Here is a 55,942-nt window from a genome sequence, read left to right on the forward strand (position 1 = left end):
GCCACACCGGCGCTGAATGCCGAATCGGTGGTCGACGGTCTGCTGGCCCTGATCCGCTCCGCCAGGCAGGACTTGCTGGTGGTTTCGCCCTATTTCGTGCCGGGGCAGGAGATCATGGATGCCTTTCGCACCGCACGCAGCAAAGGTGTCCGCATCCGGGTACTGACCAATTCGCTGGCCTCCAACGATGCGCCGCTGGCCCATGCCGGCTATGCGCGCCATCGCAAGGCCCTGCTGGAGATGGGCATCGAGCTCTACGAAATGCGCAGCGAAGCCGCCAATGTACGCTCGGCATTGCGCGCAGGCACCACGGGCTCCAGCGGGGGCAGCGCCGGGGCTTCGCGGGCCATGCTGCACACCAAGCTGCTGGTCATAGACGGGCGTCTGGTCGCCGTGGGCTCCATGAATCTGGACATGCGCTCACAGCTGCAAAATACCGAGATCGCCGTGCTGATCGCCAGCCGCCGATTCAGCCAGCTGGCCGGCGACAGCATCGACGAAAGCCTGCCCGAAAACAGCTGGCGCCTGGATCTGGACCCCAAGGGAAAGCTGGTCTGGCGTGCCCCCCAGGAAAGCGGGCTAGCGGACTCCTACTCGGAGCCCGATGCCAGCCTCGGACTGCGCCTCATGCTGCAGCTGCTCGGGCCTCTGGCTCCGGACAGTCTGCTGTAGACACGGACTGCGGCCAGGCCCATTCCTGCTGCAAATCGCGCAGCGGCAGCGCCTGCACCCAATCGCTGATGGCGCGTTGATCGGTCTGGGTGCGCACTTCCTGATAGGCCAGCTCGGCTTCGGGAAAGCGTCTGCGCATGAGATTGAGCCATTGCTTGAGGCGGCCCGCACGCTGGCGCGGCTCCAGATCCTCGCAGACCATATGCCAGAAACGCTGCACCTGTGGCACCAGCTCAAGCCAATCAATGCCCGCCGCCACCGTGCCACTGCCCTGCTCCACAGCGCGGCGCACCGCCAGTGCCAGACCGGGGTCGGCCACAATGCCGCGTCCCAGCATCAGGTCGTCGCAGCCCGAGACTTCGCGGCAGCGCAAGGCCTCCTCCACGGTCCAGATCTCGCCATTGGCCACCACATTCACGCCCACCGCCTCGCGGATGCGCGGAATTTCCTCCCAGTAGGCCGGGGGGCGATAGCCATCCAGCTTGGTGCGTGCATGGACGACTATTTCGCAGGCTCCGCCGCTTTCCATGGCCTGGGCGCACTCGGTCATCAGCGCCCGGTCGTTGAAACCCAGCCTCATCTTGGCCGATACCGGCAGCTGCGCCGGAACCGCCTTGCGCACGGCTTCGACCACGCGGGCAATCTGCATGGGGTCCTGCAGCAGCGATGCACCACCGCCATGGCGGTTGACGACCTTGGCCGGGCAGCCGAAATTCAGATCGATGCCCTCGGGCCCCAGACGTGCCAGATTGGCCGCGTTTTCGGCCATGCTGACGGGATCGGAACCCAGCAACTGCGCCCGCACCGGCACTCCGGCCAGCGTCCGGCTGCCGTTACGCAGCTCTGGCATGGTGCGCAGATAGACCTTGTCCGGCAGCAGCGAGCCGCTGATGCGAATGAACTCGGACACGCAGCGATCCGCGCCGCCCACCCGGGTCAGCACATCGCGCAGCACAAAATCCAGCAGCCCTTCCATGGGCGCGAGCAGCAGTCTCATTTCAGATTCAAATCAGATTGACCTACAGCGCTTATTCAGAAAACGCCAGCAGCTATTAATTCAGAAGCAATTGGCAAGCTTGGACAGTAATGACTGGCCGATCCACTGCGAATTGGCGCAGATTCACACCAGTGTCATCGTCAGCTCATGCAATAGCGCATCCGCACTTGTAATGCGCCAGACAGAACCAGCCATGATTTTGCAGAAAACCGCCAAGGCCCAGGAGGAACTTCAGCCCGGATCGCGCCAGCTGCCGCAGCGCGCGCGCTCCCTGCTGTTGCTGGCCGGCGGCAAGAGCATGGAAGAACTTGCCACCATGCTGGGCAGCGATCATGCCGCACTGGCCCAGCAATTGGTGGAGCAGGGATATCTTCAGCTGGTGGCTTCATCCAGCGCCCCCAGGGAGCGCGGCATGGCCCTCCACCCAGCGGCGGCTCTCGCCACCCTTGGCGCAAGCCCTGCCGCGCCGGCCCTGGCACCAGCCGAGCAAACCGCCAGCGCGTTGCCGGCCATCAATATGGCAGGCACGCGCATGTATTTATTCGATATGTGCGAGCGCCTGTTTGCCAACCGTCATGAGGCACTGGCCCAGACATTGCGCACCCAGCTGCGCGAAGCCAGAGACCTGAGCAGCCTGCGCAGTGCCGGCCTCAGCCTGCTGACAGCGGTAGAGGAATATGCCGGCGAAGAGCGCGCCCAGTCGCTGCGCGAAAGGCTGGCCGCCCTGCTGGCGCATGGCGAGTCCGCCGATCCGTCGAGCCAGGAACTGCAAGGCGCGATGGCCTAACTTTCTGGCGGCCGACGGACGACGCCCGCGGTCAAGCGGCAGCAGCCAGACGCCAGAGCGAGGTCACTTCGGCCGCGCGCGCAGTGTGCAAGGGGTCCTCACGGTCCTGCACCTTGCCATGATGCGGGCGAACGTCATCGCGGCCCAGTACCTTGAGGCCGGCCACTTCAATCCAGCCCAGCAACTCATCACGCGTACGCAACTTCAGATGCTCGGCCAGGTCCGATAGGATGAGCCAGCCTTCGCCACCCGGCAGCAGGTGTGCTGCCAGCCCTTGCAGAAAGCCGCGCAACATGCGGCTGTCTTCGTCATAAATGGCCTGATCGAGCACCGATGCTGCCTTGCCCGGCAGCCAGGGCGGGTTGCAGACAATCAGGCCTGCCTGTCCTTGCGCAAACAGATCGGCACGCTGCAGCTCCACCCGGGAAGCATGACCCAGACGCTGCAGATTCTCGGTGGCACAGGCCAGCGCACGCTCGCTGGTATCGGTGGCAACCACCGACTTCACGCCGCGCTTGAGCAGCAATGCCGAGAGCACGCCCGTACCGACACCGATATCCCAGGCCTGTTGCAGACCGGCAGCGGGAATGCTCGCACGCGCCACCAGATCGAGATACTCGCCGCGCACGGGCGAGAAAACACCGTAGTGCGCATGAATGCGGGCGCCATCCAGGGTGGGAATCTCCACCCCCTTCTTGCGCCATTCATGGGCGCCGACCACACCCAGCAGATCGCGCAGCGGCACCAGTACGGACTGCGCAGGTGCTTCGGCCGCAACGGCGCCCCAGGCCTCGGAGCAGGCCAGGCTCCAGTCCGGAGCCCGGCGCAAGGCGCAATGCCATTGCACATCCAGCTCGATCAGAATGCTGCCCAGCATGCGTGCGCGCTGGGCCTGGGACTGGCGGTACAGATGAAACGCGTGGGGAAAGCCTGCCGCAGCAGGGCCCTTTGCCGGGCTCTTGCGGCGCGACTTCTTGTCCAGCCGACGGCCCAGTGCCAGCAACAGCTGGCGCGCATTCTGAAAATCACCGCGCCACAGCAGCGACGCACCTTCGCTGATATGGCGAAACGCCGTATCAGCGGGCATGGTGTCATCGGCAACTTCGATGCGGCGGGGCTTGGGCAGGCTGCTTTCGCTGCGCCACAAGGCCGTATGGGCCTGGACTTGCTCCTGCCATTGCAGCAGGTCGAAAGCAGATGCGGGAGCGCAGACTGAGGCCGCGAGCTTGCTATTGGGAGACGTCACGGCCTGTCTTTCAGTGAGGGTTGAACGCTGTGATCAGCCGTTCAGAGGGCGCTTGACGCGCACTTCTTCAATCTTGATGCTGCCAATCACAGCCGTCTTGGCCGTGGACATTTCACGCTTGAAACCTGCCATTTCATGGAAACGCAGGGCACGCTCGTTGCGCAGCGGAATCCAGGCTGTCACATTGGTGCAGCCTTCTTCCAGCAGACCATCTCGGGCGGCATCCCACAGGGCAACGCCAACACCTTGATTCCAGTGCGAAGGGGCTGCATAGATAGCCCAGATCTCGCCGGTGGTCTGGCGGGACTTTTCATCACGGGAGCGGTCAAAGCCGACAAAGCCAACGATCTTGTCGCCGTCAATGGCGACCTGGACCTGTGGCTCACAGTATTCAATAGCTTCGCGCCAGTAAGCCTGGCGCTTTTCAACCGAGGACATGGCCTTCAGTTGATCATCGGGAACCAGACCTCGATAAGCCTCCAGTGCGGAAGCAGTATGGATCTGGGCAATCGCTTTTGCATCGCGAAGAGTAGCGGGACGGACCTGGATACTAGACATGGAAAAACCGGGGCGGAAACATGTAAGAATAGAAGGGCGTAATTGTCTACAGATTCAGAGTTTTGGCACGCGGTGCAGTGGTTAGCCATTTGCTCAACTGCGGCTGTTCGCTATTTCTTGCTATGGCGCAATCTATGTGCTATGCGCTCCACTAAGCAGAGCAGCAAGCCCGCAACCATCAATGGTTTGCGTCACATTTGATGACAATATGGCAAGCGCTCACCACAGCATGCAAGCGCTCAGTCCCTGAATCGCAGTCAAGGAAATTCAGAGCCAGCGCCGCATGAATTCCATCACCCGGTCGAATTTCTCCCCGAATGGCGGGTACAGCAGGGACGTCGCCGCCCAGCGTGACTGCACGAAAACTGCCTTCTGGTGCACAAAGCGCAAAAAGCCCTGCTCTGCGTGATAGGCACCCCAGCCGCTGTCGCCGACACCGCCGAAGGGCAGGTTCTCATGCGCCACATGCAGCAAGGTGTCGTTCACACAGACGCCTCCGCTGACGGTGCGCGTCAGCACCGCATCGCGCTCGGCCTCGCCATTGCCGAACCAGTACAGCGCCAGCGGGCGCGGGCTGGCGTTGATGGCATTGATCACGTCCTCGATATGCTCGTACGAGATCACGGGCAGGATGGGGCCGAAGATTTCCTCCTGCATCAGCTGCATCTCGCCCGTGGCGCCAAACACCAGCGCCGGAGCGAACTGGCGCTCCACCGCCTCGCCCCAGGCCGTGGTGTCGCCATCGACCGCGGGGGCTGCGGCCTCATGCATCCAGTGCACCTGCGCTCCCAGGCTTTGCGCCTGACGCAGCATCTGCTTGAGCCGGGCCAGATGGCGCTTGCTGATGATGGCCGTGTAGTCCGGGTTGCCCGAGATGCGCGGGTACAGCCGCTGCACCGCCGCCTGGTAGGCCTCGGCAAACTCCTGCTCCTTGCCGCGCGGCAGCAACACATAGTCGGGAGCGATGCAGGTCTGCCCGGCATTGACCAGCTTGCCGTAGGCCACCTTGAGCGCAGCGGCCTGCATATCGCAGTCCTGCGCAATGATGCAGGGAGACTTGCCCCCGAGCTCCAGCGTGGTGGGCGTCAGGTGCACGGCCGCTGCCTGCGCCACACGCCGCCCCACGGCCGTGGAGCCGGTGAACAGCAGATGGTCAAACTGCAGGCCCGAGAACTGCGTGGCCACGGCCACATCACCCTCGATCACGCAGAACTCTTCGGGTGCGAAGAACTGGGCGACCAGCTCGGACATTTTGGCCGAGGTATGCGGTGTCAGCTCGCTGGGCTTGAGCATCACGCGATTGCCCGCCGCCAGCGCCGTGATGGCCGGCGCCAGCGATAGCTGCAGCGGATAGTTCCAGGGCGAAATGATGCCCACCACGCCCAGAGGCTGGCGCTCCACCCAGGCCTTGCCGGGCTGCAGCATCAGCGGCGTGCGCACGCGCTGGCGCTTGCTCCATCTGGGCAGGTGCTTGAGCGTGTGCCTGAGCATATTGCGCACCAGCATCAGATCCAGCATCTCGGTCCAGCGCTCGGAGCGCACGCCAAAGTCCTGCTCCACCGCCGCGCACAAGGCAGGACCGTTCTGGTCCAGCAGCTTCTGCAGACGCAGCAGCCTCTCCCGGCGCACCAGCAAAGGTACATCGACCTGCGTGCGGCTGGCTTGGTACTGCAAGTCAAAAATGCGGTGCAAGTCCATGTAGTTCATGCCTGTCTGAAAATCCCAAGATCACAATCCCGACCATACCGCGAGACTGCGTAAACACAGCGTAAAAAAAGAGCCTGATGCAACACTGCACAGGCTCTTGTGTGTTGACCGCGAAACCAGCCTGCGGCCCTTTGCTGCCTCACTGGCTCCAAAGTATGAAGCCTGCGCAAGCGCTTGTCATCACGACTCGTGCACCTCACGCGGCTGCACATCGGTCACATCGCCGGTACCGGGCAGAACGCCGCGGCGCCCGCGGGTTTCACGCCCATCCTTCTTGGCATCGGCATTGCCCGACGATTGCGCCATCCACTCGGCTCCCGAGCGGTACACCGTCTGCCAACCGGCAAAAGGACTCATGGAACCCATGCTCATGGGCACCACGGGCTGGCCCGTGAGTCTGGCCCACAGGGCGCGCACGCCCCAGGCCAGGGCGATGAGACAGGCCACGGCCATCAGGCACAGGAAGAACACCAGGCCCACCAGCATCAGCATGATGCGGACGGCCCAACGGGTTGCAGTGGCGGCGAAATCGTTCAAAGCAATACCTCTTTCTAGGGTTCGGGACCTCAGGCAGTGCCTGCGGACTCGAACCGGAACACCCCGGGATCATTCACCGGGTCGACTGTCACAGCTATCGTACTCTTGGGCGGGAACTTTCCTTCGAGTAACAACTTGGACAGCGGGTTTTCAATACGCTGCTGGATGGCGCGCTTGAGCGGACGGGCACCAAACACGGGATCGAAGCCCACCTTGGCCAGCTCGGCCAGGGCCTGCTCGGACACCTGCATGCTCAGTTCCATCTTCTGCAGACGGCTTTCCAGCAACTTCAACTGAATCCTGGCAATCGCCTCGATGTTCTTGGCATCCAGTGCATGGAAGACCACGGTTTCATCGATACGGTTCAAGAATTCGGGTCGGAAATGGTTTTTAAGTTCCCCCCAGACCGCTTCCTTCACATCATCGGCATCCTCGCCAACCATGGCCTGTATCAGATGCGAGCCGATATTGCTGGTCATCACGATCACGGTGTTCTTGAAGTCCACCGTGCGCCCCTGGCCGTCGGTCAATCGACCATCGTCCAGAACCTGAAGCAACACATTGAAGACATCGGGGTGGGCTTTTTCCACCTCGTCCAGCAGCAGCACGCTATAGGGCTTGCGGCGCACGGCTTCCGTCAGGTAGCCGCCCTCTTCATAACCCACATAGCCGGGAGGCGCACCGATCAAGCGTGCCACAGAGTGCTTTTCCATGAACTCACTCATGTCAATGCGCACCAGATGGTCCTCGCTGTCGAACAGGAATCCTGCCAACGCCTTGCACAGCTCGGTCTTGCCCACGCCCGTGGGGCCCAGGAACAGGAAGGAGCCGGTGGGGCGGTTGGGATCTGACAGGCCCGAACGCGAGCGCCGGATGGCATTGGCCACAGCCGAGATCGCCTCCTCCTGGCCCACCACACGCTCGTGCAGCTTGTCTTCCATGTGCAGCAGCTTGTCTTTTTCGCCCTGCATCATCTTGGCCACGGGGATGCCCGTGGCGCGGCTCACCACCTCGGCAATCTCTTCGGCTCCGACCTGGGTCCGCAGCAGCTTGTTGGCCGGCGCGCCATCCTGGCCTTCTTCCTTGGCCTGGGCCTCATGCAGCTGCTTTTCGAGTGCGGGCAGCTTGCCGTACTGCAGCTCGGCCACCTTGTTGAAATCGCCCTTGCGCTTGAACTCCTCGATCTGAATACGCAGCTGATCCACTTCCTTACGGATCTGCTCCGAGCCCAGTGCGCTGGCTTTCTCGGCCTTCCAGATTTCCTCGAGGTCGGCGTACTCGCGCTCCAGGCTCTCCAGCTCTTCCTCGATCAGCTGCAGACGCTTTTGCGAAGCCTCGTCCTTTTCGCGCTTCATGGCTTCGCGCTCGATCTTGAGCTGAATCATGCGGCGCTCGAGCTTGTCCATCACCTCGGGCTTGGAGTCCATTTCGATCTTGATCTTGGCCGCAGCCTCGTCGATCAGGTCGATAGCCTTGTCAGGCAGAAAGCGGTCGGTGATGTAGCGATGGCTCAGCTCCGCAGCGGCAACGATGGCGGGGTCGGTGATATCGACGTTGTGATGCGCCTCGTACTTCACCTGCAAGCCGCGCAGAATGGCAATCGTGTCCTCCACCGAAGGCTCATCCACAATGACCTTCTGGAAGCGGCGCTCCAGCGCTGCATCCTTTTCGATGTATTTGCGGTATTCATCGAGCGTGGTCGCACCCACGCAATGCAGCTCGCCGCGCGCCAGTGCGGGCTTGAGCATGTTGCCGGCGTCCATGGCGCCATCGGCCTTGCCGGCACCCACCATGGTGTGGATTTCGTCGATGAAAAGAATGATGCGGCCTTCGTCCTGTGCGATTTCCTTAAGCACGGATTTGAGGCGCTCCTCGAAGTCGCCGCGGTACTTGGCACCAGCCAGCAGACCGGCCATGTCCAGCGACAGCACGCGCTTGTTCTGCAGGCTCTCGGGCACTTCGCCGGCCACGATGCGCTGGGCCAGGCCTTCGACAATGGCAGTCTTGCCCACGCCGGGCTCGCCGATGAGCACGGGGTTGTTCTTGCTGCGGCGCTGCAGCACCTGGATGGCGCGGCGGATTTCATCGTCGCGGCCAATCACCGGGTCCAGCTTGCCGCTGCGGGCACGCTCGGTCAGGTCCAGCGTGTATTTCTTGAGCGCTTCGCGCTGGCCTTCGGCTTCCGCACTGTCCACGTTCTGACCTCCTCGCACGGCATTGATGGCCGCTTCCAGGCTGGACTTGCTCACGCCGCTTTGCTTGAGCAAGGCACCGGCACGCGTGGCCGAGCCTGCGGCATCGGCCAGCGCCAGCAGAAACAGCTCGCTGGCGATGAACTGGTCACCGCGCTTGAGGGCTTCTTTCTCCGAGGCCTGCAGCAGACGGGCCAGCTCGGAGCCGACCTGCACATCGCCTTGCTGCTGCACGCGCGGCAGATCAGCCATGGCCTGTTCTGCCAGGTTCTTGAGTTGTTGCACATTGCCGCCGGCGCGCTGCAGCAGTGCACGCGGGCCGTCGTCCTGGCGCAGCATGGCCACCAGCAGGTGCAGAGGGTCGATGGTGGATTGATCAGCACCGAGCGCCAGGGACTGCGCGTCGGCCAAGGCTTCTTGGAATTTGGTCGTCAGTTTGTCAATTCGCATGGTTTGTCGCTTTCGCTCCAATCAGATTCATTGCCATTTATCTGATAGTCAAACAGGGGGTTTCAAGACCCGAATGCGCAAAAAACAGCAAAAAGCAGATCCGCAACCGCCCTGCTTGCGGTATATCAAGTTCAAGCATCGCGCCAGCACCGAGCCAGTTGCGTAGGAGTAAGCCCATAGTGCTTGCGAAAACTGCGCAGCAAATGACTGGCATTGGCAAACCCCGTTTCGGCGGCCAGCCATGCAAGCTGCGGCGTGCGTCCTCTTGCACCGCCTGCGCTGCCCTGCAGGCGGGCGCAGACCTGCTGCAGACGCCGCTGCATGACCCAGTCATGCACGGTGCAACCCATGCTTTGATGGAACATACGGGCAAAGTGATATTCGGACAAGGCCACGACCTGCGCCAGCGCAGGCAAGCTCAGGGCTTTGCTGTCGGCCAGATGAGCCTCCACATAGTCAAGCACCTTGCGCCGGGCCGTGGATGACAGGCCACCCAACGGTTTCAGCAGCTTGTGCCGCTGCCAAGGCGCCGCCGATTGCAGCACCAGCCGGTCCAGCACTTGCTGGCTCAGGCAGTCCGCCTGCCATATGTCGTGAGCCTCACTCCAGTCCAATCGCCACAGCGCCTGCGACCATTGCGCATAGATTGGATCCTGGGAATAAATCTGCGGTGTCAGCGTAATGCTGCGCGGCTCGGCATCCAGCAGGCGCACCACACGGTCGGCCCAGGCAATATCAGAGACATACAGGTGCAGAAACTGCACGGGCTCACGCACCAGCCAGCGCGATTCATGCTCGGCAGGGAGAACGCAAAAGCGCCCTGCTTCGCCCCGAGCCAGTGCATCGTCCTTGAGTTGCGATCCCCGACCTCCGGCCAGATAGACAGACAGCGTGTGATGGCCTTGCTGGCGGTAGTGCACCTCATCATCGTGATTGGTCCAGATTGCCAATTCCAGCGACTGACTCAAACCCGCTCGGCGCCTGATCCGGGCGCGTGACCGAGCCAGTACATGACTCAGATGCAATGGGGCGGATACAGCGCTGGCGGGCATGCCTGCATTGTGGCGCCTGCCATCTGGCCGCGCTTGCTGCAGCGCCACAAAACCGCAGGAATGTGCAATGCAGAGCCAATCCAGGCGCGCAAGATCTGGTTCTTCCAAGCACCAAGACTTGCCATGCTTTTACCTCTTTACGCCCTGGTCGTGCTGATCTGGGGCTCCACCTGGATCGCTCTCAAGATGCAGCTGGGCAGCGTACCCGTAGAGCTGTCCATCGCCTACCGCTTTGGTCTTGCCTCCCTGGTGCTTTTTGCCTGGCTGCTGCTGACCCGCCAGTGGCGCGTCCCCCGCGGCGCAGCCATTCCACGCGTGCTGGGCCAGGGACTATGCCTGTTCAGCCTGAACTTTGTCTGCTTCATGCACGCCAGCGAGACACTGACCAGCGGTCTGGCTGCCGTGGTGTTCTCCAGTGCCAGCATCTGGAATGCATTTCTGGCGCGAGTCATCCATGGCCGCAGGCTTGCACCCAATGTGCTCGCAGGCAGCGCTCTGGGCCTGACGGGTCTGGTGATTCTGTTCTGGCCAGAGCTGCAACAAGGTCAGCACGCCAGCTGGCAAGGTCTGTTGTGGGCGCTGGGTGGAACGCTGTGCTTTTCCTGCGGGAACATGCTTTCTGCATCGCTGCAGGGCCTGGGCTACAAGCCGCTGCACACCAATGCCTGGGGCATGCTGGCCGGCACGCTGCTGCTGGTGGCGTATGCACTGATCGCCGGTCTGCCCTGGCACTTTGACACCAGCCCGCAATATGCAAGCGCACTGCTGTATCTGGCCATTCCCGGCTCGGTGATTGCCTTTACTGCCTACCTCACATTGGTGGGTCGACTGGGCCCCGAGAAAGCCGCTTATGCCACGGTGCTGTTCCCCATAGTGGCGCTCAATATCTCGGCCATGGTGGAAGGCTATGAATGGACTGCTGTGGGACTGCTGGGCCTGGCCCTGGTGATGGCCGGCAATGTGCTGGTCTTCAAACCACCCCGCTGGCTGCAGCCGAGCGATCTACAAAAAGCATAGCATCTACCGCTCTTATTTACTTCGCCTCAGATGATTTTCCAACTGAAACTCAATGAATAAATGCGAAAGCAGCTATCAATTCATAGAATTATTGCCATCGCGCCAATGCCTGCTCGTCGCTGACACGCGCATCCACCCAGCGAGCGCCCTGCCCGGTCTGCTCTTTCTTCCAGAACGGCGCTTCGGACTTCAGATAGTCCATGATGTATTCGCAGGCCTCGAAGGATTTGCCGCGGTGGGCGCTGGTCACGGCCACCAGCACGATCTGCTCCATGGGCTGCAGCAGGCCGATACGGTGAATCACGCGCGCGCCATAGATGCCAAAGCGCGCCACGGCCTTGTCGATGATGGCTTCGATCGACTTCTCGGTCATGCCGGGATAATGCTCGAGCTCCATGCTGGAGACGGCATCGCCCTCGTTGCGGTCGCGCACTGTGCCGACAAAGCTGCAGACGGCGCCCACGCGTGCATCGCCGGCGCGCAAGGCGGCAATCTCGGCCGAGAGGTCAAAGTCCTGGGTCTGAATGGATACACGTGAGGCAGTCATGCCTGCATTGTCGCAGGCCAGCATGGGCATGTCCGGCGCATTAGCATTGCGCCATGGCCACACAAACCATCAATCTGCCGGAGTACACGCTGTACCCATCTCCGCGCAACGAGCACCGGATGATCTTCGAGTTCCAGCTCTTTGTGCCCTATCCCTACGAGCTGATCCATCTGCCCGACTACAACTTCAAGGGCAAGGCCACGCTGTTTGCCGCCCACCGCAAGCGCGACAACAAATCGGGCCAGCTCATTACCTGCGAGCTGGCCGTGGACATCGAGCGTTTCGAACGCCTGTTCGAACCGAGCTAAAGGTCGAGGCTCTATGGACGACACCAGCCAGATTCAGCCGCCGCCCAGCTTTGCCGAGCTGTTTCGCACACGCAGCGGCAAGCTTTCCGCCCCGATTGCCGAGGTCGTCGCACGCTATGAGCTATGCGAAGACCTGGCAAGCCATCTGACCGAGCAGGCACAGACGCTTTATCACTCGGGCAACTCCTCCGAAGAACAGGTGCTGCTGGGCATGCATGCGGGCCTGGCCGCGGAGGGCTCGGTCGTCACGGCGCTTGAGGCGGGCTGGATCGTGCAGCGTCTGGCCGAGCTGCTGGAATGGCGTGCACCGCAGTTCTCCGCTCCTGCAGACCGGGCCTGAAAGCCCGGGCGAAACCGGTTTCTAGCGCTTTAGATCAGCATTTTTCGCTTCAAACTCCGGAGCTAGATCAGAAGGCTCCGGCAGGCGCATGCAGACGCTGCCAGGCCAGGGCCCGCCAGGCAGGCGTTCCATAGGCAGCGACAAGATCGCGCCCGATGACGGACCAGGCCGGGTCGACCGGGTTCAAGCCCAAGGCCTCGATGAATGGCGCTTGCACGATGAAGCACTGGCGCCGATAAGGCAGCAAAAAACCATCCGCCTGCTGTGCAAGCACGCTGCGCGCCTGTGCATGCTCGCTGAACCAGATGTGCAGAAGAATGCCGCTACGCGGCACATGCCAGAAGCTGCCCATGTCATCTCCCGGTGCCGCCAGCGCTCCCAGCACCCGACGCGCCTGCTCCCAGCCGGCAAAGCCGACCTCGCGCGCCGCCTGATGCAAGTGGTCGCGCAAGGTGGCCGAGCCCCCAGTCCCCTCGCGACGCGCACGGCTCAAGCGCACACGGGCACGCACCTTGATCTCGTCGACCAGGGCCTGCTGCGACAGGAATCCGGAAACAGAACTTGCCTCCATGGCCGAACCCGACGGGTCAATGGCTGCAGCACCAGCGGGCAGCGCTTGGCCTGAGCTCATGGCATTCACGGCTTCGCTGCTCATGGCTGCACCCCTTGCAGCTCTTGCTGCCACAGGGACAGCAGGGCCTGAAGTTCGGCGTCATAGTCGAACAAGGGGTCGTCGCGTTCCTTCACGCGGTCCAGTACTTCAAAACGGAATGCCTGTGCGCCGTGGCGGGCCCAGGCCTGGGCCAGTGCCGCATCGCGCCGGGAGCCATTGCTCAGCTCGAACCGCAGGCGGTTGAGCATTGCGTCCACATTGCGGCTGGCACCCAGGCGCAACAAGTCGGCGGCATCGCAGCGCACCGCGTAGATACCCATGGCGGGAAACGCCTGTTTGTAGTCCCGCGCCAGCGCGCGCCGCGCCTGGGGAAGAAGAGGTGAAGTCATGACAGTGCTCCAGGTTGCATCGGAGCCTCCCGCGCTGGGCCCTTAGAACAACCATGGTCTGACAGAACATCGATCGAGCGTGAACACGCTGCTTAAAGCAAGGGTGAGAGCCTCTTGTGCGGGCAGGCGCCCCTTTGCACCTGTGAGCCGCGATTCTAGAGCAAGCGCCTCAGGCCTGCTCGGACGTCAGGTGGTCGACCAGCTTGCGCCCGAAAGCCACATCGGGCTGCAGACCGTAAAGAATGCGATAGACGATGGGTGCCACCAGCTGGTCCAGCATGGTGTCCACATCAGGACCCGACTCGCCACGCGCCCCGGCCCGACTCAGCACAATGCCAAGCTGGTCGCGGATGATGTCCACGCAGGCGCAGGTCACCTGGTCTTCCTGGGTCGCCACCAAGGTATCGCGCAGCAAGGTGCGCCCCAGAGGCGAGCCCATTTCCTCGATGTATTGCTCGGTCCAGGCCTGCAGATCGCCATGCAGGCTGCCCGTGTCCGCAGGCTCGGCAATGGGACGGATGCGCTCCAGCGCCACGTCGGCCAGCAGTTGCGGCAGGTCACCCCAGCGTCGGTACAGCGTGGAAGGCGTCACGCCGGCTTCGGTGGCTATCAGGGGGAAGGTCAGCTCCTCGCGCGGCATGTGCTCCAGCAGTTTCCTCACCGCCTGATGCACGCTGGCCTGTACACGGGAGCTGCGCCCGCCCGGCCGGGATTGGACTGGGTCTTTTGCAATCATGGTCATTAAAGCTAAATATTTGCGTTAATAAGAAATTAACGCAGAATACGCAAACGCAAAAAATTTGCTTTTATGGTAGCGGAGCCTGCTTTTCCATGTCCACATCCTCTGTATCCCTGACTGCGGTGTCCAGCACCCGCAATATGGCTGCTGTCGCCCTGACCCTGGCCAGCTTTTTGGCGGCATCCAGCGCTCCCACGCCCTTGTATCGCCTCTACCAGCAGGCCTGGGGCTTTTCGTCGGGCATGCTGACCCTGATCTTCGCGGTCTACGCCTTCAGCCTGCTCGTCGCCCTGCTCACCATGGGCGCACTGTCCGATTACCTGGGACGACGCCCCGTCATTCTTGCCGCCCTGGGACTGGAGGCAGTTTCCATGCTGATGTTTGCCCATGCACAGGATGCGCAAGCCCTGCTCTGGTCTCGCGTAGTGCAGGGCTTTGCCACCGGCATGGCCAGTGCGGCCCTGGGCGCGGCCCTGCTCGATATGGACCGCGAACGCGGTGCGCTGATCAACACCCTGTCTCCCATGATCGGCATGGCAGCCGGCGTGTTCGGCGCCAACCAGTTGGCCAGCCACGGCCATGACGGGCTGCATCAGATCTACTGGTGGCTGTTGCTGGTCTTTGCCGCATCAGCCTGGGCCATTGCCGTGATGCCTGAAACCGTCAGCCGCCGCAGCGGAGCCCTGGCCTCCATGCGCCCTCGCATCCGCCTTCCCGCGCATATCCGCCCGGCCTTCCTGCGTATGGCGCCGCTGGATATCGCCGCCTGGGCGCTGGCAGGCTTTTATCTGTCTCTAGGCCCCACCCTGCTGCGCGTGATCACCGGCTCCACCCTGATGGCAGGCCTGGCCGTGTGCATCAACACCCTGAGCGCCGCGGCGGCCATCTGGCTGCTGCGCCACTGGACGGCCCAGCGCATGCTGCGCTTTGGCGGCTCGGTGCTGCCGCTGGGCATCGTGATACTGCTGCTGGGCGTGGCCAGCCACAGCCTGACGCTGATGGTGGCAGCCTCCGTCATTGCCGGCGCGGGCTTTGGCGTGGGATTTCAGGGCGCGCTGCGCAGCGTGCTGCCGCTGGCCGAGCCGCATGAACGCGGCGGCCTGCTGTCCACCATCTATGTGCTGAGCTATCTGGCCTTCAGCCTGCCTGCCATCGCCGCAGGGCTGCTGACCCAAAGCCTGGGGCTGGTGCCCACCACCTATGGCTATGGTCTGATGCTGATCGTGCTGGGCTTGCTGGCACTGGCAGCCACAAGGCAGCAAGCCGTCGTGCAGCAGGCCGCCTGAACCCCTAGCTGTCGCCTGCGCGCCGCGTGGCCTGACAGCTTTTCTGCTACCCCATCAAAAAAGCCGTGCAGCAGACGCAGCACGGCTCGGCTCGAGGATCGGTCTGACGGCTTCAGGCCTGAGCCGAGTCGGCAGCCTTCCAGTCCGCATAGCGGTTCAGAATGCGCTGCACCTGACCATGGGTCCACTCGCCGCCCTTGGCCGCCGCAATACCCCGTGCATTGAGTTCGGCCGCCATGGCGCGATGGGTCAGTCCTTGTTCCTGCAACGCGGCAAACAGCGCTTCATGCTGTCTGGCAAAGGCATCGGCTGCCGATTTGCGCTTTTCCACCGTGGCGCGGATATTGGCCGCACCGGCCGTACCCAGCTTGACGCCGCGCTCACGTGCTTCGGCCAACGCCTTGCGGGTGCGGGCGCTGATCTCGGGATTGACTTCGGGCGTGGGCGGATCGGCGGTTTCGGTCATGGCATTAGAGATGGGTATATGACTCCGGAGCTGGGAACAGCACAGCAGCGGTGTGTGAGGCAACAGGCGGCAAGGCTAATCAGCCGCCCGTCACAGGCGGGAAGAACGCCACTTCGTCGCCATTGCTGAGCACGGCATCTGCATCACAGATATCCTGGTTCAGCGCCATGCGCACAGCCTTGCCGGCAGCCAGCGCCTGGGCAGCCGCATCGCTGCGGCTCATCAGTTGCTCGCGCAATGCTCCCACGGTGGCTGCCGGAGTCTGCAGGCTTTCGCTGCCCGTGCCCAGGGCCTCCCGAATCGAGGCGAAATATCGAATCGTAACGGTCTTCATCTCCAACTCCATCAGGCCATGAGTTCGGCAAACGGGATAAAGCGCACGCTGTCTCCCATGGCAATCGTGGTGCCTGCGGGATTGTCCACCACACCGTCGCCCCAGGCCGTGGAAGTCAACACCCCCGAACTCTGGTTTCTGAACAACTCCAGCCCGCCACGCTCGTTGTAGCGCACCCGCAGAAACTCTCTGCGCTTGTCGCCCTTTGGCCACTCGAAATCGGCGCGCGCCGAGATGGCTCGTGGCAGCACGTTCTCAACGCCCTGCAGACGCAGCAGGAAGGGGCGCACCAGCACCTGGAAGGTGACAAAGCTGGAGACCGGGTTGCCCGGCAGCCCGATGAAATGCGCAAAGCCTGTGCCGGACTCGCGATTGACGCGGCCGTAGGCAAAAGGCTTGCCGGGCTTGATGTTGATCTGCCAGAGATCCAGCTGCCCCAGCTCCTGCACGGCAGGCTTGATATGGTCTTCCTCGCCCACGGAGACACCGCCGCTGGTGACGATCACGTCGTGGTCCATGGCGGCATCGGCCAGTGCGGCAATCGTGGCCTCGCGGTCGTCGGGAACAATGCCCAGATCCGTCACCTCGCAGCCCATGCGCAGCAGCAATGCACGCAAGAAGAAGCGGTTGCTGTTGTAGATGCTGCCCGCCGGCATGTCCTGCGGAGCGACGGTGCCGGGCATGACCAGTTCATCGCCGGTAGAGAACAAGGCCACTCGCGGCTTGCGTGCCACCTGCAGGCGGGCAAAGCCCATGCTGGCGGCCAGACCCAGGTGGGCCGGCGTGAGGCGGGTGCCGGCCTCGATCACGGTCGCTCCCTGCGTGATGTCCTCACCCGCACGGCGAATCCACTGGCCGGCACGAGGCTCGGCCTTGATGCGCACGCGGCCGTCCTCGAGCAACTCGCAATCTTCCTGCATGACGATGGCATCGGCCCCGGCCGGCACGGGCGCGCCCGTGAAGATGCGGGCAACGGAGCCTGCAACCAGGGCCTCAGGCGAGGTGCCGGCGGGAATGCGCTGCGACACCGGCAGCACCGCCGTGCCGCCCGCGCATTCGGCGGCGCGCACTGCATAGCCGTCCATGGCCGAGTTGTCCTGAGGCGGCACCTGCAGCGGCGAGACGGCGGCCTGCAGCAGCACGCGGCCATCGGCATCGAAGGTGTCCACCAGCTGTGCGCCGGCATGGGGCCGGGCATGGGCCAGCAGCTCCTGCAGGGCCTCGTCCAGAGGCTTGAGCGGCTTGCGGGGCGTCTGTGATGCTTGCATTGCTGTGTCTTTCCTTAGTTCTTGTATTGCAGAGAATCCGAATGCGCCAGCAGCCATTGCAGCACAAGCTGGGGCTGGTTCAGGTCCAGCACGGGCTGGACAGGCGTTTGCGGCAGATCCCGGGCAGCATCGGTGGCCACGGCCAGCACCCGAGGGTCGTGCGCAAACAGCGGCTCCAGGCTCTTGCCCTTGTCCAGCCTGTCCTGCTGCTGACGCCAGACCTCGATCTTGGGCAGCTCGCCATGCTTGAAGCCTTCGACCAGCACCCAGTCCACGCTGGGGTCCAGCTGCGCCAGCATGTCGTGCACGCTGGGCTGCGCGGGCTGCTCGTATTCGCGCATCAACGCCATGCGCCTGTCGGACGCGAGCAGCACTTCATAGGCTCCCGCCTTGCGGTGACGCCAGCTGTCCTTGCCTTCGCGATCCACATCAAAGTCATGATGGGCATGCTTGATGACCGAGACCCGCAGCCCGCGCTGCCTCATCAGCATCACCAGCGCCTCGACCAGGGCCGTCTTGCCCGCGCCCGAATATCCGGCAAAGCCTATGACCTTCATATTGATTTCAATATAATTTTGATAGCTAACAGCGCTTTATGGATAAGCGGATGACGACTATTTTATTCAAAGAAAAAAGCACCTGTCGCCAAGCCACAGGTGCTTTTCAAGCTTAACGCCGCAAGGCTTTATTTGCAGTTTTCGGCAATAAAGGCCTTGACCTGGTCCACATCGGAAGCCATGACGACCACACGCTTGGGCAGGTCTTCGATGCCGTTGAACTTGGCGGGACGGTCGGGCTGGCGGCCCAATGCTTCTTCGATAGTCGCCGCAAACTTGATGGGCAGAGCGGTTTCCAGCACCAGCATGGGCTCTGCGCCCAGATGCTCGCGCGCCACCTTCACGCCGTCAGCGGTATGGGTGTCGATCATCTGATCAAAGCGCTCGAAAGTGTCCTTGATGGTGGCCAGACGGTCGGCATGGGTGCTCTTGCCACTCACAAAACCGTACTTGCCGGCCGCATCCTTGAAAGCGGGATCTGTGCTCAGATCGAACTTGCCCGCCTTGGCCACGCCTTCGGCGAACAGCTGCCTGGTGCGCACGCCGTCGCGGCCCACCAGATCGAACACAAAGCGCTCGAAATTGCTGGCCTTGGAGATGTCCATCGAGGGGCTCGATGTCTCGTAGGTATTGGCCGAGCCTCGCACCTGGTAGACGCCTGTGCGGAAGAACTCGTCCAGCACATCGTTCTCATTGGTGGCCACGACCAGCTTGGCAATCGGCAGGCCCATCTGGCGCGCCACATGGCCTGCACAGATATTGCCGAAGTTGCCCGAAGGCACGGTGAAGCTCACCTTCTGGTCATTGGAGCGGGTGGCCTGCAGATAGCCGGCAAAGTAGTAGACCACCTGGGCCAGCAGACGTGCCCAATTGATGGAGTTGACCGTGCCAATCTTGTACTGGGCCTTGAAGGCGTGGTCGTTGGAGACGGCCTTGACGATGTCCTGGCAGTCGTCAAACACACCTTCGATGGCGATGTTGTGGATGTTCTCGTCCTGAAGGCTGAACATCTGCGCCTGCTGGAAGGGGCTCATGCGGCCGTGGGGACTGGTCATGAAGACGCGCACGCCCTTCTTGCCGCGCATGGCGTATTCGGCCGCGCTGCCGGTGTCCCCGCTGGTGGCACCCAGGATATTCAGTTCCTCGTTGCGGCGGGCCAGTTCGTACTCGAACAGATTGCCCAGCAGCTGCATGGCCATGTCCTTGAAGGCCAGCGTGGGGCCGTTGGACAGGGCTTCGATGTGCAGCACGCCATCCAGCTGACGCACGGGCACGATGGCGTCGCTGCCAAAAACTTCCTTGGTATAGGTCTTAGCACACAGGGCGCGCAGATCTTCGGCCGGAATGTCGTCGATATAGAGCGACAGAATCTCGAAGGCCAGGGCCGCATAGCCCTTGGTGGCCAGCGTCTCGCGCAGCTGGCTCAGCTTGGCATCGTCGATCCGGGGATACTCGACGGGCAGGTACAGGCCGCCATCGGGAGCCAGACCTTCGAGCAAAATGTCGCAAAAACGCTTGCGGTCAGCATGGCCGCGGGTGGACAGATACAGCATCTCAAACTCGCCAAAAACTAAAATTCGGAACCAGCAGCCAAACGGACAGAAGTCGTGCCGCCAAGCCGACCATTATCGGTCAGCAAGCCCGATTTGACTGCGCGCGAATGCAGAGACCGGCCAACGCCATTGCCTCATATCGCACGGAACGGGGACTCAGGGTTGGAAATAGCGCTGCGCCCCCGGCTTGATATAGGGCTTCAGCTCCTTGAACGGGACACTGACGCCACTGCCCAGGCACACTCCCATGGCATGGCCTATGCCTGAAATCACAAAGCTCATCTTGTCGGGCTTGTCGAACATCAGCGCCATGTACTGAGGCAGGAGCTCGGTGCACTCCTTGTCATCCTCTGAATACCGGCTCACTGCCTTGCTCAGAAAACGCGACAGCCGATCACCGTATTCCAGCTTGTACTCGCCATATTTCACGTCCTTGAGCAGGCGGGTGAAGTCCATATAGCCGCCCCGCAGCAAATCCAGCACAAAAGGGTCGTAATGATTGTTGGGGTGCGCGCCGCCGCAACCGGTTGAACCGGACTCCACCACACTCATCAAGGCGCTTGAGAGGTACGTCACCTTGATCGACTCGTTATTGAAGTCCCCCAGCGAGCCTGCCGCCGGGCCAGCGTTCTGGTAGATCGAGCCCACACAGGCCAGCGCCTCCAGACTCATGCCCCAGTGGCGCTGCTCCAGAACGGTATTGGTCTGGGCCAGAATTTTGGTATCCGGATGGCGCGTGAGGCGCGGATACCAGAACTGGGTACGCGCATCGCGCACCGGCCTCCAGGCCAGATTGGGGCTGACCACCACTTCCTTGCCCTGCTCCAGCTTTTGCTCGACCACTTTCAGATAGTCGTAGGGCGTGGCCTGTGCCGAGATGGCAACGCCCGATGCAATACCGCTGCCCGCACCTTGCACAATCGCCAACGTCACGGCCTCCACACCGAATGGCGCTATCTTTTCAGGGTCGTACTGCGCAATATGGGTAAGGGCTAACGGCAGTTTTTTGCCATGAATATCATCCACCCACTCACCAGCCAAAGCACTGCCTTGCTGGCGCAGTTGCCAGACGATGCGGCGCTGTTGGGAGTCGGTCAACACGGGAGGCTCGCCACCGCTTTCACGCGCCCAGTCGTTATTCAAAGGACGTGCCTCAGACAGCGCATTCAGCGCGCCCCGGAGCGGAATATCCACTCCATGGCGCAGATAGAAATAGCGCCCCTGGCGTTCACCATCCGCACCCGGTTTGCTCAGCTCCATCACCACCGCCGAGCCGCCCAGCGTGCCACGATAGACATCGACGGGCGCCGCTTGCGCACCCGCTGCCACCAAAAGCAAAAAGGCTGGCGCCATAGGGCGCCAGCCTTTGAAGGAGTTTGCAATACCGACATCGCACTGAACAGGAAATAAACCGGTTTGAGTGCGACGGTACATGCTCAAGTCCTTAGTTCAGCTCTTCCTTGCGGATGCGGGTGATGGGAGCCAGCACCGTGGGCAGGCCCTGGATTTCGGCCAGCGCCTTGTCCATATCCCCTTCGCGCGTGTCGTGTGTGAGGATGATCAGGTCGGTCTGGGTCGAGCCTTCGCCGCCCACTTCGTCGGCCTCGCGCTGCAGCACCGCATCGATGCTGATGCCAGCACCGGCCAGCAGGCCGGTGATCTTGGCCAGCACTCCGGCTTCGTCAGCCACGCGGATGCGCAGGTAGTAGCTGGTCACGACCTCGGCCATGGGCAGCACCGGCAGCTCGCTGCCGGCGGCAGCCAGGCTGCTGCTCTGGAAGGCCAGGGCAGGCACGCGGTGGGCAGGATCGGAGCCGTCCATGCGGGCGATATCCACCAGATCGGCCACCACGGCGGAAGCGGTGGGCTCGGAGCCGGCTCCCTTGCCGTAGTACAGCGTGGTGCCCACGGCATCGCCGTTCACCACCACGGCGTTCATCGCGCCTTCCACATTGGCGATCAGACGCTTGGAAGGCACCAGCGAGGGGTGCACACGCAGCTCGATGCCCTTGTCCGTGCGCTTGGTGATGCCCAGCAGCTTGATGCGGTAGCCCAGTTGCTCGGCGTAACGGATATCGGCACCGGCCAGCTTGGTGATGCCTTCCACATAGGCCTTGTCGAACTGCACGGGAATGCCGAAGGCAATCGCGCTCATCAGCGTGGCCTTGTGGGCAGCGTCCACACCCTCGATGTCGAAGGTGGGGTCGGCTTCGGCGTAGCCCAGACGCTGTGCTTCCTTGAGCACCACATCGAAGTCCAGGCCCTTGTCGCGCATCTCGGACAGGATGAAGTTGGTCGTGCCGTTGATGATGCCGGCCACCCACTGGATGGAGTTGGCGGTCAGGCCTTCGCGCAGGGCCTTGATGATGGGAATGCCACCGGCCACAGCGGCTTCATAGGCCACCATCACGCCCTTCTCGGCCGCAGCCTTGAAGATTTCCGTGCCGTGCACTGCCAGCAGGGCCTTGTTGGCGGTCACCACATGCTTGCCAGCCGCGATGGCTTCCAGCACCAGGGCCTTGGCAATGCCGTAGCCACCGATCAGCTCGACCACCACATCGATATCGGGGTTGGCGATGACTTCACGTGCGTCGCCGACCACCTTCACCTTGTCACCCACCACGCTCTTGGCGCGTTCGGTATCCAAGTCGGCGACCATGGTAATTTCAATGCCGCGACCCGCACGACGGCGAATCTCGTCTTGATTGCGTTCCAGCACATTGAAAGTACCGCTGCCTACGGTGCCAATGCCCAACAGGCCTACTTGGATGGGTTTCATAAGTTCTAAGGTCAAAAAAGCGCTGAAGCGCTTGAAAATCAAGCGCCACCAGCTATCAAAAAGATGTGTTACGCGGCTTTCTCAGCCTTGGCAGGCTTGAGAGCCTTTTCTGCCGGCACTGCCTTGGGCTTGTCCGTGCCATGGCGCTTGCGGTACTTCTCGAGGAAGGCTGCCAGCCGGTTGATGGCCTCGCGCAGATCTGCCTCATGCGGCAGGAACACGATGCGGAAATGATCAGGCTCGGGCCAGTTGAAACCCGTGCCCTGCACCAGCATGACCTTGGTTTCCTGCAGCACTTCGAGGAAGAATTCCTGGTCGTCCTGGATCGGGTAGACGGCGGGATCCAGGCGCGGGAACATGTACAGCGCACCCTGAGGCTTGACGCAGCTCACGCCGGGAATAGCGTTGATCAGCTCCCAGGCCAGATCGCGCTGCACGCGCAGGCGACCGCCCTCCTGCACCAGAGCATCGATGCTCTGATGACCGCCCAGTGCCGTCTGCACCGCCCATTGGCCGGGCACATTGGCGCACAGGCGCATGTTGGAGAGCATGTTCAGGCCCTCGATGTAATCCTTGGCGGGCTTTTTGTCGCCCGAGATCACCATCCATCCGGCACGGTAGCCGCAGGAGCGGTAGGCCTTGGACAGGGAATTGAAGGTGATGGTCAGCACGTCGATGGACAGGCTGCCCAGCGGCGTGTGCTTGGCATCCTCGTACAGCACCTTGTCGTAGACCTCGTCCGCGAAGATGACCAGGCCATGCTCGCGCGCCAACTCCACGATCTGCAGCAGCAGCTCCTTGGAGTACAGCGCACCCGTGGGGTTGTTGGGGTTGATGACGACGATGCCCTTGGTGCGCGGCGTGATCTTGGCGCGGATGTCGTCCATATTGGGCATCCAGCCATTGGACTCATCGCACATGTAATGCACGGGCGTGCCGCCGGACAGGCTGGTGGCAGCCGTCCACAGCGGATAGTCGGGCGCAGGCAGCAGCATCTCGTCGCCGTTGTCCAGCAGCGCGTTGGTGGCCAGGCTGATCAGTTCCGAAGCACCGTTGCCCAGATAGATATCGTCCAGTGTCACGCCCTTGATGCCCTGGCGCTGGGTTTCGTGCATCACGGCCTTGCGCGCCGCGAAGATGCCCTTGCTGTCGGAGTAGCCTGCCGAGTTGGGCAGGTTGCGGATCATGTCCTGCTGCACTTCCTCGGGGGCGTCGAAGCCGAACACGGCCAGATTGCCGATGTTGAGCTTGATGATCTTCTGGCCGTCGTCCTCCATCTTCTTCGCCGCGTCCATGATCGGCCCGCGGATGTCGTAACAGACGTTTGCTAACTTGGCGGATTTTTGAACGGTTTTCATGCGAATCAATACAAAAGGATTTCAGGCACGCCAGGGCGCATTAAGTGCCATGGTGAAACCTATAATTTAAGCACAGTTCCGCGCTGCAGCAATGTCCCCACCCTCTCTGTATGGAGACAGCAGCCATCGCACCCGTCCAGTGCGCCGATTACGCACACTCTCCATCATGAAATTTCATGCAGACAAATCCGATGCGCAAACCATCACCGGCTATGGCCCGGGCTGGATCGCCGTTGACAAGCAAAACCATGAAACCAGTCTGCTGGTCGGGGCCCGCGGCCTGCTGACCGAGTGGAACTGCACTCGCTTCGAAGACCTGACCGCCGAGCATTTCGAGGAACTTGCCAAGCTGGATGCGGAAGTCGTGCTCTTCGGCAGCGGCAGCAAGAACCGCTTTCCGCCTGTGGCCTGGCTCAAGCCGCTGATCGCCAAACGCATTGGCCTGGAGAGCATGGACACTGCTTCGGCCTGCCGCACCTATAACGTCCTGGCCAGCGAAGGCCGTAACGTGGTCGCAGCCCTGCTGCTAGCATAGACTTCTGAGCTTACATTGAGAGAAATACGTATTTCAGGGTAAAATCGCAGGTTGCGGTTGGGGGCGATCGATTGATAAAAACAAAAATACCACCGACGCCCTCGGCATTTCAACGAACACACCCGAGAGATACAAGCGCATGGCGATCGTTGTCAACAAACCACTCCCAGAATTTGAAGCCAACGCCACCGGCGGCGTCAAGGTGTCCAACACCTCGCACAACGGCCAGATTCTGATCCTGTATTTCTACCCCAAGGACAACACGCCGGGTTGTACCACGGAAGCAATGCAATTCCGCGATAAGTACAAGGATTTCGTGAAGGCTGGCGCCACCGTGTTCGGTGTGTCGCGCGACAACATGAACTCGCACAACGACTTCAAGGAAAAGCTGGAACTGCCGTTCGAGCTGATTGCCGACACCGAAGAGAAGATGTGCCACATGTTTGGCGTGGTCAAGAACAAGATCATGTACGGCAAGAAGGTCAAGGGCATCGAGCGCTCCACCTTCCTGATCGGCGCAGACGGCATCCTGATGCAGGAATGGCGCGGCCTGAAGGTTCCCGGCCACGTGGACGAAGTGCTCAAGGCCGTCAAAAGCCTGAAGACTCAGGACAAGAAGGTGGCCTGATCCCCGCCCGGGACTGAAAACCTTGCAATTATCTACACGCAAAGTATTTCAAAGTCTTTAAACAAGGCAAAACAGGAAATACTGCGTTCAGGCCCCCGCGGCCTATGCATAATGGGGCATGCCTCAGTGCTACGCAGTATTCTCTGTTCACCCCACCAAAGCCGCCTCGGTTTCCAGGCGGCTTTGTGCTTTTTGAATCTTGTTGAGAACGGTTCGTCCACTATGCCCCTGCCCCCCGCACCCGGCCACCGCGCCGCAAAGCTCCCCGCAGAAGCCTTTTCGTCCACCCGCAAGTCTGCCAAGACTGCAGAGCTTGACGAGGATCTGAACCCCTCCACCGGAGCTGCCCTGAGCGCAGCTCCAGAGACCGCTCCCGCTGCCACCAAGCCGCGCCGCAGCACCAGCAAGCCCGCCGCCTCCGCCAAGCCGCGCAAGACTGCTGCTGCAACACCCACTGCGGCAGCATCGGCTGGCGCAGCAACGGCTGCCGCAGCCAAGACAGGACCAGCTGCCGCAGCCCCCGCCAAACCCGCCGAAGCGGCTGCCAAGCCTGCCCGCCGCGCCCGCAATACGCGTACCGGCCCGACCACACTGTTCGTGCTGGACACCAATGTGCTGCTGCACGACCCCAGCAGCCTGTTCCGCTTCGAGGAACATGACATCTTCCTGCCCATGGTGGTGCTGGAAGAGCTGGACAACCACAAGAAGGGCATGACCGAAGTGGCGCGCAACGGCCGCCAGGTCAGCCGCACGCTGGACTCCCTGGTTGCCTCCCAACCCGCCGACGGTCTGGAAAAAGGTCTGCCGCTCAATGCCACGGGCCAGCGCAGCGCCACCGGCACGCTGTACTTCCAGACCAATCCCCTGGATGCCTCCCTGCCCGAGAGCCTGCCCCAGGGCAAGGCCGACAACCAGATTCTGGGTGTGGTCGCAGCCTTGCGCGAGCAGCACAAGGACCGTGAAGTGGTGCTGGTGTCCAAGGACATCAATATGCGCGTCAAGGCGCGCGCACTGGGCCTGGCTGCCGAGGACTACCAGAACGACAAGGTGCTGGAAGACGGCGATCTGCTGTACTCGGGCGCCCTCGCCCTGCCGCACGACTTCTGGACCAAGGCCGGCAAGAATGTGGAGAGCTGGCAGGAAGGCGCCATCACCTACTACCGCGTCAGCGGCGTCATCGTCGATCAGTTGATGATCAACCAGTTCGTCTACTACGAGGCGCCGGGCGAACCCAGCCTCTACATGCGCGTGACCGAAATCCGCGACAAGACGGCCGTGCTCAAGACGCTGCGCGACTTCGGCAATCCCAAGAATGCCGTCTGGGGCGTTTCCACACGCAATCGCGAGCAGAACTTCGCGATGAACCTGCTGGTCAACCCCGAAGTCGACTTTGTCACGCTGACCGGTACGGCCGGCACCGGCAAGACCCTGCTGGCACTGGCCGCCGGCCTGGCCCAGGTACTGGACGAGCGCCGTTACACCGAGATCATCATGACCCGCGCCACGGTGAGCGTGGGCGAGGATATCGGCTTCCTGCCCGGCACCGAAGAGGAAAAGATGGGCCCCTGGATGGGCGCCCTGGACGACAACCTGGAGTTCCTGGCCAAGGGCGACGGCGGCAATGCCGGTGAATGGGGGCGCGCAGCCACCAATGAGCTGATCCGCAGCCGCATCAAGATCAAGAGCATGAACTTCATGCGCGGTCGCACCTTCCTGAACAAGTACGTCATCATCGACGAGGCCCAGAATCTGACGCCCAAGCAGATGAAAACCCTGATCACCCGTGCCGGCCCCGGCACCAAGATCATCTGCATGGGCAATCTGGCCCAGATCGACACCCCCTATCTGACCGAAGGAAGCTCGGGCCTGACCTATGTGGTGGACCGCTTCAAGGGCTGGCCCCACAGCGGTCACATCACCCTGGCGCGTGGCGAACGCTCGCGCCTTGCGGACTTCGCCAGCGAGGTGCTGTAAGTGACCAGCTGGATCGCGGCGCTCAAGCTCGTGCCCTGGGGCGAGGTCATCAAGGCCACGCCCCAGGTGGTGAAGGCTGCCCAGGGCATGCTCAAGAAGAAAGAGGCCCAGGCCGAAGCGCGCGAGCAGGATGCCAGCGCGGACAGCGCCAGGCAGCGCATTTCGCCACCGGCTTCCGCCGGCGAGCAGGCGCTGCTGCTGATCCAGCAACAGGAAGAGCGCATCGCCCAGCTGGAGCAGTCGCAACGCCAGTCGCTGGAGATCATCGAGAAGCTGGCCCAGCAAAACGCCCAGATCGTCGCGACCGTGGGGGCGCTGCGCATAGGCGCACAGCGCCTGGCCTGGGCCTGCGGCGTGCTGGGACTGTGCGTGATCGGTCTTGGCATCTACCTGTTCACACGCTAGCGCCGCAATCACTCAAAAACAAAGCCCGCAAGGTCTGTGCCTTGCGGGCTTTTCTTATATCCACATTCAATTTGATAGCTGCCAGCGCCCGTTATTCATAGATTTCATATTCATAGAGTTCTGAAATCCATACGCTACAAGCGCTAGAAGCTATGTATTTTAGTATTCGTCCGTGCCGTAGCCTTGTGCCAGATTCTCGAAACGCGTCTGGTTCTTCTGGAAGAAGAGCTTCACCGTGCCCGTCGGCCCGTTACGCTGCTTACCGATGATGACCTCGGCAATATTGGGCTCCTTGCTCTCTTTGTTGTAGTAATCGTCGCGGTAGATGAACATGATGATGTCCGCATCCTGCTCGATGGCGCCCGATTCACGCAGGTCGGACATCATGGGGCGCTTGTCGGTACGCTGCTCCACCGAGCGGTTGAGCTGGGACAGCGCAATCACCGGGCATTGCAACTCCTTGGCCAGCATCTTCAAGCCCCGCGAGATTTCGCCCAGCTCGGTCGCGCGGTTGTCGGAACTGGCGGCCGATCCCGAGCCGCTCATCAGCTGCAGGTAATCGACCACGATCAGGCCCAGCTTGCCACACTGGCGCGCCAGACGACGTGCATTGGCACGCAGCTCGGTCGGGGACAGGCCCGGGGTTTCGTCGATATGCAGCGACACCGTGCGCAGGCGCTCGATGGCCTCGGTCAGACGCGGCCACTCGTCGTCGCTGAGCTTGCCGGTACGCAGATTGCCCTGGTTGACGCGGCCGATGGAGCCGACGATACGAACCGCCAGCTGGGCCGCGCCCATTTCCATGGAGAAGATGGCGACCGGCAAGCCTTCATTGAGCGCCACATGCTCGGCAATATTCACGGCAAACGAGGTCTTGCCCATGGAGGGACGCGCCGCCAGCACCACCATGTCGCCAGCCTGCAGGCCCGAGGTCATGCGATCCAGATCGACAAAGCCCGTGGGGACGCCGGTCACATCCATGGGGTTGTCGGCCATCTCCTGGACCCGGTCCAGCAGATCCACCACCAGCGTGTCCAGCGACTGGAAGCCCTGCTTATTGCGCGCCCCCTCCTCGCCGATCGCCATGATCTTCTGCTCGGCCTCGTCGAGGATGCGCTCGACGGTCTTGCCCTGAGGATTGAAGGCATTGGTCGCGATGTCGTCGCTGGCCGTGACCAGCTTGCGCAAGATGGCGCGCTCACGCACGATTTCCGCATAGCGGCGGATATTGCTGGCACTGGGCACATACTGCGCCAGCTGGTTCAAATACATCAGGCCGCCGACTTCCTCGGCCTTGCCCATGCCCTGCAGATGCTCGTAGACCGTGATCACGTCAGCCGGCTTGCTGGCATTGATCAGCTTGCCGATGGCTTCGAAGATCAGCTTGTGCTCGTGCCGATAGAAGTCGCCGTCGTTCAGCAGGTCGCCCACGCGCTCCCAGGCATTGTTGTCCAGCAGCAGACCACCGAGCACCGAAGATTCCGACTCCATGGAGTGCGGCGGCACACGCAGTTGCGCCACCTGCTGGTCTGCAGGCGGAACCGGGGCGAATGCATCATCTTGCAGATCAAGCGGGGGCATTACTGACGACATGAGACTCCTAGAGACAAGTCCTCCATCGTAGCGGGAGGCGGTGGCAACGTCACGGCGGGCGACGAGAAAAACGCTGGCGAGACAAACAATTACCGGAAAACAAAAAACCGCCCGAAGGCGGCTTTTTGCCAATTCAGAACAGAGCCTGAATTAGGAGTGGTCGCCGTACACGGAGACAGCCACTTCTGCAGCCACGTCGGTGTGCAGAGCCACCACCACAGTGGCGTCGCCAACGGTCTTGATGGGGCCGTTGGGCATGCGCACTTGCGACTTGTTCACTGCGAAACCGGCCTTGACCAGTTCTTCAGCGATGTCGGCGTTGGTGATGGAGCCGAACAGACGACCGTCAACGCCGGCCTTCTGAGTGATCTTCACGTTGGCGCCGTTCAGCTTTTCGCTCAGTTCTTGAGCGGCAGCCAGCTTCTCGGCAGCAGCCTTTTCCAGCTCAGCGCGCTTGGCTTCGAATTCAGCCTTGGCAGCAGCTGTTGCACGACGTGCAGCGCCGGAGGGGATCAGGAAGTTACGAGCGTAACCGTCCTTGACCTTGACGATATCGCCCAGGTTACCCAGGTTCACAACCTTTTCGAGCAGAATGATTTGCATAGTCGTGCTCCTTAGATCTTGTGCTGGTCAGAGTAGGGCAGCATAGCCAGGAAGCGAGCGCGCTTGATGGCTGTGTTCAGCTGACGCTGATAGATGGCGCGCGTGCCGGTCAGGCGTGCGGGCACAATCTTGCCGTTTTCGGCGATGAAGTCACGCAGGGTGTCGACATCCTTGTAGTCGATTTCTTCGACGCCGGCGACTGTGAAGCGGCAGAAACGCTTGCGCTTGAACAGCAGCGACTGGGTGTTGCGCTTAGGACGCTTGTCCTTGTTGAATTTCTTGAACGTGGCCATTGCTGGACCTCTTGAAAATTAATTTTGTTGAATATCCTGAATGTGTAAAACCAGCATCTTGCTATTGCGCGGCGTGGCCAGAAAACCTTGAAAGGTCCATTGGCTACCGGGTGCTTGGCGGGCCAGCTTTTCAGCCAGGGCGCCAAAGGCAACAGCCTTGACAGATGCATTCACGTTGCGCGCACTGCCCAGCTCTTGTTGCTGCGAACTGTGTTCAATTCGCAAATCCAGGGCCGGCAATCCGGCGGGCGTGTAGCGCAAAGCAGCTTGCTCTGCGAGAAGGCCCGTCAATACAACGCGGTTTTCCACTCCTTCAGTGTCTGATGCTATTAAGCGTGCTCAGCCTGGTTGGCCTTGCGGGCTTCTTCGCGCTCAACGCTCTTCATCATGGCGGAAGCAGCTGTATCAGCCTTCTTCTTCTGCACAGTCAGGTGACGCAGCACGGCATCATTGAACTTGAAGGCGTGTTCCAGTTCAGCCATCACAGCCTGGTCGGCTTCGATGTTCAGGCACAGGTAGTGAGCCTTAGCGAGCTTGTTGATCATGTAAGCCAGCTGACGACGGCCCCAATCTTCTTCGCGGTGCACCTTGCCGCCACCAGCAGCAATCATGCCCTTGTAGCGCTCCAGCATCGCGGGAACTTGTTCGCTTTGATCCGGATGGATCAACAAAATGATTTCGTAATGACGCATAACGACTCCTTTTGGGTAAACGCCGCCCACTGCGTCTGTAGCGGTGCGGCAAGGCAAAACGTTAGATTCTAGCCGAGTGGCAGACTATCTGTACACTCTGGGGCCTATAAACCTGCGATTAGCATTGGTCAATCAAGGCGAGAGGTACTGAAATCACAAGCACTTACTCTCCTAGAATGCTCCGCAAATCCTGCAGGCTCACTTCAGCCGCTGCGCCCTTCGCCCTTGTCGGGCGGCACGGGTCTTGAAATAGACCTGCCGGAGCGCATCTGGAAGACAGATTGTCTTAAGTTTTGAGAAACCTTCACCAACTATGACCGAGAACCAAAACCCCAACACCATCAACGACGCCAGCCCCGAGGAACTGGAAGCGGCCCTGGCAGCCAATGCGTCGGACGAACTGGGTCGTCTGCAGGCCGAGCTGGAAGAACTCAAGGCCAAGAGCGCCGAGCTGGCCGATCAATACCTGCGTGCCAAGGCCGAAGCCGAGAACATGCGCCGCCGCGCCGAAGAAGAAGTGACCAAGGCCCGCAAGTTCGGCATCGAGAGCTTTGCCGAAAGCCTGCTGCCCGTGATCGACAGCCTGGATGCCGCACTGGCCATCCAGAACGCCACGCCCGAGCAGCTGCGCGAAGGCTCGGACGCCACGCTGCGCCAGCTGACTTCGGCCCTGGAACGCAACAAGGTGCAGGCCATCAACCCGGCTGCGGGCGAGAAGTTCGATCCTCACCATCACCAGGCCATCTCCATGGTTCCCGCCGACCAGCCCGCCAACACCGTGGTGGCCGTGCTGCAAAAGGGCTATGTGATCGCTGACCGCATCCTGCGCCCCGCGCTGGTGACCGTGGCCCAGGGCTGAGCTGCAAAGACACCAATAACCCCACCGTCAGGGCAAAAATTGTGAGTGACGGCTCTTGAAGCCGGCCGCAGTGCCCACAAGTGACGAATCAAGCAAACATTCAACAGATTACGGAGAGAATTATGGGAAAAATCATCGGTATTGACCTGGGCACCACCAACAGCTGCGTCGCCATCATGGAGGGTAACAACACCCGCGTGATCGAAAACAGCGAAGGCGCCCGTACCACCCCCTCCATCGTCGCCTATCAAGAAGACGGCGAAATCCTGGTGGGCGCATCCGCCAAGCGCCAGGCCGTCACCAACCCCAAGAACACCATTTACGCTGCCAAGCGCCTGATCGGCCGCAAGTTCGCCGAAGCCGAGGTGCAAAAGGACATCGACCTGATGCCCTTCCAGATCGTCAAGGCCGACAACGGCGACGCCTGGGTGCAAGTGCGCGACCAGAAGCTGGCTCCCCCCCAGATCAGCGCCGAAGTGCTGCGCAAGATGAAGAAGACCGCCGAGGACTTCCTGGGCGAGCCCGTGACCGAGGCCGTCATCACCGTGCCCGCCTACTTCAACGACGCCCAGCGTCAGGCCACCAAGGATGCCGGCCGCATCGCCGGCCTGGAAGTCAAGCGCATCATCAACGAACCTACCGCTGCTGCCCTGGCCTTCGGCCTGGACAAGGTGGGCAAGGGCGACCGCAAGGTGGCCGTGTATGACCTGGGTGGCGGCACTTTTGACGTCTCCATCATCGAAATCGCCGACGTGGACGGCGAAAAGCAGTTCGAAGTGCTGTCGACCAACGGCGACACCTTCCTGGGCGGCGAAGATTTCGACCAGCGCATCATCAACTACATCATCGACGAGTTCAAGAAGGAACAAGGCGTTGATCTGTCCAAGGACGTGCTGGCCCTGCAGCGCCTGAAGGAAGCCGCTGAAAAGGCCAAGATCGAGCTGTCGAACTCCGCACAGACCGACATCAACCTGCCCTACATCACCGCCGATGCCACAGGTCCCAAGCACCTGAACATCAAGCTGACCCGCGCCAAGCTGGAGTCGCTGGTGGACGACCTGATCGAGCGCACGATTGCGCCTTGCCGCACCGCCATCAAGGATGCAGGCATCTCGGTGTCCGACATCCACGACGTGATCCTGGTCGGCGGCATGAGCCGCATGCCCAAGGTGCAGGAAAAGGTCAAGGAATTCTTCGGCAAGGATCCCCGCAAGGACGTGAACCCCGACGAAGCCGTGGCCGTGGGCGCTGCCGTGCAGGGCCAGGTGCTGGGCGGTGAGCGCTCCGACGTGCTGCTGCTGGACGTGACTCCCCTGTCCCTGGGTATCGAAACCCTGGGCGGCGTCATGACCAAGATGATCAGCAAGAACACGACCATCCCGACCAAGTTCGCGCAGACTTTCTCCACGGCTGAAGACAACCAGCCTGCCGTGACCATCAAGGTGTTCCAGGGCGAGCGCGAGATTGCCAGCGCCAACAAGATGCTGGGCGAGTTCAACCTGGAAGGCATTCCACCCGCAGGTCGTGGCGTGCCCCAGATCGAAGTGACCTTCGACATCGACGCCAACGGCATCCTGAACGTGTCGGCCAAGGACAAGGCTTCCGGCAAGGAAAACAAGATCACCATCAAGGCGAACTCGGGCCTGTCGGAAGAGGAAATCCAGAACATGGTCAAGGATGCGGAACTGAACGCCGCCGATGACAAGAAGAAGCTGGAACTGGTGACTGCCAAGAACCAGGGCGAAGCTGCTGTTCACAGCGTCAACAAGAGCCTGGCCGAACATGGCGACAAGCTGGATGCGGCCGAAAAGGGCGCCATCGAAACCGCCGTCAAGGAGCTGGAAGAAGCGCTCAAGGGCGAGGACAAGGACGCCATCGACGCCAAGACCACAGCCCTGATGACCGCCAGCCAGAAGCTGGGCGAGAAGATGTACGCCGACGCACAGGCCGCTGGCGGTGCCGAAGCCGCTGCTGCCGCAGCAGGTGCCTCCGCCGGTGCCGGCGCCTCGGCTGCCGCTGACGACAACGTGGTTGACGCCGAAGTCAAGGAAGTCAAGAAGGACTAAGCGCGGGCAGGTCCTGGCCTCAAACCATTGACCGCTTGCCGCCGCGCCGGGCTCCCAGGAGCTGGCGCGGCGTTCCTGTTCCATCCGACCGAAAACTCACATGTCCAAACGTGACTACTATGAAGTTCTGGGCGTTGCCAAAAGCGCCTCGGACGATGACATCAAGAAGGCCTATCGCAAGCTGGCGATGAAGTTCCACCCTGACCGCAATCAGGGCGACAAGGCCAAGGAAGCCGAGGAAAAGTTCAAGGAGGTCAAAGAGGCCTACGAGATGCTTTCCGACAGCCAGAAACGCGCGGCCTACGACCAGTACGGCCATGCTGGCGTGGACCCGAACCGCGGCATGGGTGGCGGCGAGGGCTTCGGCGGCTTTGCCGAGGCCTTTGGCGACATCTTTGGCGATATGTTCAACGGCGGCGGCGGCCGCGGCGGTCGCGGCGGCCGTCAGGTCTACCGCGGCAACGACCTCAGCTACTCCATGGAAATCACCCTGGAAGAGGCTGCCAAGGGCAAGGATGCCCAGATCCGCATCCCGAGCTGGGACAGCTGCGACACCTGCAGCGGCAGCGGCGCCAAGCCCGGCACCAGCACCAAGACCTGCTCCACCTGCAACGGCATGGGCACGGTGCAGATGCGCCAAGGCTTTTTCAGCGTGCAGCAGACCTGCCCGCACTGCCGTGGCACGGGCAAGATCATTCCCGAGCCCTGCACCTCCTGCGGCGGCCAGGGCAAGGTCAAGCGCCAGAAGACGCTGGAAGTGAAGATTCCCGCCGGCATCGACGACGGCATGCGCATCCGCTCGGCCGGCAACGGCGAGCCCGGCACCAATGGCGGCCCGGCAGGCGACCTCTATATCGAGATTCGCGTCAAGGATCACGACATCTTCGAGCGCGACGGCGACGATCTGCACTGCAATGTCCCCGTGAGCTTCATCACCGCTGCCCTGGGTGGCGAGATCGAAGTGCCCACACTGCAGGGCAAGGCGGCGATCGACATCCCCGAAGGCACGCAAGCCGGCAAGCAGTTCCGCCTGCGCGGCAAGGGCATCAAGGGCATTCGCTCCAGCTACCCCGGTGATCTCTATTGCCACATCGTGGTGGAGACCCCGGTCAAGCTCACCGAGTACCAGCGCAAGCTGCTCAAGGATCTGGATGAATCGCTCAAGAAAGGCGGCTCCAAGCATTCGCCCAGCGGCGAGAGCTGGACGGATCGCCTGAAAAGCTTCTTCAGCTAAGCACTGACGCTCAACAAAAAAGCCCATCGGCCATGCGCCTGATGGGCTTTTTTTTCAGAGGGCGGAAATCACTCCTTGCCCGGCTTCCAGCTACGCACCTCGCGCTGAACCTTCAGCCGCTCCGACGGGCTCAACGCCTGCTCGGCCGCCTGCATGCGGCTTTGCAGCGAGGGATCCTTGACCTGGGCGATGGTCAGCCAGAAATAGGCCCTGCCCATGTCCTTCTGCACGCCCTGGCCGCTGGCATACATGGCCGCCAGATTCGACTGCGCCAGCGTGTAGCCCTGCTTGGCCGCGCGATCGAACCAGCGCGCCGCCTGGCCGGCATCCTGCGCCACGCCCTGGCCGTTGGCATAGAGAAAACCCAGAGACGACTGCGCCGCCGCATTGCCCTGGCCGGCAGACTTCTCCAGCCAGCGTGCAGCGCGCGTCAGATCCTGGGGCACCAGGGCACCCACGGCATAAATCATGCCGGCGTTGTACTGGGCATCGGCATGGCCTTTCTCGGCCGCCTGCTCAAACCATTGCAGGGCGGCACGCCCGTCTTCCTTGACACCCCGGCCGCTGGAGAGCATCACGCCCAGACTGTACTGACCCGCAGCCTCGCCGCTTTTGGCCGAGCGCTCGAACCATTTCACGGCCTGCGCATCGTCTGCGGCCACGCCACGCCCCTCGGCATACATCAGCCCCAGATTGTTCTGAGCAATGCCGTCGCCCTGATCTGCCGCCTTGCGGTACCAGCTCACGGCCTGCGCCTCGTCCAGCGTCACACCCCGCCCATTCGCGTAGAGCACCCCCAGATCGGATTGCGCAGGCGCATAGCCCTGCTCGGCCGACTGGCGATACCAGTGCACGGCCTGGGCCAGATCCTGATTCACACCCTTGCCGAAACGATAGCGCGAGCCCAGCAGATACTGGGCCTTGGCATCGCCCGTCTGGGCTTCGGCTCGCATGGCGGCCAGCTCCTTGGCATCCTCGGCCTGATTGTTTCTGGCCTCCGGCGTCCAATGCTCGCGGCCCAGCGGAGCGGCCGCTGCAGCACCGGCTGCCGCAGCCCCGGCCGCCGCCGCATGGCGACCGGCACGGCCTTTCTTGCCGGCCTTGGCTGCTGAAGATTTGGCAGCGCCTGAAGTCGCGCTCTTGGCGGGCTTGGACGATTTGGCTGGTGCGGCCGCGCTGGACTTGGCCGGGGTCTTGCCCTTGGCCGCCGCCGGCAGGGCCATGCCACCACCCAGAGCCAGGGCCGCCGCCAGCAGGCAGGCATGGCTCCAGCAGCGGCTGCGGTTCAAGAGGGGTGCCCCGGCCGAAGCCAGGGCTGGCAACTCGGAAGGCTCACTATCGGACATCGGATGGTTCGGAACTCTCATAACTCACATTTTTGCAGCGAATAGCGGCGCTTCCAGACTGCTTTACTGACGATTTACTTTGTAAAAAATGCAGGGCCCTGACGCCGGGAAGACCTCCTGCGCCCCAAGGCCGGATCGGGCTTGCACGATTCCAGTATCTAGAGCCTGCGCTATGAAAATGCAAGTACGCGAAACCGGCAAATGCAACATTGCTGCTCCAGCTCACGCCAAACCATCGCAAAACAAGAAATCACCCATCGCCAAAATTTACCCATCGCCAACCAAGACATCTCATTCAAAGATGGATTCACCTGAATTAATCGGTAAAAATGCTGAAAACTTCTCGAAACGAGAAGACTTGAGCCTACCCCATGAAGAATTCAGAGCGCAGTTTTGCGCGCCGCATTGATCTCACCTCGCTTCAGCTGTTCGTCGCCGTGTGCGAACTGGGCAGCATTGGCCGCGCCGCTGAACGCGAGTTCATTGCGGCCTCGGCCGTCAGCAAGCGCCTGTCCGACCTGGAAGCGACGGTGGATACCGCCCTGCTCTATCGCCACAGCCGCGGCGTGACGCTGACGCCGGCCGGCGAAAGCCTGCTGCACCATGCCCGCAATGTGCTGTACGGGCTGGAGCGCATGCAGGGCGAGCTCTCCGAATACGCCGACGGCGTGCGCGGCCATGTGCGCATGCACGCCAATATGTCGGCCATCGTGCAGTTTCTGCCCGAGGACCTGGGGGCGTTTGCACGCGAGCACAGCCAGATCAAGATCGACCTGCAGGAACACCTGAGCCCCGACGTGCTGAGTGCGGTGGCCGAGGGCACGGCCGATATCGGCATCTGCACGCTGGGCAACATCAGAAGCAGCGAAGGCCAGCAGGCCACCGTGCAACTGAGCCAGGGCAATGTGCCGCTGCAATACCGCAGCTATCGCGAAGACAGGCTGGTCGTCGTCGTGCCCGAGCGCCATGCCCTGGCCGATCGCGAGAGCGTGGCCTTCACGGAAGTGCTGGAATGGGACATCGTCGGCCTGCATGCGGGCTCCTCCATCAGCCTGGCCATGCGCTCTGCCGCTGCTCAGGCCGGCCACCCGCTGCACCAGCGCATCCAGGTCACCAGCCTGGACGCCATGTGCCGCATGATCGACAACGGACTGGGACTGGGTCTGCTGCCCGACCGCGCGTTCGAGTTGATGCATGGCGTGGGCCATCTGCGCGCCGTGCGGCTCACCGACGACTGGGCACACCGCGAACTCTGCGTGGTGGCGCGCGACTTTGAAGCGCTGCCGGTGACCACCCGTCTGCTGGTCGATCACCTCTGCCCCGCCAGCGCCAAGGCTTGAAGCACTGCTCAGGCCCGCCACAGAACACAGAATCCTCCCAACAAACCAACCTCACGAGACCACCATGGGACGCACCCTCTACGACAAGATTTTTGACGAGCACGTCGTTCACACCGAGGAAGACGGCACCTCCGTCCTCTATATCGACCGCCATCTGGTGCACGAAGTCACCAGCCCCCAGGCCTTTGAAGGCCTGCGCATGGCCGGCCGCAAGCTGTGGCGCGTCAGCTCGGTCGTGGCCACGGCCGACCACAACACGCCCACCGACGGCTGGGAGCGCGGCTATGACGGCATTGCCGACCCCATCAGCAAGGAACAGATCACCACGCTGAACAGCAACATCGCCGAGTTCGGTTCGGCGGCCTTCTTTCCCTTCATGGACAAGGGCCAGGGCATTGTTCACGTCATGGGCCCCGAGCAAGGCGCGACCCTGCCCGGCATGACCGTGGTCTGCGGCGACAGCCACACCTCCACCCATGGCGCTTTCGGCGCGCTGGCCCACGGCATCGGCACCTCCGAGGTCGAGCACGTGATGGCCACCCAGACCCTGCTGGCCAAGAAGGCCAAGAACATGCTGGTGCAGGTCAACGGCAAGGTCGCACCCGGCATCACCGCCAAGGACATCGTGCTGGCCATCATCGGCAAGATCGGCACCGCCGGCGGCACGGGCTACACCATCGAGTTTGCCGGCGAAGCCATCCGCGACCTGAGCGTGGAAGGCCGCATGACGGTCTGCAACATGGCCATCGAAGGCGGCGCTCGTGCAGGTCTCGTCGCCGTGGACGACAAGACCATCAACTACATCAAGGGCCGCCCCCTGGCGCCCACGGGTGGCGAATGGGATGCCGCCGTCAGCTACTGGAAGACACTGCATTCCGACGCCGATGCGAAGTTCGACCGTGTGGTGGAGCTGAACGCCGCCGACATCGTGCCGCAGGTGACCTGGGGCACCAGCCCCGAGATGGTGCTGGGCATCGATGCCGCCGTTCCCGATCCCGACAAGGAAAAGGACTCCAACAAGCGCGGCGCCATCGAACGTGCGCTGACCTATATGGCACTGGAACCCGGCAAGCCCATCAACGACATCTTTGTCGACAAGGTGTTCATCGGCTCCTGCACCAACAGCCGCATCGAAGACATGCGCGAAGCCGCGGCCGTGGTCAAGAACCTGGGCCAGAAGGTCGCCAAGAACATCAAGCTGGCCATGGTGGTGCCCGGCTCCGGTCTGGTCAAGGAACAGGCCGAGCGCGAAGGCCTGGACCAGATCTTCAAGGCCGCCGGCTTTGAATGGCGCGAACCCGGCTGCTCCATGTGCCTGGCCATGAATGCCGACCGCCTGGAGCCCGGCGAGCGCTGCGCGTCGACCTCGAACCGCAATTTCGAAGGCCGTCAGGGCGCCGGTGGCCGCACCCACCTCGTCAGCCCCGCCATGGCTGCTGCGGCAGCCATCCACGGCCACTTTGTCGACATCCGCAAGTTCTCCTAAACCATTTCTTCAGCGAGACAGAGCATGAAGCCTTCCGTCACGATTCTCCTGATCGGCCTGGCCTTCACCATGGCCGCCTGCAACACCGTCAAGGGCCTGGGCCAGGACGGCAGCGCCATCGAACGAGCCGCTCGCTGAACCCTTGATCCCTGGAATTCACGCCATGCAAAAATTCACCGTGCACAAGGGCCTTGTCGCCCCCATGGACCGCGAGAACGTCGACACCGACGCCATCATTCCCAAGCAGTTCCTGAAGTCCATCAAGAAGACCGGCTTCGGCCCCAACCTGTTTGACGAGTGGCGCTATCTGGACCAGCCCGGCCAGCCCGGCGTGCCCGAAGCCGACCGCAAGCCCAACCCCGACTTCGTGCTCAACCAGCCCCGCTTCAAGGGCGCCAGCATCCTGATCGCGCGCAAGAACTTCGGCTGCGGCTCCAGCCGCGAGCACGCGCCCTGGGCCCTGGACCAGTACGGCTTCCGAGCCATCCTGGCCCCCAGCTTTGCCGACATCTTCTTCAACAACAGCTTCAAGAACGGTCTGCTGCCCATCGTGCTGCCCGAGGCCACGATCGACCAGCTGTTCAACGACGTCGCGGCCTTCCCCGGCTACGAGCTGACCATCGACCTGGAGCGCCAGGTCATCATCCGCCCTCAGGGCGAAGAGATCGCCTTCGACGTCATCGCCTTTCGCAAGTACTGCCTGCTCAACGGCTTCGACGATATCGGCCTGACCATGCGCCATGCCGACAAGATCAAGGCCTTCGAAGCCGAGCGCCTGGCGCAAAAGCCCTGGCTGGCGCATACGTTGATTCAGAAATAAAGCTCCCCCTGGGCCGCTTTGCCTAGGCGGCCCCGCGGCTTCCCCCAGAGGGGGACGACGGCCTTGCCGCGAGGCGGCTCTTGTTGGCCATCTCTCACTTGGGCCGAGCTGGAGATAAGGTTCTCTGCTGTGCCGGTCTCACTCAGTTGAGGGATGCGAGTCGCTAGGGTCTGAAGTGAAACTATCAATAAATGAGCTGCTTGCGCTTGCCATCAATAGCTTTCAATAGATATTTAATCTGAAATCTATGAATAACAAGCACTTGCAGCTATCAAATTAATCAAAGGAACATCATGAAGATTGCAGTTTTGCCCGGTGATGGCATCGGTCCCGAAATCGTCGCGGAAGCCGTCAAGGTGCTCGAGGCCCTGAACCTGGGTCTGGAGATGGAAACCGCTCCCGTGGGCGGCGCCGGCTACGAAGCTGCCGGCCACCCCCTGCCTCCCGCCACGCTGAAGCTGGCCCAGGAAGCCGATGCGATTCTGTTCGGCGCCGTGGGCGACTGGAAGTACGACACGCTGGACCGCCCCCTGCGTCCCGAGCAGGCCATTCTGGGCCTGCGCAAGGCCCTGGGTCTGTTCGCCAACTTCCGCCCCGCCATCTGCTACAAGGAACTGACCCATGCTTCCAGCCTCAAGCCCGAGCTGGTGGCAGGCCTGGACATCCTCATCATCCGCGAGCTGACCGGCGACATCTACTTCGGCCAGCCGCGCGGCCGCCGTGTGGCTCCCGACGGCCATTTCCCCGGCGCCGAGGAAGCCTTCGACACCATGCGCTACACCCGCCCCGAGATCGAGCGTATCGCCCATGTCGCCTTCCAGGCCGCCCAGAAGCGCAGCAAGCGCGTGACCAGCGTGGACAAGGCCAATGTGCTGGAAACCTTCCAGCTGTGGAAGGACGTGGTCAGCGAAGTCGCCAAGCAGTATCCCGACGTGGCCCTGGACCATATGTATGTGGACAACGCTGCCATGCAACTGGTCAAGGAACCCAAGCGCTTCGACGTGGTGGTGACCGGCAATATGTTCGGCGACATCCTCTCCGACGAAGCCTCCATGCTGACCGGCTCCATCGGCATGCTGCCCAGCGCCAGCCTGAACGACAAGAAGCAAGGCCTGTACGAACCCAGCCACGGCTCGGCTCCCGACATCGCCGGCAAGGGCATCGCCAATCCCCTGGCCACCATTCTGTCGGCCGCCATGATGCTGCGCTTCAGCCTGGGCCAGGAAGCAGCCGCCCAGAAGATCGAAGCCGCCGTGCAAAAAGTGCTGGCCGACGGCCTGCGCACTGCCGACATCTACAGCGAAGGCACGACCAAGGTCAGCACCCGTGAAATGGGTGATGCCGTGGTCAAGGCACTGGCCGGCGTCTGAGGCACCGAAACCGTTGAAGCCCAGCCGCCGCCGCAAGCGGCGGCTTTGGGTTTGACGCAAATTTCGGCACCAAATAAAACAAAACGTCAAAAATAAATCATTTATTTCGACGTTTTGACTAGAGTTTCAAGCACTTTTAGTTCTTCAAGCTTTTTCTCTAGTCGCTAGAATGACAACTCTTATGTTTGCCGCACGCACCTTCGCTCCCGAAATCGTCACACCCGCAAAGACTGCCGGTGTGAATGCGCGCGCAATCACCATTAAGACGATTACAGGCTGACCCAGCCCGGTTCGTCGCGCGCCCCTTCCGGCCCTGACGAGCCGGCCGAAGCAGTCTCAAGCTACTGTTTTCAAAACTGAAAGGGCGTTTCAAATGAGCAAGCAATTGGTAGGTTTGGTGGGCTGGCGCGGCATGGTCGGCTCCGTGCTGATGGACCGTATGCAGGCCGAAGGCGACTTCGCGCTGATCGAGCCCGTGTTCTTCTCCACCTCCAATGCCGGCGGCAAGGCTCCGGCCATGGCCACGGTGCACACCGAGCTGAAGGACGCCAACGACATCGCCGAGCTGTCCAAGTGCGACATCATCATCACCTGCCAGGGTGGCGACTACACCAAGGAAGTCTTCCCCAAGATCCGCGCTGCCGGCTGGAACGGTCACTGGATTGACGCCGCCTCCTCGCTGCGCATGGAGAGCGACGCCGTCATCGTGCTGGACCCCGTCAACGACGGCCTGATCCAGCAAAAGCTGGCCGCCGGCGGCAAGAACTGGATCGGTGGCAACTGCACCAACTCCATCCTGCTGATGGGTCTGGGCGGTCTGTTCAAGGCCGGCCTGGTGGAATGGGTCTCTTCCATGACCTACCAGGCCGCATCGGGCGGTGGCGCCAACCATATGCGCGAGCTGCTCAAGGGCATGGGCGTGGTGCACGCCGCCGTCGCCGACGAGCTGGCGACTCCCGCTTCGGCGATTCTGGAAATCGACCGCAAGGTGGCCCAGACCATCCGCGAAGATGTGCCCACCGAATTCTTCGGCGCACCTCTGGCCGGCGGCCTGATCCCCTGGATCGACGCGCAGCTGCCCAACGGCCAGTCCAAGGAAGAATGGAAGGGCCAGGCCGAAGTCAACAAGATTCTCGGCACCGAAGCCACCATCCCCGTCGACGGCCTGTGCGTGCGCATTGGCGCCATGCGCTGCCACAGCCTGGCTCTGACCCTGAAGCTGAAGAAGGACCTGCCCCTGGAAGAGATCGAAGCCTTGATCAAGGCTGGCAATCCCTGGGTCAAGTTCGTGGCCAACGACCGCGCCGAGACCGTCAAGGAGCTGACTCCTGCTGCCACCACCGGCGGTCTGGAGGTGGCCGTGGGCCGCGTGCGCAAGCTGAACATGGGCCCCGAGTACGTCTCGGCCTTCGTGATCGGCGACCAGCTGCTGTGGGGTGCTGCCGAGCCTCTGCGCCGCATGCTGCGCATCCTGCTGGCAGCCTGATACCGGCCGCCATCAAGCCGCCTAACGGCTTGATCCAGCGCAGCAAAGCGCCGGTCATCCGCGTGATGACTGGCGCTTTTTTCATCCCCGGGCTCCGGGCTTGGGCGACAATTGCCCGCTTATTCGGGCGAATGCAAACCGTCAGCCAACCTACATTAGGTTTCATCTCGTTGCCAATCGACAACAATTCAGCGCCTTGCCAGCCATGCTTTTGCTCACATTGCAATAGCGTCGTTGACAATGCAAACTGTGTCCGCCGGCCCGAGAGACCTTTGCCGCCTGCTGGAATTTCCAATTTTTATGTGCACCGCAGCCACAAACCCGATCAAGAACAAGAGGGCTGTAGGCTGCACGAATCAAGTCTGAGCCCTATGCAACGCTGGAAACTCTCTGCGCTAGCCGCAGCCACCCTCGCACTGTCAAGCCTCTCGGCCACCGATGCATGGGCATTGGCATTGGGGCGCATCACGGTGCAGTCGGCTCTGGGTGAGCCTCTGCGTGCCGAGGTTGAAATCCCTCAGCTCAGCGCAGCCGAAGCCGACAGCCTGCAGGCGGCCATTGCATCGCCAGCCGCCTTCCGCGCCCAGGGCATGGAATTCACAGGCACGGCCAATTCGGTGCGCGTGCAGGTGCAAAAGCGCGCCAACGGCACGGCCGTGCTCAAGCTCAGCAGCTTTCAGCCGGTCAACGATCCCTTCGTCGATCTGGTGATCGATGCCAACTGGGCATCGGGCAAGCTACAGCGCAACTACACCTTGCTGCTTGACCCCCCGGCAACGCGCCGCCCTGCTCCTGTGCCCACGACTGCGGCTCAGGCCACGCCTGCCGCAGTGCCTGCACCTGCGCCAGCACGTGCCGCCGTGACCACACGGGCGGCCTCCAGCCCTGTCAGCAGCGCCGGCCGCGACCTGCGCAATGACCGCGACCAGGACGAAGCCGCTGCGAAACCGCAGCGCAAGCGCCAGGCCGCCGCTGCAGCACCCGCAGGCAGCGGTGACGAAGTCCGTGTCAGAACCGGCGACACCGCCGGGCGCCTTGCTGCGGCGCACAAGCCCGCAGGCGTCTCGCTCGACCAGATGCTGGTGGCCATGCTGCGCAGCAACCCCCAGGCCTTTGTCAATGGCAATATCAACCGCATGCGCAGTGGCGTCGTGGTTCAGATGCCCGATCAGGCTGCGGCCCAGGCCACCTCGGCCAAGGAAGCACGCCAGATCATGGCGGCCCAGTCTCAGGATTTCAACCAGTTCCGCCGTCAACTCGCAGGCGTGGCACCTGTGGCCACCGTGGAAGCCGCATCGCGCAGCGCCTCCGGCCAGGTTCAGGCCCATGTCGCAGATGCCAAGGCCGCTACCGCCGCCCCCGACAAGCTGACCCTGTCCAAGGGTTCCGTCAAGGGCGTTGCCGCCGACGAGCAGATGGCCCAGCAAAAGCAGGCTGCCGACCAGTCTGCGCGCGCCGATGAACTCAAGCGCAACATGGCCGAGCTGAGCCAGATTGCGGCCGCCACCAAACCCGCCGGTACGGCTGCAGCTCCCGCGGCTGGCACACCGGCAGCCGCTGCGCCTGCGGCAGGCCCCGGCGTCGCCGTGCCCGCGACCGGTGCCGCCAATGTGGCAGCGCCTGCTTCTGCTCCGGTTGCCGATGCCGCTGCAACACCTGCAGCGCCAGCCCCGGCGCCGACCTTGGCAACCGATGCTGTGACAGCCACAGCTGCGGCAGCCGGAGCGGCACCAGCCGAGGCCGGCAAGCCTGGCGACGCCGCGCCCGCACCGGAGACGCAAGCCGCAGCCGAGCCTGCAGCGCCTGCACCGGCACCGGTTGCCCCTCCCAAGCCTGTGGCGGCACCTGCCCCCATTCCCGAAGAGCCCAGCTTTATCGACAGCCTGATGGAAGATCCCACCATCCCGCTGGCAGGTGCGGCACTGCTGGCCCTGCTGCTGGGCTATGGCGGCTACCGTGTTTCTCAGCGTCGCAAGGCCGCTGCGGCAAGCGCGGACAGCACGCTGGGCGACAGCCAGCTGTCGGCGGACTCCTTCTTCGGCGCCAGCGGCGGCCAGCGCGTGGACACCACGACCAGCAGCAGCCAGATGTCGGGCCAGTCCATGCAGTACTCTCCCAGCCAGCTCGACGCCGGCGATGTGGACCCGCTGGCCGAAGCCGATGTGTACCTGGCCTACGGCCGCGACCTGCAGGCCGAAGAAATCCTCAAGGAAGCACTGCGTACCGACCCCAACCGCCTGGTGCTGCACCAGAAGCTGGCTGAAATCTATGCCAAGCGCCATGACCGCATGGCCTACGCCTCGGTTGCCAACAACGTCTTTGCGCTGACCCAGGGCAAGGGCCCCGAATGGCAGCGACTGGCCGATCAGGGCCGCATCCTGGATCCCGACAATCTGACCTACCAGTTGGGCGGCGCTCCCCAACCCCAGGCAGGCGCAGCGGCTGCGCCCAACGCCTTCAGCCCCACCGATCCATCGACCGCGCTGCAAGGCGGCGTCGCCGCCGCCGTAGGTTTCGGCTCGGCATTGGCTGCTGCACAGGCCGCCGAAGCGGCTGCCAGCCGCGAAGGCCCTCCTACTGAGCCAGCCGGCATGGACTTCGACATGGATCTGGAACTGCCAGCAGGCCTGCCCGACACTGCGGCCAGCGCAGCGCCCGTGGCCTCCGAGCCCGTTTCCTTGCCCAACGAGCAGGATTTCGCGGCACTGGCACAGTGGGACACCCCTGTCACCGCATCCGAGCCGGCACCCGCAGCAGACAATAGCCTGAACCTGAACCTCGACGATCTGGCTTCGTTCAGCCTGCCCGCCACGGCTTCTCAGGCTCCGGCTCCCGTCACTGGCCCTGCCCCCGCCGAGCCAGGCACCCTGAATGCCCTCGAGTTCGACCTCGACAGCTTCGCCCTGCCTTCGCAATCCCAGCCCGAGCCGGAAAGCGGACAGGAAACGACCCCGCTGGAGCTCTCTTCCAGCCAGGAGGGCCCTGGCGCAGAGCAGGACATCGAAGCGCTGACCTTGCAGCAGCCTGCCGAGGAGAGCGACAGCCCCGCCGCCGCCCCTGCACAGCCCGAGGTGACTTTCGACCTCAGCGGCCTGTCGCTGGATCTGGGAACCTCCGACGACACCGCAACCATCGATGCCGTGCCAGCGCCTTCCGAGCCCGAGGACCCGCTGGCCACCAAGCTGGCCCTGGCCGAAGAGTTCAATGCCATCGGCGACAGCGACGGAGCGCGTACACTGATCGAGGAAGTGATCGCCGAGGCACATGGCGATCTCAAGGCCAAGGCTCACAGCCTTCTCTCTCAGATTGGTTGATTGATTTGATGCATTCAGACCCCGCGCCGGGAGCCATGCCATGCGCATAGCTCTCGGCGTCAGCTACAACGGTCAAGCCTATCGCGGCTGGCAAAGCCAACCCGATGGCAACACCGTACAAGACAAACTCGAAGCGGCCCTGGGCCGCTTTGCTGCTCAAGAAGTCTCCACCATCTGCGCCGGTCGCACCGATTCCGGTGTGCACGGCCTGATGCAGGTCGTGCACTTTGACACCGAGCTGCAGCGTGCGCCCAACTCCTGGGTGCGCGGCACCAACACCTTCCTGCCCAAGGACATTGCCGTGCAATGGGCGGCCGAGGTGGCCGACGGCCCGGATGGCTTCCATTCCCGCGCCTGTGCCACCGCACGTCGCTATGCCTATGTGCTGCTGCAGTCTCCCGTGCGCCCCAGCGTGGACCAGGGCCGGGTCGGCTGGGTGTTTCAGACGCTGGATGCGCAGCGCATGCGCGCAGCCGCCGATCTGCTGCTGGGCGAGCATGATTTTTCGTCCTTTCGCGCCGCGGGCTGCCAGGCCAAGAGCCCGGTCAAGACCCTGCGCCGCATCGACATCCACTACCGCCCCGCCGGCCAGGCCCCCATGCGCGAAGCGCAGATGGAATGCGGCTACTGGCGCTTCGAGTTCGAGGGCAGCGCTTTTCTGCACCACATGATCCGCAACATCATGGGCTGCCTGATCTACGTTGGCCAGGGCTCCAAGCCTGTGGAATGGATGCAGCAGGTGCTGGAGGCACGCTCGCGCGAGGTGGCCGCCCCCACCTTCTCCCCTGACGGCCTGTACTTTCTCGGCCCCATTTACGATACACGCTGGGGTCTGCCTGCCGACACCCCTCCGTTTGCCTGGCTGCCCTGAGCGGCCACCCGCCAACGATTGCTGCAACGCCAGGGATTAGTCATGCCTTCCATTGCCTCCCGCACCCGCATCAAGATCTGCGGCCTGACCCGCGAGCAGGATGTCGACACCGCGGTGGCCGCCGGCGCCGACGCCATCGGCTTCGTGCTCTATGCGCCAAGCCCGCGTGCCGTGACGCTGCAGCGCGCGGCCGAGCTGGCCCGGCGACTGCCGCCCTTCGTCACACCTGTTTTGCTCTTTGTGAATGAAACAGCTACCAATGTGATAGCTGCTTGCGACCTAATACCAAACGCCTGCGTGCAATTTCACGGTGATGAATCGGCTGCGGATTGCGAAGCCTCCACCCGGGGCGTCCAGCCCTGGTTGCGCGCGGCGCGCATACCCCTTGGAGACGATGCGGCCCAGTTTGACCTCGTAGAATATGCCCAACGTTATTCAAAGGCCCAAGCCATCCTTCTCGACGCCCATGTCGATGGTTATGGTGGCGGCGGCAAGGCATTCAATTGGTCACTTCTGCCAACAAGCGTCGACTCTCACCTCGTTTTGTCTGGTGGACTCACGCCTGCAAACGTGACCGATGGCATCTTGCAAGTGCGCCCTCGCGGGTTGTCTCTGGCCGTTGATGTGAGCTCTGGTGTCGAGGCCGAAGGTCCCGACGGCAAGCCCCTCAAAGGCATCAAGGATGCCCACAAGATTCACCGCTTCATTGCTGCCGTACGCGCAGCTGATGCCCAAATTTTGCAGACTGACACATGTTTGAATACCAGTATCCCGACGTCCACGGCCATTTCGGCCGCTACGGCGGCAGCTTCGCCAGCGAAACCCTGACTCACGCCCTCACCGAGCTGCGTGAGGCCTACGCAAAGTATCAGAACGACCCCGAATTTGTCGCCGAATTCCAGTCCGAGCTGGCCCACTATGTAGGCCGTCCCTCGCCCGTCTATCACGCCTCGCGCATGAGCCGTGAAATGGGCGGCGCACAGATCTATCTGAAGCGCGAGGACCTCAACCACACGGGTGCACACAAGATCAACAATGTGATCGGCCAGGCCATGCTCGCCAAGCGCATGGGCAAGCCGCGCATCATTGCCGAGACAGGCGCCGGCCAGCACGGCGTAGCCACGGCCACCATCTGCGCGCGTTACGGCCTCGAGTGCATCGTCTACATGGGCGCCGAGGACGTGAAGCGCCAAAGCCCCAATGTCTACCGCATGAAGCTGCTCGGTGCGACCGTGGTGCCCGTGGAGTCCGGCTCCCGAACGCTCAAGGATGCGCTCAACGAAGCCATGCGCGACTGGGTGGCCAATGTGGACAACACCTTCTACATCATCGGTACCGTGGCCGGCCCCCATCCCTACCCCATGATGGTGCGCGACTTCCAGAAGGTCATCGGCGACGAGTGCCTGACGCAGATGCCCGAGTTCCTGGGCGCCGACACACAGCCCGATGCCGTGGTCGCCTGCGTGGGCGGCGGCAGCAATGCCATGGGCATCTTCTACCCCTATATCCCCTACGAGAACACCAAACTGTTCGGCGTGGAAGCGGCGGGCGAGGGCCTGGAATCCGGCAAACACTCGGCTTCGCTGCAAAAAGGCAGCTCGGGCGTGCTGCATGGCAACCGCACCTTCATCCTGCAGGACGAGAACGGCCAGATCACCGAGACTCACTCGGTGAGCGCCGGCCTGGATTACCCCGGCGTGGGACCTGAACATGCCTGGCTGCAGGAAATCGGTCGCGCCCAGTACGTGGGCATTACCGACCAGGAAGCACTGGACGCCTTCCACTACCTGTGCCGCGCCGAAGGCATCATCCCGGCTCTGGAGTCCAGCCACGCCGTGGCCTATGCCATGAAGCTGGCCAAGACCATGCGCGCCGACCAGTCCATTCTCGTCAGCCTCTCCGGCCGCGGCGACAAGGACATCGGCACCGTGGCCGACCTGTCGGGTGCCGAATACTTCGACCGCCCTTCCATGCGCGGCCTCACCGTCAAGGGCGCTCCCGGACATGATGCAGCCAAGGCTGCCGCAGGGGGCAACAAGTTATGAGCCGAATTACCGCCACCTTCAACAAGCTCAAGGAAGAAGGCCGCAAGGCCTTGATTCCCTATGTGACAGCAGGCTTTCCGTTCGCTGCCATCACCCCGCCCCTCATGCACGGCATGGTGGAAGCCGGTGCCGACGTGATCGAGCTGGGCGTGCCCTTCTCCGACCCCATGGCCGACGGCCCCACCATCCAGCGTGCAGGCGACAAGGCCATTGCCAACGGCGTGGGTCTGAGCCAGGTGCTGGCCTATGTGGCCGAGTTCCGCAAAAAGGACCAGACCACGCCCGTGGTGCTCATGGGCTATGCCAACCCCGTGGAGCGCTACGATCAGATCCATGGCGAAGATGCCTTCGTCAACCATGCCGCCGCAGCCGGCGTCGATGGCGTGCTGATCGTGGACTATCCGCCCGAGGAATGCGAAGAGTTTGCAGCCAAGCTCCAGGCCCGCGACATGGACCTGATCTTCCTGCTGGCTCCCACCAGCACGGACGAGCGCATGCAACAGGTGGCCCGCGTGGCCAGCGGCTATGTCTACTATGTCTCGCTCAAGGGCGTGACCGGTTCGGGCGCTCTGGACACCTCGGCCGTGGAGGCCATGCTGCCGCGCATTCGCCAGCATGTCAGCGTGCCCGTGGGCGTGGGTTTCGGCATTCGCGATGCCCAGACCGCACAGACCGTGGGCCAGGTGGCCGACGCCGTCATCATCGGCAGCCGCATCATTGACCTGCTCGACAACCAGCCCCACGAGAAGATCGTGCCTCTGGCAATAGACTTTCTGCGTGGTGTGCGAAAGGCTCTCGACGCATAATGCACCCCTAGAAATTAGCCACCCCCTGAGCGGCTGCGCCGCTTCCCCCTTGAAGGGGAACGACAGCTTCGCGGCGGGGCGGCCCTTGATCGCTGTCTCTGATGAGATTGCGCCAGTGCCTGTACCACGCTGCTCTCACGGGTTGCGAGTAGCGTGCAGTGCAGTGGAAACTGAAAAGGAAACACCATGTCTTGGCTTGAAAAACTTCTGCCTGCAAAAATCCAGCAGACCAATCCGACGGAACGCCACCAGCAGATTCCCGAAGGTCTGTGGATCAAGTGCCCCAGCTGCGAAACCGTTCTGTACAAGACCGATCTGGAAAAGAACCAGAACGTCTGCCCGACCTGCGGCCACCACCACCGCATCGGTGCACGCGCACGTCTGAACCATTTCCTCGACGCCGAAGGCCGCTATGAAATCGCACAGGAAGTCATTCCTGTCGACCCGCTGAAATTCAAGGACAGCCGCAAGTACCCCGAGCGTCTGAAGGAAGCGCTGGAGAACACCGGCGAGACCGATGCACTGATCGTCATGGGCGGCTCCGTCAAGAGCATCAATGTGGTCGTGGCCTGCTTCGAGTTCGACTTCATGGGCGGCTCCATGGGCTCCGTGGTCGGCGAACGCTTTGTGCGCGGCGTGGAAACCGCCATTGAGCAGAAGGTGCCTTTCATCTGCTTCACCGCCACCGGTGGTGCCCGCATGCAGGAAGGTCTGCTGTCGCTGATGCAAATGGCCAAGACCAATGCTGCGCTGACACGTCTGGCCAAGAAGGGTCTGCCCTATATCTCCGTGCTGACCGACCCGACCATGGGCGGTGTGTCCGCCGGCTTCGCCTTCGTGGGCGATATCGTGATCGCCGAGCCCAAGGCCCTGATCGGCTTTGCCGGCCCTCGCGTGATCGAAACCACCGTGCGCGTGAAGCTGCCCGAAGGCTTCCAGCGCGCCGAATTCCTGCAGGATAAGGGCGCAGTGGACATGATCGTCGACCGCCGCGAGCTGCGTGACCGCGTCTCCAGCTCTCTGGCCATGCTGCAACGTCTGCCTGCGGACGCCGTGGAATAAGCACCGAAGGAGCTAAAAGCAAAACGGCTGACGCAGTATTCATCTGCGTCAGCCGTTTTTTTGTGGGTTTCCATGCCTCGGGAATTTCACAAAGCACCTGAGAGCAGGCTTTGGAATGGACGAGGTTATCCGCAAACCTCAAGGCGATGCGGCTTTCCCGGCCCGGGCGGCTCCCCTAGCGCACACCGGCAATCATGGACAGACCGCCGGCCTGCACATAGTTGAGCACCATCAGCAGCACCTGCAGGCCGATCAGGGCGATCAGCGCCGAAAAATCCACATTGCCGATCAGGGGCACCACCTTGCGGATAGGCGCCACCAGCGGCTCCGCCAGACGCTGCAGCACGCCGTAGATGGGGGAATAGGGCTGGACCCAGGACAGGATGGCGTAGATCAGCAAGATGCCCATCATGCCGGACAGGATGACCTTGACCAGTCCGCAAATGGCCAGCCACGGCAGTGCCAGCAGCGAGCCCTTGCCGCCCAGCAGCAGCCATATCAGCAGCACCTGCGACAGTTGCAGCAGCAAGGCCGCAATCAGGCTGGACTTGTCCCAGCGCCCCTTGGCAGGAACGACCTTGCGCAGCGGCATGACGATCCAGTCGCTCAGCGCAAAGACCAGCTGCCCCACGGGGTTGCCGAACGGCACACGCTGCGCCTGCATATACATGCGCAGCAGACAGGCGCCGCTGATCAAGCCGACGACGACATCCAGCAGAAACAAAACGATTTCAAACAGCATGTGACCCAATTCAGAAAACAGTGAGCAACTCACCTATTCATGGGATGATAGCCGGGCACCATGACCGATACGCAAAGTCTGCATTCCCTGCCCCTGTTCCCGCTGAACACGGTGCTGTTTCCCGAAGGCCTGCTGAGTCTGCAGGTCTTCGAGGTGCGTTATCTGGACATGATCCGCAAATGCCAGCATGCCGACGCTCCTTTCGGCGTGGTTGCGCTGCAGGCGGGACAGGAGGTGCGCAAGGCCGGCGCCCAGACCGAGCGCCTGCACTCGGAAGGCGTGCTGGCCCGCATCGCCCGGCTCGACTCGCCCCAGCCCGGGCTGCTGCATCTGCAATGCAAGGGCGCCCAGCGCTTTCACATCCAGCGCTGCTGGCAACTGCCGCATGGCCTGTGGGTGGCCGATGTCGCCATGCTGCCCGATGACCCCAAGGTCGCTGTCCCCAAGCATTTGCAGAGCACCTCCCATGCACTGGCTCAGGCCTTGCTGAACCTGCACGACCACGACCCCGACCACGCTCAGTTGCCCACGCCGGCGCAGATGCACGACTGCGCCTGGGTTGCCAATCGCTGGGCCGAGATGCTGCCCCTGCCGGTGCGGATCAAGCAGCAGCTGATGACGCTGGACGCCCCGCTGCTGCGGCTGGAGCTGATCGCCGATGTCCTGGAGCAAAGCGGCATTACCGGATCGCCCCCACAGGACGATGCCTGAAAACATCTAATCCCCTTTTCTGGCGGTCGATAAAAGCTATTATTTGATAGCACAAGGCTGACTTGCTCGAATGCAGCCTGAGCCATCGAGGCCGCATACCGCAGCTCCCGTCAGCGCTTTGCCCGGTCGCCTACCGCTGCTTCGGCAAAAAACTTAAAATCACCGGTTTCGGGCAGCTGCCATCTTGGCTGCCCCTTATTTCTGGCCTCCAACCGGCGCTTGTCGCTGGCGCTCTCTTTTCATGACTGAACAAAACACCTCTTCTGCGGCAGAAAACACCGCCCCTCAGGACGAAAACAAACTCATCGCCGAGCGCCGCGAAAAACTCAAGGCCCTGCGCGAGTCTTCCAAGGCCAATGGCGGCGTCGCCTTCCCCAACGACTTCAAGCCCGAGCACCGCGCCGCAGCCCTGATTGCAGAACACAGCGACAAGGACGCCGAAGCCCTGGACGCCGCAGCCATCGCCGTCAGCGTGGCGGGCCGCATGATGCTCAAGCGCGTGATGGGCAAGGCCAGCTTTGCCACCGTGCAGGACGCCACGGGCCGCATCCAGGCCTATGTCACCCGCGACGCCGTGGGTGAAGAGGTGTATGCCGACTTCAAGAAGTGGGATCTGGGCGACATCATCGCTGTCGAAGGTCAGTTGATGAAGACCAAGACCGGCGAGCTGTCGATCAAGGCCACGAAAATCCGCCTGCTCACCAAGAGCCTGCGCCCCATGCCCGACAAGTTCCACGGCATGGCCGACCTGGAGCAGAAGGTGCGCCAGCGCTATGTGGACCTGATGACCGACGAAGAAGCCCGCAAGCGCTTCGTGGCCCGCAGCAAGGCGGTGGCCGGCATCCGCGACTTCATGGTCGAACACGGCTTCCTGGAAGTCGAGACCCCCATGCTGCACCCCATTCCCGGCGGTGCCAATGCCAAGCCCTTCATCACCCACCACAATGCGCTGGATCAGGAGATGTACCTGCGCATCGCGCCCGAGCTCTATCTCAAGCGCCTGATCGTCGGCGGCTTCGAGCGCGTGTTCGAGATCAACCGCAACTTCCGCAACGAAGGTATCTCGGTGCGCCACAACCCCGAGTTCACCATGATGGAGTTCTACGCGGCCTACTGGAACTACCAGGACCTGATGGACTACACCGAAAAGCTGATCCGCGATGCAGCCATCAAGGCCGTGGGCACGCTGGAGCTGAGCTACGGCGGCAAGCCTGTGGATCTGGCCAAGCCCTTCGAGCGCCTGACCATCCCCGAAGCCATCATCAAGTACACCGAAGCCGGCGACAACGTGGCCAACCGCGAATGGCTGACCAATGCCCTGAAGAAGCTGGGCATGAAGGAAGACAAGGACAAGCTGTCCACACGCACCCTGGCCAGCCTGCAGGTGCTGTATTTCGAAGAGGTGGTGGAAGAGAAGCTGTGGAACCCCACCTTCATCATGGAACACCCCACCGAAATCTCGCCGCTGGCGCGTGCCAACGACGAGCGTCCCGAAGTGACCGAGCGCTTCGAGCTCTACATCACCGGCCGCGAATTCGGCAACGGCTTCTCCGAGCTCAATGACGCAGAAGACCAGGCTGCCCGCTTCAATGCCCAGGTGGAAGCCAAGGACGGCGGCGACGACGAAGCCATGTACTTCGACCACGACTTTGTGCGCGCCCTGGAATACGGCATGCCTCCCACCGGCGGCTGCGGCATCGGTATCGACCGCTTCATGATGCTGCTGACCGACAGCGCCAGCATCCGCGACGTGATTCTGTTCCCCGCCCTGCGTCGCGAACAGTAAGCCTGAAAATTGATAGCTTTTAGCGCTTGACTGTCTTGGTTTTCAGATATTTTCATTGCTGAAATCCAAGCAGAGCAAGCGCCGCCCGCTATCAAAGATTTGGCAAAAACAGGCTTTGCCCGGCAGGCACCTGGAACCGATAGGATGAATCCTCGGTTCCATGTCTCAAGGAGAGTGCCATGTGTCGCTGGCTGGCCTATACGGGCAATCCTGTTTCGCTGGAAACAATGCTGTTCCATGCGCGCCATTCGCTGATCGACCAAAGCCTGCATTCGAGATTCGGAGCGACGACGACCAATGGCGATGGCTTCGGACTGGGCTGGTACCAGCATCCGCACGACATGCCCTTTCGCTATCGCTGCATCCAGCCGGCCTGGCACGACCACAACCTGCGCGAGCTGTCGCGCGCCGTGTCGGCGCCCATGTTTCTCGCGCATGTGCGCGCGGCAACGCACACGCCGGTGCAGGAGACCAACTGCCATCCGTTCCGCCACCGGCGCTGGATGTTCATGCACAACGGCATGATCGAGGACTTTCCGCGGGTGAGGCGCGACCTGCTCGTGGCCATCGATCCACAGCTCTTCGCCTCGCTGGAAGGCTCGACGGACTCGGAGGCCATGTTCCTTCTGGCCATGAGCTTCGGGCTGGAGCACACTCCTGTGCCGGCCATCGCGCGCATGGCGGGCTCTGTCGAGGCCACGGCGCGCAGCCACGGGATAGCACACCCGCTCAGCATGACCGTGTGCGCCAGCGATGGCGAGCAACTGGTGGCCGTGCGCTACGCGAGCGAAGGCCAGTCGCCGCGCTCGCTCTATCACAGCACCTCCTTCAAGCATCTTCACGCGCTCTACCCCGACGACCCGCGCATTGCGGCCGTTGGCGATGATGCCTATCTGATCGTTTCCGAGCCGCTGGTCGATCTGCCGCTGGCCTGGGCCCAGGTGCCCGAGTCCACGGCAATCGTCGTGCGTGGCACGCAGATCGACTACCTGCCGTTCGCACCCATTCAACCCTGAGGGCGCGTTCAGCCGCACAAGCCCAAACCCGGCGCACGCTCATCCAGTCGCTGCCACCGTCCGGGCGACGGCTGCGCCATCAACCCCGTGGCTATACTGGCCCACCATGCATATCCCTCAATACTGGGCGCAAGCGCGGCTGCGCCATGCAACCGGCCAACGCCACGGCGCGACCGTCCAGCGTTGGGGCTGGTCCGACCACAGCCAGCAGGAAGCCGAGAGCCATGCGCAGCAACGAGCCCAGCAAGCGCTGGACGCCGTGCTGGCCGCTCCCACGCAACGCCACCTCGATGCGGGATTCGAGCGCATGGAATGGCGTGGTGAATACGGTCTGGACGGCGGCACGCCCATTCGCGAAGAGGTGCTGGAGCGGCGTGATGAATCCGTCATGACCCGCAACAGCTATGGCGCACACTGCCTGAACACAGAGCATGTGGCCATTGCCGATATCGACTTTCCACCGCAGAAAAAGCCTGCACGCTTCCCTCTCATCTCGTCGCTGCTGCTGGCCCTGGCCCTGCCCTGGCTGTGGGTGACCCCGCTGACCTGGAGCCTGGGTCCTGCAGTGTTGATGCTGCTGGTGGCCGGCATCGGCCTGGTCTTCTGGTCGGGCCTGAAGCAATGGCTGCATGCCCGCCAGGCGCAGCGCAACAATGCCCCGCAGCCATCGCCTGTCGATATTGCGCTGGCAAGGATTCAGGCGTTCTCCGCCAGCCACCCTGACTGGGGCCTGCGCATCTACGAAACACCCAAGGGCTTGCGCGTCATCGTCACTCACGCCGCATTCAGCCCCTCCTCCCCCGAGGTTCAGGCGCTCTTCCAGCAACTCGAGGTCGACCCGTTGTATGCCATGCTGTGCCAGCAGCAGCAGTGCTTTCGCGCTCGCGTCAGCGGCAAGCCCTGGCGCATGGGCCTGAATGGCCTGTCCACCCAGGAAAGGCGCTGGCCCCTGCCTGCTGCCTCCCAGGCTTCGCGCCAGCAGTGGGTGTCGGACTATGAGGCCAGATCGGCACAGTTCGCGGCCTGTCGCTATATCGATCAGCTGGGCGCAACGGCGCAGTGCTCGGCGGCACGGACTTTTGTGCTCTGGCACGATGAATCCAGCAA

General features: G+C 62.4%; 56 protein-coding genes (2 of these 56 running past the window's edge). 30 read left to right on the forward strand and 26 right to left on the reverse strand.

What is annotated here, in order from left to right:
- On the forward strand, positions 1–672 hold the final stretch of the coding sequence (locus tag DJFAAGMI_RS13460) for a phospholipase D-like domain-containing protein (protein ID WP_211457531.1). 1,032 nt of this gene lie to the left of the window's left edge; the window shows 672 of its 1,704 coding nt (coding positions 1,033–1,704); the start codon falls outside the window, past its left edge; its stop codon occupies positions 670–672.
- Here DJFAAGMI_RS13460 and DJFAAGMI_RS13465 read toward each other — a convergent pair.
- Complete coding sequence (locus DJFAAGMI_RS13465) at positions 626–1,669, reverse strand: tRNA dihydrouridine synthase (RefSeq protein WP_211457532.1); 1,044 nt, start codon at positions 1,667–1,669, stop codon at positions 626–628. The genes DJFAAGMI_RS13460 and DJFAAGMI_RS13465 overlap by 47 nt on opposite strands.
- A gap of 172 nt (positions 1,670–1,841) precedes the next feature.
- On the opposite strand from DJFAAGMI_RS13465, the gene DJFAAGMI_RS13470 reads away from it, so the two are divergent.
- Positions 1,842–2,456, forward strand: coding sequence for a hypothetical protein (locus DJFAAGMI_RS13470; protein ID WP_211457533.1), 615 nt, complete (start codon positions 1,842–1,844; stop codon positions 2,454–2,456).
- A 31-nt stretch (positions 2,457–2,487) separates the two neighbouring features.
- Here DJFAAGMI_RS13470 and DJFAAGMI_RS13475 read toward each other — a convergent pair whose 3' ends face one another.
- The 6 genes from DJFAAGMI_RS13475 to DJFAAGMI_RS13500 all read right to left on the reverse strand — a co-directional run bounded on the left by DJFAAGMI_RS13475 (position 2,488) and on the right by DJFAAGMI_RS13500 (position 10,096).
- Positions 2,488–3,702 (reverse strand): methyltransferase, encoded by a 1,215-nt coding sequence (locus tag DJFAAGMI_RS13475; protein WP_211457534.1) that lies wholly within the window; start codon positions 3,700–3,702, stop codon positions 2,488–2,490.
- A 33-nt stretch (positions 3,703–3,735) separates the two neighbouring features.
- Entirely contained in the window at positions 3,736–4,260 is a 525-nt protein-coding gene (locus DJFAAGMI_RS13480; RefSeq protein WP_034348967.1) for a GNAT family N-acetyltransferase, read from the reverse strand.
- A gap of 267 nt (positions 4,261–4,527) precedes the next feature.
- On the reverse strand, positions 4,528–5,967 hold the full coding sequence (locus DJFAAGMI_RS13485) for a coniferyl aldehyde dehydrogenase (protein ID WP_211457535.1): 1,440 nt from the start codon (positions 5,965–5,967) through the stop codon (positions 4,528–4,530).
- A 180-nt stretch (positions 5,968–6,147) separates the two neighbouring features.
- On the reverse strand, positions 6,148–6,504 hold the full coding sequence (locus DJFAAGMI_RS13490) for a hypothetical protein (protein ID WP_211457536.1): 357 nt from the start codon (positions 6,502–6,504) through the stop codon (positions 6,148–6,150).
- 29 nt (positions 6,505–6,533) lie between these two features.
- A complete protein-coding gene (gene clpB, locus DJFAAGMI_RS13495) occupies positions 6,534–9,146 on the reverse strand; it encodes an ATP-dependent chaperone ClpB (protein ID WP_043006280.1) in 2,613 nt (870 codons plus the stop codon).
- Between the two features lie 131 nt (positions 9,147–9,277).
- Positions 9,278–10,096 (reverse strand): helix-turn-helix domain-containing protein, encoded by an 819-nt coding sequence (locus DJFAAGMI_RS13500; protein ID WP_249334307.1) that lies wholly within the window; start codon positions 10,094–10,096, stop codon positions 9,278–9,280.
- Positions 10,097–10,321: 225 nt separating this feature from the next.
- Here DJFAAGMI_RS13500 and DJFAAGMI_RS13505 point away from each other — a divergent pair, with 225 nt between their 5' ends.
- Positions 10,322–11,215: a DMT family transporter gene (locus tag DJFAAGMI_RS13505; RefSeq protein WP_211457537.1), complete on the forward strand. Its 894-nt coding sequence runs from the start codon at positions 10,322–10,324 to the stop codon at positions 11,213–11,215.
- Between the two features lie 88 nt (positions 11,216–11,303).
- Here DJFAAGMI_RS13505 and DJFAAGMI_RS13510 read toward each other — a convergent pair whose 3' ends face one another.
- On the reverse strand, positions 11,304–11,762 hold the full coding sequence (locus DJFAAGMI_RS13510) for a molybdenum cofactor biosynthesis protein MoaE (RefSeq protein ID WP_211457538.1): 459 nt from the start codon (positions 11,760–11,762) through the stop codon (positions 11,304–11,306).
- Between the two features lie 53 nt (positions 11,763–11,815).
- On the opposite strand from DJFAAGMI_RS13510, the gene DJFAAGMI_RS13515 reads away from it, so the two are divergent.
- Positions 11,816–12,070, forward strand: coding sequence for a hypothetical protein (locus DJFAAGMI_RS13515; protein WP_003057869.1), 255 nt, complete (start codon positions 11,816–11,818; stop codon positions 12,068–12,070).
- A gap of 13 nt (positions 12,071–12,083) precedes the next feature.
- Positions 12,084–12,410: a hypothetical protein gene (locus DJFAAGMI_RS13520; RefSeq protein ID WP_211457539.1), complete on the forward strand. Its 327-nt coding sequence runs from the start codon at positions 12,084–12,086 to the stop codon at positions 12,408–12,410.
- 67 nt (positions 12,411–12,477) lie between these two features.
- Here DJFAAGMI_RS13520 and DJFAAGMI_RS13525 read toward each other — a convergent pair whose 3' ends face one another.
- The 3 genes from DJFAAGMI_RS13525 to DJFAAGMI_RS13535 form a co-directional block, all read right to left on the reverse strand.
- The gene (locus DJFAAGMI_RS13525; RefSeq protein WP_211457540.1) at positions 12,478–13,065 is read right to left on the reverse strand and encodes a hypothetical protein; all 588 of its coding nucleotides are present in this window, start codon (positions 13,063–13,065) and stop codon (positions 12,478–12,480) included.
- Positions 13,062–13,412, reverse strand: a complete 351-nt coding sequence (locus DJFAAGMI_RS13530; protein WP_211457541.1) for a GIY-YIG nuclease family protein — start codon at positions 13,410–13,412, stop codon at positions 13,062–13,064. The genes DJFAAGMI_RS13525 and DJFAAGMI_RS13530 overlap by 4 nt, the downstream gene beginning before the upstream one ends.
- Positions 13,413–13,581: 169 nt before the next feature.
- Positions 13,582–14,148 carry a TetR/AcrR family transcriptional regulator gene (locus DJFAAGMI_RS13535; protein ID WP_249334309.1) on the reverse strand — a complete coding sequence of 189 codons (567 nt, stop codon included), beginning with the start codon at positions 14,146–14,148 and terminating at the stop codon, positions 13,582–13,584.
- 95 nt (positions 14,149–14,243) lie between these two features.
- Between DJFAAGMI_RS13535 and DJFAAGMI_RS13540 the strand changes: the two genes are divergently transcribed.
- The gene (locus tag DJFAAGMI_RS13540; RefSeq protein WP_249334311.1) at positions 14,244–15,437 is read left to right on the forward strand and encodes an MFS transporter; all 1,194 of its coding nucleotides are present in this window, start codon (positions 14,244–14,246) and stop codon (positions 15,435–15,437) included.
- A gap of 112 nt (positions 15,438–15,549) precedes the next feature.
- Here DJFAAGMI_RS13540 and DJFAAGMI_RS13545 read toward each other — a convergent pair whose 3' ends face one another.
- The 8 genes from DJFAAGMI_RS13545 to DJFAAGMI_RS13580 all read right to left on the reverse strand — a co-directional run bounded on the left by DJFAAGMI_RS13545 (position 15,550) and on the right by DJFAAGMI_RS13580 (position 23,752).
- Positions 15,550–15,903: a recombinase family protein gene (locus DJFAAGMI_RS13545; RefSeq protein ID WP_211457543.1), complete on the reverse strand. Its 354-nt coding sequence runs from the start codon at positions 15,901–15,903 to the stop codon at positions 15,550–15,552.
- A 79-nt stretch (positions 15,904–15,982) separates the two neighbouring features.
- Positions 15,983–16,237: a molybdopterin converting factor subunit 1 gene (gene moaD / locus DJFAAGMI_RS13550; RefSeq protein WP_039049984.1), complete on the reverse strand. Its 255-nt coding sequence runs from the start codon at positions 16,235–16,237 to the stop codon at positions 15,983–15,985.
- Positions 16,238–16,248: 11 nt separating this feature from the next.
- Positions 16,249–17,505: a molybdopterin molybdotransferase MoeA gene (locus tag DJFAAGMI_RS13555; protein WP_211457544.1), complete on the reverse strand. Its 1,257-nt coding sequence runs from the start codon at positions 17,503–17,505 to the stop codon at positions 16,249–16,251.
- A gap of 14 nt (positions 17,506–17,519) precedes the next feature.
- Positions 17,520–18,062: a molybdopterin-guanine dinucleotide biosynthesis protein B gene (mobB, locus tag DJFAAGMI_RS13560; protein WP_211457545.1), complete on the reverse strand. Its 543-nt coding sequence runs from the start codon at positions 18,060–18,062 to the stop codon at positions 17,520–17,522.
- Between the two features lie 128 nt (positions 18,063–18,190).
- Entirely contained in the window at positions 18,191–19,615 is a 1,425-nt protein-coding gene (gene thrC, locus DJFAAGMI_RS13565) for a threonine synthase (protein ID WP_211457546.1), read from the reverse strand.
- 156 nt (positions 19,616–19,771) lie between these two features.
- On the reverse strand, positions 19,772–20,968 hold the full coding sequence (locus DJFAAGMI_RS13570) for a hypothetical protein (RefSeq protein WP_211457547.1): 1,197 nt from the start codon (positions 20,966–20,968) through the stop codon (positions 19,772–19,774).
- Positions 20,969–21,059: 91 nt separating this feature from the next.
- Positions 21,060–22,394, reverse strand: a complete 1,335-nt coding sequence (locus DJFAAGMI_RS13575) for a homoserine dehydrogenase (protein ID WP_003064309.1) — start codon at positions 22,392–22,394, stop codon at positions 21,060–21,062.
- Between the two features lie 68 nt (positions 22,395–22,462).
- On the reverse strand, positions 22,463–23,752 hold the full coding sequence (locus tag DJFAAGMI_RS13580) for a pyridoxal phosphate-dependent aminotransferase (RefSeq protein WP_034389376.1): 1,290 nt from the start codon (positions 23,750–23,752) through the stop codon (positions 22,463–22,465).
- A gap of 166 nt (positions 23,753–23,918) precedes the next feature.
- Here DJFAAGMI_RS13580 and DJFAAGMI_RS13585 point away from each other — a divergent pair, with 166 nt between their 5' ends.
- The 4 genes from DJFAAGMI_RS13585 (at position 23,919) to DJFAAGMI_RS13600 (ending at position 27,294) form a co-directional block, all read left to right on the forward strand.
- Positions 23,919–24,287, forward strand: a complete 369-nt coding sequence (locus DJFAAGMI_RS13585; protein WP_003057904.1) for an Mth938-like domain-containing protein — start codon at positions 23,919–23,921, stop codon at positions 24,285–24,287.
- Between the two features lie 139 nt (positions 24,288–24,426).
- Positions 24,427–24,915, forward strand: coding sequence for a peroxiredoxin (locus DJFAAGMI_RS13590; RefSeq protein ID WP_003057908.1), 489 nt, complete (start codon positions 24,427–24,429; stop codon positions 24,913–24,915).
- Between the two features lie 222 nt (positions 24,916–25,137).
- Complete coding sequence (locus tag DJFAAGMI_RS13595; RefSeq protein ID WP_211457548.1) at positions 25,138–26,889, forward strand: PhoH family protein; 1,752 nt, start codon at positions 25,138–25,140, stop codon at positions 26,887–26,889.
- Positions 26,890–27,294 carry a hypothetical protein gene (locus DJFAAGMI_RS13600; RefSeq protein WP_211457549.1) on the forward strand — a complete coding sequence of 135 codons (405 nt, stop codon included), beginning with the start codon at positions 26,890–26,892 and terminating at the stop codon, positions 27,292–27,294. It begins immediately after the preceding gene.
- 159 nt (positions 27,295–27,453) lie between these two features.
- On the opposite strand, the gene dnaB is transcribed toward DJFAAGMI_RS13600, so the two are convergent.
- From dnaB to rpsF, 5 genes are all read right to left on the reverse strand, one after another.
- On the reverse strand, positions 27,454–28,887 hold the full coding sequence (dnaB, locus tag DJFAAGMI_RS13605) for a replicative DNA helicase (protein ID WP_167005686.1): 1,434 nt from the start codon (positions 28,885–28,887) through the stop codon (positions 27,454–27,456).
- Between the two features lie 150 nt (positions 28,888–29,037).
- Entirely contained in the window at positions 29,038–29,490 is a 453-nt protein-coding gene (rplI, locus tag DJFAAGMI_RS13610) for a 50S ribosomal protein L9 (protein ID WP_003057918.1), read from the reverse strand.
- Positions 29,491–29,501: 11 nt separating this feature from the next.
- Positions 29,502–29,783: a 30S ribosomal protein S18 gene (gene rpsR, locus DJFAAGMI_RS13615; protein ID WP_003057920.1), complete on the reverse strand. Its 282-nt coding sequence runs from the start codon at positions 29,781–29,783 to the stop codon at positions 29,502–29,504.
- A gap of 18 nt (positions 29,784–29,801) precedes the next feature.
- Complete coding sequence (priB, locus tag DJFAAGMI_RS13620) at positions 29,802–30,092, reverse strand: primosomal replication protein N (protein ID WP_003076580.1); 291 nt, start codon at positions 30,090–30,092, stop codon at positions 29,802–29,804.
- Between the two features lie 20 nt (positions 30,093–30,112).
- Entirely contained in the window at positions 30,113–30,475 is a 363-nt protein-coding gene (rpsF, locus tag DJFAAGMI_RS13625; protein ID WP_003057922.1) for a 30S ribosomal protein S6, read from the reverse strand.
- 313 nt (positions 30,476–30,788) lie between these two features.
- On the opposite strand from rpsF, the gene grpE reads away from it, so the two are divergent.
- The 3 genes from grpE to dnaJ all read left to right on the forward strand — a co-directional run bounded on the left by grpE (position 30,789) and on the right by dnaJ (position 34,634).
- Positions 30,789–31,334, forward strand: a complete 546-nt coding sequence (gene grpE, locus DJFAAGMI_RS13630; RefSeq protein WP_211457550.1) for a nucleotide exchange factor GrpE — start codon at positions 30,789–30,791, stop codon at positions 31,332–31,334.
- 122 nt (positions 31,335–31,456) lie between these two features.
- Positions 31,457–33,400: a molecular chaperone DnaK gene (gene dnaK, locus DJFAAGMI_RS13635; protein WP_211457551.1), complete on the forward strand. Its 1,944-nt coding sequence runs from the start codon at positions 31,457–31,459 to the stop codon at positions 33,398–33,400.
- Between the two features lie 100 nt (positions 33,401–33,500).
- Positions 33,501–34,634 (forward strand): molecular chaperone DnaJ, encoded by a 1,134-nt coding sequence (gene dnaJ, locus DJFAAGMI_RS13640; protein ID WP_211457552.1) that lies wholly within the window; start codon positions 33,501–33,503, stop codon positions 34,632–34,634.
- Between the two features lie 68 nt (positions 34,635–34,702).
- Here dnaJ and DJFAAGMI_RS13645 read toward each other — a convergent pair whose 3' ends face one another.
- On the reverse strand, positions 34,703–35,980 hold the full coding sequence (locus DJFAAGMI_RS13645; RefSeq protein WP_211457553.1) for a tetratricopeptide repeat protein: 1,278 nt from the start codon (positions 35,978–35,980) through the stop codon (positions 34,703–34,705).
- Positions 35,981–36,152: 172 nt separating this feature from the next.
- Here DJFAAGMI_RS13645 and DJFAAGMI_RS13650 point away from each other — a divergent pair, with 172 nt between their 5' ends.
- The 13 genes from DJFAAGMI_RS13650 to accD all read left to right on the forward strand — a co-directional run bounded on the left by DJFAAGMI_RS13650 (position 36,153) and on the right by accD (position 50,580).
- Positions 36,153–36,389: a hypothetical protein gene (locus tag DJFAAGMI_RS13650; protein WP_211457554.1), complete on the forward strand. Its 237-nt coding sequence runs from the start codon at positions 36,153–36,155 to the stop codon at positions 36,387–36,389.
- Complete coding sequence (locus DJFAAGMI_RS13655) at positions 36,352–37,320, forward strand: LysR substrate-binding domain-containing protein (RefSeq protein ID WP_043007203.1); 969 nt, start codon at positions 36,352–36,354, stop codon at positions 37,318–37,320. The genes DJFAAGMI_RS13650 and DJFAAGMI_RS13655 overlap by 38 nt, the downstream gene beginning before the upstream one ends.
- 64 nt (positions 37,321–37,384) lie before the next feature.
- Complete coding sequence (gene leuC / locus DJFAAGMI_RS13660; protein WP_043007201.1) at positions 37,385–38,806, forward strand: 3-isopropylmalate dehydratase large subunit; 1,422 nt, start codon at positions 37,385–37,387, stop codon at positions 38,804–38,806.
- Positions 38,807–38,830: 24 nt separating this feature from the next.
- The gene (locus tag DJFAAGMI_RS13665) at positions 38,831–38,944 is read left to right on the forward strand and encodes an entericidin (protein WP_211457555.1); all 114 of its coding nucleotides are present in this window, start codon (positions 38,831–38,833) and stop codon (positions 38,942–38,944) included.
- Between the two features lie 25 nt (positions 38,945–38,969).
- Positions 38,970–39,626, forward strand: coding sequence for a 3-isopropylmalate dehydratase small subunit (gene leuD, locus DJFAAGMI_RS13670; protein ID WP_043007197.1), 657 nt, complete (start codon positions 38,970–38,972; stop codon positions 39,624–39,626).
- Between the two features lie 293 nt (positions 39,627–39,919).
- Positions 39,920–40,996, forward strand: a complete 1,077-nt coding sequence (gene leuB, locus DJFAAGMI_RS13675) for a 3-isopropylmalate dehydrogenase (protein WP_034353433.1) — start codon at positions 39,920–39,922, stop codon at positions 40,994–40,996.
- A gap of 373 nt (positions 40,997–41,369) precedes the next feature.
- A complete protein-coding gene (gene asd / locus DJFAAGMI_RS13680; protein WP_211457556.1) occupies positions 41,370–42,482 on the forward strand; it encodes an aspartate-semialdehyde dehydrogenase in 1,113 nt (370 codons plus the stop codon).
- A gap of 371 nt (positions 42,483–42,853) precedes the next feature.
- Positions 42,854–45,796 (forward strand): motility hub landmark protein FimV, encoded by a 2,943-nt coding sequence (locus DJFAAGMI_RS13685; RefSeq protein WP_211457557.1) that lies wholly within the window; start codon positions 42,854–42,856, stop codon positions 45,794–45,796.
- A gap of 40 nt (positions 45,797–45,836) precedes the next feature.
- Positions 45,837–46,667 carry a tRNA pseudouridine(38-40) synthase TruA gene (gene truA, locus DJFAAGMI_RS13690; RefSeq protein WP_211457558.1) on the forward strand — a complete coding sequence of 277 codons (831 nt, stop codon included), beginning with the start codon at positions 45,837–45,839 and terminating at the stop codon, positions 46,665–46,667.
- A gap of 42 nt (positions 46,668–46,709) precedes the next feature.
- A complete protein-coding gene (locus tag DJFAAGMI_RS13695) occupies positions 46,710–47,495 on the forward strand; it encodes a phosphoribosylanthranilate isomerase (protein WP_211457559.1) in 786 nt (261 codons plus the stop codon).
- Positions 47,420–48,712: a tryptophan synthase subunit beta gene (gene trpB / locus DJFAAGMI_RS13700; RefSeq protein ID WP_211457560.1), complete on the forward strand. Its 1,293-nt coding sequence runs from the start codon at positions 47,420–47,422 to the stop codon at positions 48,710–48,712. The genes DJFAAGMI_RS13695 and trpB overlap by 76 nt, the downstream gene beginning before the upstream one ends.
- Positions 48,709–49,518 (forward strand): tryptophan synthase subunit alpha, encoded by an 810-nt coding sequence (gene trpA / locus DJFAAGMI_RS13705; RefSeq protein WP_211457561.1) that lies wholly within the window; start codon positions 48,709–48,711, stop codon positions 49,516–49,518. Before trpB ends, trpA begins: the two co-directional genes overlap by 4 nt.
- Positions 49,519–49,704: 186 nt before the next feature.
- On the forward strand, positions 49,705–50,580 hold the full coding sequence (gene accD / locus DJFAAGMI_RS13710) for an acetyl-CoA carboxylase, carboxyltransferase subunit beta (protein ID WP_003064244.1): 876 nt from the start codon (positions 49,705–49,707) through the stop codon (positions 50,578–50,580).
- A 175-nt stretch (positions 50,581–50,755) separates the two neighbouring features.
- Here the strand turns inward: accD and DJFAAGMI_RS13715 are convergent, their stop codons facing one another.
- On the reverse strand, positions 50,756–51,322 hold the full coding sequence (locus DJFAAGMI_RS13715; RefSeq protein ID WP_211457562.1) for a YggT family protein: 567 nt from the start codon (positions 51,320–51,322) through the stop codon (positions 50,756–50,758).
- Between the two features lie 60 nt (positions 51,323–51,382).
- Between DJFAAGMI_RS13715 and DJFAAGMI_RS13720 the strand changes: the two genes are divergently transcribed.
- From DJFAAGMI_RS13720 to DJFAAGMI_RS13735, 4 genes are all read left to right on the forward strand, one after another.
- A complete protein-coding gene (locus DJFAAGMI_RS13720; protein ID WP_211457563.1) occupies positions 51,383–52,033 on the forward strand; it encodes an LON peptidase substrate-binding domain-containing protein in 651 nt (216 codons plus the stop codon).
- Between the two features lie 241 nt (positions 52,034–52,274).
- Complete coding sequence (gene lysS, locus DJFAAGMI_RS13725) at positions 52,275–53,819, forward strand: lysine--tRNA ligase (protein ID WP_211457564.1); 1,545 nt, start codon at positions 52,275–52,277, stop codon at positions 53,817–53,819.
- A gap of 179 nt (positions 53,820–53,998) precedes the next feature.
- Complete coding sequence (locus tag DJFAAGMI_RS13730) at positions 53,999–54,835, forward strand: class II glutamine amidotransferase (RefSeq protein WP_211457565.1); 837 nt, start codon at positions 53,999–54,001, stop codon at positions 54,833–54,835.
- Positions 54,836–54,941: 106 nt separating this feature from the next.
- On the forward strand, positions 54,942–55,942 hold the 5' portion of the coding sequence (locus DJFAAGMI_RS13735; protein WP_211457566.1) for a hypothetical protein. It continues 28 nt past the right edge of the window; only the first 1,001 of its 1,029 coding nucleotides appear in the window; the start codon lies at positions 54,942–54,944; the stop codon falls past the right edge of the window.

Origin of the sequence: Comamonas brasiliensis, assembly GCF_018292285.1 — a bacterium.
In the GTDB taxonomy this organism is placed as follows: Bacteria; Pseudomonadota; Gammaproteobacteria; order Burkholderiales; family Burkholderiaceae_C; genus Comamonas; species Comamonas brasiliensis.

Coding starts and splice junctions, on each gene's coding strand:
- DJFAAGMI_RS13645 (WP_211457553.1), bottom strand. CDS start 35,980: ATGTCCGATAGTGAGCCTTCCGAGTTGCCAGCCCTGGCTTCGGCCGGG.
- dnaB (WP_167005686.1), bottom strand. CDS start 28,887: ATGTCGTCAGTAATGCCCCCGCTTGATCTGCAAGATGATGCATTCGCC.
- mobB (WP_211457545.1), bottom strand. CDS start 18,062: ATGAAGGTCATAGGCTTTGCCGGATATTCGGGCGCGGGCAAGACGGCC.
- trpB (WP_211457560.1), top strand. CDS start 47,420: ATGTTTGAATACCAGTATCCCGACGTCCACGGCCATTTCGGCCGCTAC.
- leuC (WP_043007201.1), top strand. CDS start 37,385: ATGGGACGCACCCTCTACGACAAGATTTTTGACGAGCACGTCGTTCAC.
- moaD (WP_039049984.1), bottom strand. CDS start 16,237: ATGAAGACCGTTACGATTCGATATTTCGCCTCGATTCGGGAGGCCCTG.
- asd (WP_211457556.1), top strand. CDS start 41,370: ATGAGCAAGCAATTGGTAGGTTTGGTGGGCTGGCGCGGCATGGTCGGC.
- DJFAAGMI_RS13695 (WP_211457559.1), top strand. CDS start 46,710: ATGCCTTCCATTGCCTCCCGCACCCGCATCAAGATCTGCGGCCTGACC.
- DJFAAGMI_RS13685 (WP_211457557.1), top strand. CDS start 42,854: ATGCAACGCTGGAAACTCTCTGCGCTAGCCGCAGCCACCCTCGCACTG.
- DJFAAGMI_RS13555 (WP_211457544.1), bottom strand. CDS start 17,505: ATGCAAGCATCACAGACGCCCCGCAAGCCGCTCAAGCCTCTGGACGAG.
- rpsR (WP_003057920.1), bottom strand. CDS start 29,783: ATGGCCACGTTCAAGAAATTCAACAAGGACAAGCGTCCTAAGCGCAAC.
- DJFAAGMI_RS13665 (WP_211457555.1), top strand. CDS start 38,831: ATGAAGCCTTCCGTCACGATTCTCCTGATCGGCCTGGCCTTCACCATG.
- DJFAAGMI_RS13720 (WP_211457563.1), top strand. CDS start 51,383: ATGACCGATACGCAAAGTCTGCATTCCCTGCCCCTGTTCCCGCTGAAC.
- DJFAAGMI_RS13470 (WP_211457533.1), top strand. CDS start 1,842: ATGCGCCAGACAGAACCAGCCATGATTTTGCAGAAAACCGCCAAGGCC.
- DJFAAGMI_RS13580 (WP_034389376.1), bottom strand. CDS start 23,752: ATGAAAACCGTTCAAAAATCCGCCAAGTTAGCAAACGTCTGTTACGAC.
- rpsF (WP_003057922.1), bottom strand. CDS start 30,475: ATGCGTCATTACGAAATCATTTTGTTGATCCATCCGGATCAAAGCGAA.
- DJFAAGMI_RS13650 (WP_211457554.1), top strand. CDS start 36,153: ATGAAAATGCAAGTACGCGAAACCGGCAAATGCAACATTGCTGCTCCA.
- DJFAAGMI_RS13485 (WP_211457535.1), bottom strand. CDS start 5,967: ATGAACTACATGGACTTGCACCGCATTTTTGACTTGCAGTACCAAGCC.
- DJFAAGMI_RS13530 (WP_211457541.1), bottom strand. CDS start 13,412: ATGACTTCACCTCTTCTTCCCCAGGCGCGGCGCGCGCTGGCGCGGGAC.
- thrC (WP_211457546.1), bottom strand. CDS start 19,615: ATGCTGTATCTGTCCACCCGCGGCCATGCTGACCGCAAGCGTTTTTGC.
- trpA (WP_211457561.1), top strand. CDS start 48,709: ATGAGCCGAATTACCGCCACCTTCAACAAGCTCAAGGAAGAAGGCCGC.
- DJFAAGMI_RS13590 (WP_003057908.1), top strand. CDS start 24,427: ATGGCGATCGTTGTCAACAAACCACTCCCAGAATTTGAAGCCAACGCC.
- lysS (WP_211457564.1), top strand. CDS start 52,275: ATGACTGAACAAAACACCTCTTCTGCGGCAGAAAACACCGCCCCTCAG.
- dnaK (WP_211457551.1), top strand. CDS start 31,457: ATGGGAAAAATCATCGGTATTGACCTGGGCACCACCAACAGCTGCGTC.
- clpB (WP_043006280.1), bottom strand. CDS start 9,146: ATGCGAATTGACAAACTGACGACCAAATTCCAAGAAGCCTTGGCCGAC.
- truA (WP_211457558.1), top strand. CDS start 45,837: ATGCGCATAGCTCTCGGCGTCAGCTACAACGGTCAAGCCTATCGCGGC.
- DJFAAGMI_RS13585 (WP_003057904.1), top strand. CDS start 23,919: ATGAAATTTCATGCAGACAAATCCGATGCGCAAACCATCACCGGCTAT.
- DJFAAGMI_RS13535 (WP_249334309.1), bottom strand. CDS start 14,148: ATGATTGCAAAAGACCCAGTCCAATCCCGGCCGGGCGGGCGCAGCTCC.
- dnaJ (WP_211457552.1), top strand. CDS start 33,501: ATGTCCAAACGTGACTACTATGAAGTTCTGGGCGTTGCCAAAAGCGCC.
- DJFAAGMI_RS13570 (WP_211457547.1), bottom strand. CDS start 20,968: ATGGCGCCAGCCTTTTTGCTTTTGGTGGCAGCGGGTGCGCAAGCGGCG.
- DJFAAGMI_RS13465 (WP_211457532.1), bottom strand. CDS start 1,669: ATGAGACTGCTGCTCGCGCCCATGGAAGGGCTGCTGGATTTTGTGCTG.
- leuD (WP_043007197.1), top strand. CDS start 38,970: ATGCAAAAATTCACCGTGCACAAGGGCCTTGTCGCCCCCATGGACCGC.
- DJFAAGMI_RS13715 (WP_211457562.1), bottom strand. CDS start 51,322: ATGCTGTTTGAAATCGTTTTGTTTCTGCTGGATGTCGTCGTCGGCTTG.
- DJFAAGMI_RS13480 (WP_034348967.1), bottom strand. CDS start 4,260: ATGTCTAGTATCCAGGTCCGTCCCGCTACTCTTCGCGATGCAAAAGCG.
- DJFAAGMI_RS13545 (WP_211457543.1), bottom strand. CDS start 15,903: ATGACCGAAACCGCCGATCCGCCCACGCCCGAAGTCAATCCCGAGATC.
- rplI (WP_003057918.1), bottom strand. CDS start 29,490: ATGCAAATCATTCTGCTCGAAAAGGTTGTGAACCTGGGTAACCTGGGC.
- DJFAAGMI_RS13505 (WP_211457537.1), top strand. CDS start 10,322: ATGCTTTTACCTCTTTACGCCCTGGTCGTGCTGATCTGGGGCTCCACC.
- leuB (WP_034353433.1), top strand. CDS start 39,920: ATGAAGATTGCAGTTTTGCCCGGTGATGGCATCGGTCCCGAAATCGTC.
- accD (WP_003064244.1), top strand. CDS start 49,705: ATGTCTTGGCTTGAAAAACTTCTGCCTGCAAAAATCCAGCAGACCAAT.
- DJFAAGMI_RS13730 (WP_211457565.1), top strand. CDS start 53,999: ATGTGTCGCTGGCTGGCCTATACGGGCAATCCTGTTTCGCTGGAAACA.
- DJFAAGMI_RS13515 (WP_003057869.1), top strand. CDS start 11,816: ATGGCCACACAAACCATCAATCTGCCGGAGTACACGCTGTACCCATCT.
- grpE (WP_211457550.1), top strand. CDS start 30,789: ATGACCGAGAACCAAAACCCCAACACCATCAACGACGCCAGCCCCGAG.
- DJFAAGMI_RS13575 (WP_003064309.1), bottom strand. CDS start 22,394: ATGAAACCCATCCAAGTAGGCCTGTTGGGCATTGGCACCGTAGGCAGC.
- DJFAAGMI_RS13595 (WP_211457548.1), top strand. CDS start 25,138: ATGCCCCTGCCCCCCGCACCCGGCCACCGCGCCGCAAAGCTCCCCGCA.
- DJFAAGMI_RS13510 (WP_211457538.1), bottom strand. CDS start 11,762: ATGACTGCCTCACGTGTATCCATTCAGACCCAGGACTTTGACCTCTCG.
- DJFAAGMI_RS13525 (WP_211457540.1), bottom strand. CDS start 13,065: ATGAGCAGCGAAGCCGTGAATGCCATGAGCTCAGGCCAAGCGCTGCCC.
- DJFAAGMI_RS13655 (WP_043007203.1), top strand. CDS start 36,352: ATGAAGAATTCAGAGCGCAGTTTTGCGCGCCGCATTGATCTCACCTCG.
- DJFAAGMI_RS13540 (WP_249334311.1), top strand. CDS start 14,244: ATGTCCACATCCTCTGTATCCCTGACTGCGGTGTCCAGCACCCGCAAT.
- DJFAAGMI_RS13520 (WP_211457539.1), top strand. CDS start 12,084: ATGGACGACACCAGCCAGATTCAGCCGCCGCCCAGCTTTGCCGAGCTG.